Origin of the sequence: Butyrivibrio sp. FCS006 (assembly GCF_000424525.1) — a bacterium.
Lineage (GTDB): Bacteria > Bacillota > Clostridia > Lachnospirales > Lachnospiraceae > Butyrivibrio.
Genome location: NZ_AUKB01000008.1, coordinates 461,371 through 519,041, shown reverse-complemented (window position 1 = coordinate 519,041; position 57,671 = coordinate 461,371). Strand labels below are relative to the sequence as shown.

59 protein-coding genes and 2 pseudogenes (2 of these 61 only partly in view) are annotated in these 57,671 nt (G+C 41.1%); 32 read left to right on the top strand and 29 right to left on the bottom strand.

The genetic code is table 11. The features are described from left to right. From pepT to G633_RS0102160, 30 genes and pseudogenes are all read left to right on the top strand, one after another. On the top strand, positions 1-296 hold the final stretch of the coding sequence (gene pepT / locus G633_RS0102295) for a peptidase T (protein ID WP_026518947.1). 937 nt of this gene lie to the left of the window's left edge; the window shows 296 of its 1,233 coding nt (coding positions 938-1,233); its start codon lies off the left edge, out of view; it ends in the stop codon at positions 294-296. 24 nt (positions 297-320) lie between these two features. Beyond that, a complete protein-coding gene (gene miaB, locus G633_RS0102290) occupies positions 321-1,772 on the top strand; it encodes a tRNA (N6-isopentenyl adenosine(37)-C2)-methylthiotransferase MiaB (protein WP_035770400.1) in 1,452 nt (483 codons plus the stop codon). Then, positions 1,769-4,447: a DNA mismatch repair protein MutS gene (gene mutS, locus G633_RS0102285; RefSeq protein ID WP_242838812.1), complete on the top strand. Its 2,679-nt coding sequence runs from the start codon at positions 1,769-1,771 to the stop codon at positions 4,445-4,447. The genes miaB and mutS overlap by 4 nt, the downstream gene beginning before the upstream one ends. Then, entirely contained in the window at positions 4,447-6,396 is a 1,950-nt protein-coding gene (gene mutL / locus G633_RS0102280) for a DNA mismatch repair endonuclease MutL (RefSeq protein WP_026518944.1), read from the top strand. The genes mutS and mutL overlap by 1 nt, the downstream gene beginning before the upstream one ends. Beyond that, complete coding sequence (gene miaA, locus G633_RS0102275) at positions 6,396-7,331, top strand: tRNA (adenosine(37)-N6)-dimethylallyltransferase MiaA (protein WP_026518943.1); 936 nt, start codon at positions 6,396-6,398, stop codon at positions 7,329-7,331. The genes mutL and miaA overlap by 1 nt, the downstream gene beginning before the upstream one ends. Beyond that, the gene (locus G633_RS0102270; protein WP_026518942.1) at positions 7,321-8,607 is read left to right on the top strand and encodes a methionine gamma-lyase family protein; all 1,287 of its coding nucleotides are present in this window, start codon (positions 7,321-7,323) and stop codon (positions 8,605-8,607) included. Before miaA ends, G633_RS0102270 begins: the two co-directional genes overlap by 11 nt. A gap of 79 nt (positions 8,608-8,686) precedes the next feature. Further along, entirely contained in the window at positions 8,687-9,691 is a 1,005-nt protein-coding gene (gene mreB, locus G633_RS0102265) for a rod shape-determining protein (RefSeq protein WP_022767135.1), read from the top strand. Beyond that, positions 9,692-10,561: a rod shape-determining protein MreC gene (mreC, locus tag G633_RS0102260; protein ID WP_026518941.1), complete on the top strand. Its 870-nt coding sequence runs from the start codon at positions 9,692-9,694 to the stop codon at positions 10,559-10,561. Then, positions 10,533-11,090, top strand: coding sequence for a rod shape-determining protein MreD (gene mreD / locus G633_RS0102255; RefSeq protein ID WP_242826694.1), 558 nt, complete (start codon positions 10,533-10,535; stop codon positions 11,088-11,090). Before mreC ends, mreD begins: the two co-directional genes overlap by 29 nt. Continuing rightward, positions 11,083-13,935, top strand: a complete 2,853-nt coding sequence (locus tag G633_RS0102250) for a penicillin-binding transpeptidase domain-containing protein (RefSeq protein WP_026518940.1) — start codon at positions 11,083-11,085, stop codon at positions 13,933-13,935. Before mreD ends, G633_RS0102250 begins: the two co-directional genes overlap by 8 nt. Positions 13,936-13,943: 8 nt before the next feature. Further along, on the top strand, positions 13,944-15,074 hold the full coding sequence (locus G633_RS0102245) for an FtsW/RodA/SpoVE family cell cycle protein (RefSeq protein WP_022767139.1): 1,131 nt from the start codon (positions 13,944-13,946) through the stop codon (positions 15,072-15,074). A 4-nt stretch (positions 15,075-15,078) separates the two neighbouring features. Beyond that, entirely contained in the window at positions 15,079-15,474 is a 396-nt protein-coding gene (mgsA, locus tag G633_RS0102240) for a methylglyoxal synthase (RefSeq protein WP_022763947.1), read from the top strand. A 43-nt stretch (positions 15,475-15,517) separates the two neighbouring features. Next, complete coding sequence (locus tag G633_RS0102235) at positions 15,518-16,423, top strand: D-alanyl-D-alanine carboxypeptidase family protein (protein WP_022767140.1); 906 nt, start codon at positions 15,518-15,520, stop codon at positions 16,421-16,423. A gap of 69 nt (positions 16,424-16,492) precedes the next feature. Beyond that, positions 16,493-16,912, top strand: a complete 420-nt coding sequence (locus G633_RS0102230) for a hypothetical protein (RefSeq protein WP_022767141.1) — start codon at positions 16,493-16,495, stop codon at positions 16,910-16,912. Between the two features lie 84 nt (positions 16,913-16,996). Then, positions 16,997-18,577 carry an HlyD family efflux transporter periplasmic adaptor subunit gene (locus tag G633_RS17110; RefSeq protein ID WP_196804214.1) on the top strand — a complete coding sequence of 527 codons (1,581 nt, stop codon included), beginning with the start codon at positions 16,997-16,999 and terminating at the stop codon, positions 18,575-18,577. An 86-nt stretch (positions 18,578-18,663) separates the two neighbouring features. Next, entirely contained in the window at positions 18,664-19,185 is a 522-nt protein-coding gene (locus G633_RS0102220) for a cell division protein SepF (protein ID WP_022767143.1), read from the top strand. 76 nt (positions 19,186-19,261) lie between these two features. Further along, on the top strand, positions 19,262-20,365 hold the full coding sequence (aroB, locus tag G633_RS0102215; protein ID WP_026518939.1) for a 3-dehydroquinate synthase: 1,104 nt from the start codon (positions 19,262-19,264) through the stop codon (positions 20,363-20,365). Between the two features lie 25 nt (positions 20,366-20,390). Beyond that, complete coding sequence (gene lspA, locus G633_RS0102210; protein ID WP_035770531.1) at positions 20,391-20,921, top strand: signal peptidase II; 531 nt, start codon at positions 20,391-20,393, stop codon at positions 20,919-20,921. Continuing rightward, positions 20,921-21,853 (top strand): RluA family pseudouridine synthase, encoded by a 933-nt coding sequence (locus tag G633_RS0102205; RefSeq protein ID WP_026518937.1) that lies wholly within the window; start codon positions 20,921-20,923, stop codon positions 21,851-21,853. The genes lspA and G633_RS0102205 overlap by 1 nt, the downstream gene beginning before the upstream one ends. Before the next feature lie 40 nt (positions 21,854-21,893). After that, positions 21,894-22,529 (top strand): AAA family ATPase, encoded by a 636-nt coding sequence (locus G633_RS0102200; protein ID WP_196804213.1) that lies wholly within the window; start codon positions 21,894-21,896, stop codon positions 22,527-22,529. A 218-nt stretch (positions 22,530-22,747) separates the two neighbouring features. Next, entirely contained in the window at positions 22,748-23,332 is a 585-nt protein-coding gene (locus G633_RS0102195; RefSeq protein WP_026518935.1) for a DUF6033 family protein, read from the top strand. A gap of 215 nt (positions 23,333-23,547) precedes the next feature. Next, positions 23,548-24,168 carry a dihydroxyacetone kinase subunit DhaL gene (dhaL, locus tag G633_RS0102190; RefSeq protein WP_022767149.1) on the top strand — a complete coding sequence of 207 codons (621 nt, stop codon included), beginning with the start codon at positions 23,548-23,550 and terminating at the stop codon, positions 24,166-24,168. A 3-nt stretch (positions 24,169-24,171) separates the two neighbouring features. Beyond that, positions 24,172-24,567 carry a dihydroxyacetone kinase phosphoryl donor subunit DhaM gene (dhaM, locus tag G633_RS0102185; protein WP_026518934.1) on the top strand — a complete coding sequence of 132 codons (396 nt, stop codon included), beginning with the start codon at positions 24,172-24,174 and terminating at the stop codon, positions 24,565-24,567. A gap of 17 nt (positions 24,568-24,584) precedes the next feature. Continuing rightward, positions 24,585-25,580: a dihydroxyacetone kinase subunit DhaK gene (gene dhaK, locus G633_RS0102180; RefSeq protein WP_026518933.1), complete on the top strand. Its 996-nt coding sequence runs from the start codon at positions 24,585-24,587 to the stop codon at positions 25,578-25,580. A 252-nt stretch (positions 25,581-25,832) separates the two neighbouring features. Next, positions 25,833-28,031 (top strand): alpha-amylase family glycosyl hydrolase, encoded by a 2,199-nt coding sequence (locus G633_RS19025; RefSeq protein ID WP_051199854.1) that lies wholly within the window; start codon positions 25,833-25,835, stop codon positions 28,029-28,031. Positions 28,032-28,043: 12 nt separating this feature from the next. Then, a pseudogene (locus G633_RS20465) lies at positions 28,044-28,142 on the top strand (hypothetical protein); the annotation flags it as partial. A gap of 165 nt (positions 28,143-28,307) precedes the next feature. After that, positions 28,308-28,481, top strand: a pseudogene (locus G633_RS20340) (starch-binding protein); the annotation flags it as partial. Between the two features lie 6 nt (positions 28,482-28,487). Then, the gene (locus G633_RS19020) at positions 28,488-29,246 is read left to right on the top strand and encodes a starch-binding protein (protein ID WP_330363324.1); all 759 of its coding nucleotides are present in this window, start codon (positions 28,488-28,490) and stop codon (positions 29,244-29,246) included. A gap of 125 nt (positions 29,247-29,371) precedes the next feature. Beyond that, complete coding sequence (locus G633_RS0102165; RefSeq protein WP_026518931.1) at positions 29,372-30,211, top strand: CPBP family intramembrane glutamic endopeptidase; 840 nt, start codon at positions 29,372-29,374, stop codon at positions 30,209-30,211. Positions 30,212-30,238: 27 nt separating this feature from the next. After that, entirely contained in the window at positions 30,239-31,075 is an 837-nt protein-coding gene (locus G633_RS0102160; RefSeq protein WP_026518930.1) for a CPBP family intramembrane glutamic endopeptidase, read from the top strand. Positions 31,076-31,156: 81 nt separating this feature from the next. Here the strand turns inward: G633_RS0102160 and G633_RS0102155 are convergent, their stop codons facing one another. Beyond that, positions 31,157-32,281 (bottom strand): D-alanyl-D-alanine carboxypeptidase family protein, encoded by a 1,125-nt coding sequence (locus G633_RS0102155; RefSeq protein ID WP_026518929.1) that lies wholly within the window; start codon positions 32,279-32,281, stop codon positions 31,157-31,159. Between the two features lie 132 nt (positions 32,282-32,413). Here G633_RS0102155 and G633_RS0102150 point away from each other — a divergent pair, with 132 nt between their 5' ends. Further along, on the top strand, positions 32,414-33,490 hold the full coding sequence (locus G633_RS0102150; protein WP_022767156.1) for a tyrosine-type recombinase/integrase: 1,077 nt from the start codon (positions 32,414-32,416) through the stop codon (positions 33,488-33,490). A 4-nt stretch (positions 33,491-33,494) separates the two neighbouring features. On the opposite strand, the gene G633_RS0102145 is transcribed toward G633_RS0102150, so the two are convergent. Both G633_RS0102145 and G633_RS19015 read right to left on the bottom strand, forming a co-directional pair. Continuing rightward, positions 33,495-35,018 carry a DHH family phosphoesterase gene (locus tag G633_RS0102145; RefSeq protein ID WP_026518928.1) on the bottom strand — a complete coding sequence of 508 codons (1,524 nt, stop codon included), beginning with the start codon at positions 35,016-35,018 and terminating at the stop codon, positions 33,495-33,497. Positions 35,019-35,075: 57 nt separating this feature from the next. After that, on the bottom strand, positions 35,076-35,495 hold the full coding sequence (locus G633_RS19015; protein ID WP_051199853.1) for a LysM peptidoglycan-binding domain-containing protein: 420 nt from the start codon (positions 35,493-35,495) through the stop codon (positions 35,076-35,078). Between the two features lie 175 nt (positions 35,496-35,670). Here G633_RS19015 and lexA point away from each other — a divergent pair, with 175 nt between their 5' ends. Beyond that, positions 35,671-36,288, top strand: a complete 618-nt coding sequence (lexA, locus tag G633_RS0102135; protein WP_026518927.1) for a transcriptional repressor LexA — start codon at positions 35,671-35,673, stop codon at positions 36,286-36,288. A gap of 56 nt (positions 36,289-36,344) precedes the next feature. On the opposite strand, the gene rsfS is transcribed toward lexA, so the two are convergent. The 26 genes from rsfS to G633_RS0102005 all read right to left on the bottom strand — a co-directional run. Continuing rightward, on the bottom strand, positions 36,345-36,707 hold the full coding sequence (rsfS, locus tag G633_RS0102130) for a ribosome silencing factor (protein WP_022763914.1): 363 nt from the start codon (positions 36,705-36,707) through the stop codon (positions 36,345-36,347). A gap of 14 nt (positions 36,708-36,721) precedes the next feature. Then, entirely contained in the window at positions 36,722-37,303 is a 582-nt protein-coding gene (gene yqeK, locus G633_RS0102125) for a bis(5'-nucleosyl)-tetraphosphatase (symmetrical) YqeK (RefSeq protein ID WP_022767161.1), read from the bottom strand. Further along, entirely contained in the window at positions 37,300-37,908 is a 609-nt protein-coding gene (nadD, locus tag G633_RS0102120; RefSeq protein ID WP_022767162.1) for a nicotinate-nucleotide adenylyltransferase, read from the bottom strand. Before nadD ends, yqeK begins: the two co-directional genes overlap by 4 nt. 32 nt (positions 37,909-37,940) lie before the next feature. Beyond that, positions 37,941-38,252, bottom strand: coding sequence for a ribosome assembly RNA-binding protein YhbY (yhbY, locus tag G633_RS0102115; RefSeq protein WP_026518925.1), 312 nt, complete (start codon positions 38,250-38,252; stop codon positions 37,941-37,943). Then, positions 38,252-39,601 (bottom strand): GTPase ObgE, encoded by a 1,350-nt coding sequence (gene obgE, locus G633_RS0102110; RefSeq protein ID WP_026518924.1) that lies wholly within the window; start codon positions 39,599-39,601, stop codon positions 38,252-38,254. Before obgE ends, yhbY begins: the two co-directional genes overlap by 1 nt. Before the next feature lie 73 nt (positions 39,602-39,674). Next, positions 39,675-39,962: a 50S ribosomal protein L27 gene (gene rpmA, locus G633_RS0102105; RefSeq protein WP_022767165.1), complete on the bottom strand. Its 288-nt coding sequence runs from the start codon at positions 39,960-39,962 to the stop codon at positions 39,675-39,677. A 3-nt stretch (positions 39,963-39,965) separates the two neighbouring features. Continuing rightward, the gene (locus G633_RS0102100) at positions 39,966-40,295 is read right to left on the bottom strand and encodes a ribosomal-processing cysteine protease Prp (RefSeq protein ID WP_026518923.1); all 330 of its coding nucleotides are present in this window, start codon (positions 40,293-40,295) and stop codon (positions 39,966-39,968) included. A gap of 20 nt (positions 40,296-40,315) precedes the next feature. Continuing rightward, complete coding sequence (rplU, locus tag G633_RS0102095; protein ID WP_026518922.1) at positions 40,316-40,624, bottom strand: 50S ribosomal protein L21; 309 nt, start codon at positions 40,622-40,624, stop codon at positions 40,316-40,318. A gap of 87 nt (positions 40,625-40,711) precedes the next feature. Next, positions 40,712-41,884, bottom strand: a complete 1,173-nt coding sequence (locus G633_RS0102090) for a ribonuclease E/G (RefSeq protein ID WP_026518921.1) — start codon at positions 41,882-41,884, stop codon at positions 40,712-40,714. Continuing rightward, positions 41,877-42,584, bottom strand: coding sequence for a TIGR03936 family radical SAM-associated protein (locus G633_RS0102085; protein ID WP_196804212.1), 708 nt, complete (start codon positions 42,582-42,584; stop codon positions 41,877-41,879). The genes G633_RS0102090 and G633_RS0102085 overlap by 8 nt, the downstream gene beginning before the upstream one ends. Before the next feature lie 14 nt (positions 42,585-42,598). Next, positions 42,599-44,470, bottom strand: a complete 1,872-nt coding sequence (locus tag G633_RS0102080; protein WP_026518919.1) for a TIGR03960 family B12-binding radical SAM protein — start codon at positions 44,468-44,470, stop codon at positions 42,599-42,601. Between the two features lie 10 nt (positions 44,471-44,480). After that, positions 44,481-45,788 carry a bifunctional phosphoribosyl-AMP cyclohydrolase/phosphoribosyl-ATP diphosphatase HisIE gene (gene hisIE, locus G633_RS19660; RefSeq protein ID WP_026518918.1) on the bottom strand — a complete coding sequence of 436 codons (1,308 nt, stop codon included), beginning with the start codon at positions 45,786-45,788 and terminating at the stop codon, positions 44,481-44,483. 2 nt (positions 45,789-45,790) lie between these two features. Then, the gene (gene hisB, locus G633_RS0102070; protein WP_022767172.1) at positions 45,791-46,381 is read right to left on the bottom strand and encodes an imidazoleglycerol-phosphate dehydratase HisB; all 591 of its coding nucleotides are present in this window, start codon (positions 46,379-46,381) and stop codon (positions 45,791-45,793) included. 183 nt (positions 46,382-46,564) lie between these two features. Beyond that, positions 46,565-47,854 (bottom strand): histidinol dehydrogenase, encoded by a 1,290-nt coding sequence (gene hisD, locus G633_RS0102065; RefSeq protein ID WP_026518917.1) that lies wholly within the window; start codon positions 47,852-47,854, stop codon positions 46,565-46,567. After that, positions 47,855-48,493 carry an ATP phosphoribosyltransferase gene (gene hisG, locus G633_RS0102060; RefSeq protein ID WP_022767174.1) on the bottom strand — a complete coding sequence of 213 codons (639 nt, stop codon included), beginning with the start codon at positions 48,491-48,493 and terminating at the stop codon, positions 47,855-47,857. Between the two features lie 11 nt (positions 48,494-48,504). Further along, a complete protein-coding gene (gene hisZ, locus G633_RS0102055) occupies positions 48,505-49,620 on the bottom strand; it encodes an ATP phosphoribosyltransferase regulatory subunit (RefSeq protein WP_022767175.1) in 1,116 nt (371 codons plus the stop codon). A gap of 91 nt (positions 49,621-49,711) precedes the next feature. Continuing rightward, a complete protein-coding gene (locus G633_RS0102050) occupies positions 49,712-50,251 on the bottom strand; it encodes a Holliday junction resolvase RecU (RefSeq protein WP_022767176.1) in 540 nt (179 codons plus the stop codon). Positions 50,252-50,260: 9 nt separating this feature from the next. Continuing rightward, complete coding sequence (locus G633_RS0102045; protein WP_026518916.1) at positions 50,261-51,235, bottom strand: RluA family pseudouridine synthase; 975 nt, start codon at positions 51,233-51,235, stop codon at positions 50,261-50,263. Between the two features lie 8 nt (positions 51,236-51,243). Continuing rightward, positions 51,244-51,843 carry a hypothetical protein gene (locus G633_RS0102040; protein ID WP_022767178.1) on the bottom strand — a complete coding sequence of 200 codons (600 nt, stop codon included), beginning with the start codon at positions 51,841-51,843 and terminating at the stop codon, positions 51,244-51,246. Further along, positions 51,840-52,493, bottom strand: a complete 654-nt coding sequence (locus tag G633_RS0102035; protein WP_026518915.1) for an HAD family hydrolase — start codon at positions 52,491-52,493, stop codon at positions 51,840-51,842. Before G633_RS0102035 ends, G633_RS0102040 begins: the two co-directional genes overlap by 4 nt. A gap of 17 nt (positions 52,494-52,510) precedes the next feature. After that, positions 52,511-53,242, bottom strand: coding sequence for a pseudouridine synthase (locus tag G633_RS0102030; RefSeq protein WP_026518914.1), 732 nt, complete (start codon positions 53,240-53,242; stop codon positions 52,511-52,513). A gap of 11 nt (positions 53,243-53,253) precedes the next feature. Next, the gene (locus G633_RS0102025; RefSeq protein ID WP_026518913.1) at positions 53,254-54,309 is read right to left on the bottom strand and encodes an N-acetylmuramoyl-L-alanine amidase family protein; all 1,056 of its coding nucleotides are present in this window, start codon (positions 54,307-54,309) and stop codon (positions 53,254-53,256) included. Positions 54,310-54,379: 70 nt separating this feature from the next. Then, positions 54,380-55,081 (bottom strand): ATPase, encoded by a 702-nt coding sequence (locus tag G633_RS17090; RefSeq protein ID WP_035770388.1) that lies wholly within the window; start codon positions 55,079-55,081, stop codon positions 54,380-54,382. Between the two features lie 17 nt (positions 55,082-55,098). Continuing rightward, positions 55,099-55,584 carry a pantetheine-phosphate adenylyltransferase gene (gene coaD, locus G633_RS0102015; RefSeq protein WP_022767183.1) on the bottom strand — a complete coding sequence of 162 codons (486 nt, stop codon included), beginning with the start codon at positions 55,582-55,584 and terminating at the stop codon, positions 55,099-55,101. Positions 55,585-55,586: 2 nt separating this feature from the next. Next, positions 55,587-56,141 (bottom strand): 16S rRNA (guanine(966)-N(2))-methyltransferase RsmD, encoded by a 555-nt coding sequence (rsmD, locus tag G633_RS0102010; RefSeq protein ID WP_022767184.1) that lies wholly within the window; start codon positions 56,139-56,141, stop codon positions 55,587-55,589. After that, a protein-coding gene (locus tag G633_RS0102005; RefSeq protein ID WP_026518912.1) for a DNA gyrase/topoisomerase IV subunit A crosses the window boundary here: on the bottom strand, positions 56,138-57,671 show its 3' portion. It continues 704 nt past the right edge of the window; only the last 1,534 of its 2,238 coding nucleotides appear in the window; its start codon lies off the right edge, out of view; its stop codon occupies positions 56,138-56,140. Before G633_RS0102005 ends, rsmD begins: the two co-directional genes overlap by 4 nt.

Below are 57,671 nucleotides of genomic sequence, written 5' to 3'. Positions count from 1 at the left end.
GCACTGTAACTGTAGAAGTCAGAGATCAGTACTACAACATGATCGAGAAGATTAAGCCTCACATGCACCTTATCGATAACGCCAAGAAAGTCATGACAGATCTTGGCATTACACCTATCGATAATCCAATAAGAGGAGGCACAGACGGAGCAGCCCTTTCCTACAAAGGACTTCCATGTCCGAATCTTTGCACAGGCGGATACAATTATCACGGAAAGTACGAGTATGCATCAGTTCAGGAGATGAAACAGGTAGTAAAGATCCTTCTCGGAATAGTTGATGCATACAAAGAATAATAGATTTAGAAAGAGTTTTAGTTAATGGGAATCAATATTTTAAACAGTAATAAAGCAGAGATACAGGACGGCGAGAGCTTAAAGCAGCTTGAGTACATTGAACAGGCAAAAGATAAGGTTTCAGCCCTTGAAAAAGAGCTTGGCAGAAAGCTCACAGCCTGCGTTGTAACCTTCGGATGTCAGATGAATGCAAGAGACTCAGAGAAGCTCCTTGCAACTCTTAAGCTTGCAGGCTATGAAGAAACCGAGAGCGAAGATGCTGATTTTGTAATCTACAACACCTGCTCAGTTCGTGACAATGCCGACCAGAGAGTTCTTGGAAGGCTTGGTCAGACAAGTAATTTCAAGAAAAAGAATCCAAATATGAAAATTGCCATCTGCGGATGCATGATGCAGGAGGCAGGAGCAGTCGAGAAGATCCAGAAGAGCTATAGATTTGTAGATCTTATTTTCGGAACTCACAATATCTACAAGTTCGCTGAGCTCCTTAATACAGTTCTTGATTCAGACAGAATGATAATTGATATCTGGAAGGAAACAGACAAGATTGTTGAGGATCTTCCTGCATTTCGTAAGTATCCCTTTAAATCAGGTGTCAACATCATGTTTGGCTGCAACAATTTCTGCACTTATTGCATAGTTCCCTATGTCAGAGGAAGAGAGCGCAGCAGATCACCCAAGGATATCATCCGTGAGTGTGAAAAGCTGGCTGCCGACGGAGTTAAGGAAGTAATGCTTCTTGGCCAGAATGTTAATTCCTATGGCCTTGATTTCAGCGATGATAATCCCGACAAGATCTCTTTTGCGAAGCTCCTTGAGCTTGTTTGCGAGGTTGAAGGAATTGAGCGAGTAAGATTCATGACTCCTCATCCTAAGGATTTCTCAGATGAGCTATTAGATGTTATTGCTAAGAACCCTAAGATTGCAAGACACATCCATTTACCGCTTCAGGCAGGTAACAGCGAGATCCTTCGCAGAATGAACAGAAAATACACCAAGGAGAGCTATCTTGAGCTAGCAGGCAAGATAAGGGAGAAGCTTCCTGATGTAGCCATCACAACAGATATCATTGTAGGATTCCCGGGAGAGACAAAAGAAGCTGTCCTGGACACCATAGACGTTATTAAGAAGGTTAAATTTGACAATGCCTTTACCTTCATCTATTCAAAAAGGCCCGGAACTCCGGCTGCATCCTTTGAGGATCAGGTCCCCGAGGAAGTAGTTAAGGAGAACTTTGACATGCTCCTTAAAGTTGTACAGGAAACTGCCAAAGAGCAGACAGCCAAGCTCCAGGGACGCACAGAAACTGTCCTTGTCGAAGGTGTTAACGAGCATGACAAGAGTCTTTTAACAGGAAGAATGTCAAATAATACACTGGTACATTTCCCGGGGGGAGAAGAACTTATAGGGGAACTTGTGCCGGTAAGCCTTTTAGAATGTCATGGATTTTACTATTTGGGGAAGTTAGTTAAATGATTGAAAGTATTGATACCACAAAAGTATCTCCCATGATGCAGCATTATATTGCCACCAAGAAGGAGTATAGTGACTGCATCCTCTTTTACAGACTGGGAGATTTCTACGAGATCTTTTTTGATGATGCTCTTACTGCTTCAAAAGAGCTTGAGCTGACACTTACAGGTAAGGCCTGCGGCCTTGAAGAGAGGGCTCCTATGTGCGGAGTTCCTTTTCATGCTGTGGATTCATACCTCAATAAGCTCGTTTCAAGAGGCTATAAGGTTGCCATCTGTGAACAGATGGAAGACCCCAAGCTTGCCAAGGGCATCGTAAAAAGAGAAGTCACAAGGATCGTAACACCCGGAACCAATCTGAATATGCAGTCCTTAGAGGAGAGTAAGAATAACTATCTTATGAGTATCTTTTACTCTCCTGATAATATTGGAATTTCCGTTGCTGATGTCACAACAGGAGATTATTATCTGACAGAAGTTGAATCTCTTCGCGCTGTCATGGATGAGATTGGAAAATATGCGCCTACAGAGATCATCTGCAACAATGCATTTGAGTTTTCCGGCGCAGACCTTGATGAAATCAGAAACAGACTTAATATTTTTATCAATCCTGTAGATAACAGGTATTTTGATGAAGACTCCTGCAAGAGACTTCTTATGAAGCACTTTAAGGTTTCATCCCTTATCGGCCTTGGAATCGATGATTTTCCTAACGGAATTGTAGCTTCAGGAGCGCTTCTTCAGTACCTTGTGGATATGCAGAAGTCGGATATCAGCAATATCACTCATATATATCCGTATCTCACAAGCAAATACATGCTTCTTGATGGCTCCACCAGAAGAAATCTTGAGCTTGTTGAGACCATGCGCGATAAGCAAAAGAGAGGCACACTTCTCTGGGTTCTTGATAAGACCAAGACAGCCATGGGTGCAAGAACACTCAGGAGCTTTATCGAACAGCCTCTTATCGACAAGGAGGAGATTCTTCTTCGCCAGAACGCTGTTGAGAAGCTGGTTAAAAACGTAGTCACAAGAGAAGAAATCAGAGAATATCTGAATCCTGTTTACGACCTTGAAAGACTCATGTCCAAGATCGTATTCAAGACCGCTAATCCAAGAGATCTTCTGGCGTTTAGAAATTCAATAAAAATGATTCCTGCTATAATCACAGCACTTCAGGATATTGCAGGAGATCCCGGAATAGATAAGATATTCGGAGATCTTGATCCTCTTACGGATATTCATGATCTTATCGACAAGGCGATCGTTGAGGAGCCTCCTCTTGCCATCAAAGAAAGCGGAATCATAAAAGATGGTTTTGATGCCGATATCGACCACTTCAGAGAAGCCGGAACAAACGGCAAACAATGGCTTGCCCAGATGGAGGATGAAGAGAAGGAAAAGACCGGTATCAAGAACCTCAGGATCAAGTACAGCAATGTTTTCGGTTATTCCTTTGAGGTAACCAATTCCTTCAAAGACAAGGTTCCGGATTATTTCATAAGAAAGCAGACCCTTACCAATTGCGAAAGGTACACTACACCTCAGTTAAAAGAGCTTGAAGATACAATCTTAAATGCTCAGGATAAGCTTAATAACCTTGAATATGATATGTTCTGCAAGATCAGGGACTCAATAGCTCTTGAGATTGACAGGATACAGACTACAGCTAAGGCTATAGCTCTTTTGGATGTATATGCATCCCTTGCTTACGTTGCTGAGCGCAATCATTATATCAAGCCAAGTCTTAACGATAAGGGACAGATCAACATCAAGAACGGACGTCATCCTGTAGTTGAGAGAATGCTTGATACAGCTGATATGTTCATCTCCAATGACACATATCTCGATAATAAGAAACACTGTATCAGTATCATTACAGGCCCCAACATGGCAGGTAAGTCAACATACATGAGGCAGACAGCCCTTATTGTACTGATGTGCCAGATAGGAAGCTTTGTACCTGCTGATAAGGCAGATATGTGTGTTGTAGACAGGATATTTACCAGAGTAGGAGCTTCTGATGACCTCGGAAGCGGACAGTCAACCTTTATGGTTGAGATGAATGAAGTTGCTAACATCTTAAGAAACGCTACTCCCGACTCACTTCTTATTCTTGATGAAATCGGAAGAGGAACTTCAACCTATGACGGTCTTGCAATTGCCTGGGCTGTCACAGAACACATCTCAAACAGAAAGATTCTCGGCGCCAAGACGCTTTTTGCCACCCACTACCACGAGCTTACAGAGCTTGAAGGTAAGATGGACAACGTCAACAACTACTGCATTGCAGTAAAAGAAAACGGCGATGACATTGTCTTTTTGAGAAAGATCATCAAGGGCGGTGCTGATAAGAGCTACGGAATTCAGGTAGCCAAGCTTGCCGGCGTTCCCGACATGGTCATTGACAGGGCAAAAGAGATTGTTGCCGAGCTTACAGATAACGACATAACAGATAAAGTTCAGGCTATTGCCAAAGAGAATAAAAATGACAGAAAGGTTAAGGTCAAACACTACGATGATGTTGATACCAACCAGATGTCACTTTTTGATACCGTAACCGACGAAGAAGTACTGCGTCGCCTTCAGGAGATAGATATCACAACTCTTACTCCCATGGACGCATTAAACACTCTCTACAAATTACAGAGTGATCTTAAGAACAGGTGGAAAAGCTAATGGCATTTATCAATGAACTTGATAAAAACACAATAGATCAGATTGCAGCCGGTGAAGTTGTTGAAAGGCCCGCCAGTGTAGTTAAAGAGCTGGTTGAAAACGCCATAGATTCCGGTGCAACGGCCGTGACAGTCGAGATCAAGGGCGGCGGAATCGACATGATAAGGGTTACAGATAATGGCTCAGGTATTGAGAAGAGTCAGATCAGAAAAGCCTTTAAAAGACATGCAACCAGTAAGCTAAAGAGTATAGAAGATCTCTTTTCCATACATTCTCTGGGCTTTAGAGGAGAAGCGCTCTCCAGTATCGCTTCTGTTGCACAGGTTGACCTTATCACCAAGACCAGTGATGAACTTGTTGGAACAAGGTACTGCATAAACGGCGGCGAAGAAGCTGCATTTGAGGAGATAGGTGCTCCTGACGGAACAACTCTTATCATCAGGAACCTTTTTTACAACACACCTGCCAGAAAGAAATTCCTGAAAACGCCTCAGACAGAAGGCAGCTATATCGGTGATGTCATGGAGCATATGGCCCTTGATAATCCCACAATCTCTTTTCACTATATCAACAATAAAGACGACAAATTCTCCACCTCCGGAAACGGAGACTTAAAAGAAATAATATACAGGATCTACGGAAGGGACATTTCAGTCAGCGTAATTCCTTTTAAGGCAGAAGAAGACGGAATGGTCCTTGAAGGTTATCTGGGCGAGCCGGCTATTAACCGCTCAAACAGAAACTTTGAGATATTCTTTGTAAACGGAAGATACATCAAAGATAAAGTCATGAGCAAAGCTCTGGAAGAGGGCTACAAGCAGTATCTGATGATGCACAAGTTCCCGTTTGCAATACTTCACCTAAGGCTTGACCCTTCAAGAGTAGATGTAAACGTACACCCGGCCAAGATGGAGGTGCGCTTTAACAATCAGCAGCAGCTCTACGATTTCATCAGCCGAAGCGTAGATGATGCTCTTAGTAAAAGAGAAATGATTCCCGATGCACTACTTGGAGAAACCGATGATGAAGAAGTAAAAGAGCCTGTACAGGCCGATGCACCTGTAGCTGAGGAAAAACCTGCAAAATCCATTGCACCTCAGCCCTTTGAGTCACTTCGCTTTGAAAAGCATAAGATCAGCGAGGATACTCCGATATTTGCAAAAGGCGTAAAAGCTGAGCCTATCAAGATCGAAGACAGCAACAAGTCAGCTGTATGGACAAGGATATTCGGAGATTCGGACGGAAGCATTGCAGAGAAAAAGGAACATCCATCGCCCATCATCAAATCCGACAACGCCGTTGTTGTTGAAAAGGTAACTCAGCTCGACCTCTTTGATGAAAAGGTTCTTACCAAAGAAAATGTCAAGGAATATGAAATACTCGGACAGATCTTTGGAACCTACTGGATAATAGCCTTTAAGGACAAGATATTTATGGTAGATCAGCACGCTGCTCATGAGAAGGTCAATTATGAGCGCATGCTAAAGAGGTACAAAAGCGGAGAGATGCTCTCACAGATGGTAAATCCTCCTGTGATCGTGGCTCTCACCAGCGCAGAAGAAGAACTCTTTTTAAGATACAGACAATATTTTGAAAAGCTCGGATTTAATATTGAAAACTTCGGCGGACGAGAGTATGCTATGAGAGCTATTCCGATTGATCTGTTCGGATGCGAGAGCGAAAAGGATATGTTCATTCAAATCCTGGATGAGCTCTCACACGAGACAGGTCTTGACAGGACGCCGGATGTCATCAACTATAAGATTGCCAGCATGGCATGCAAGGCTTCTGTAAAAGGTAATACCAAGATGAGCAGAGCCGAGATGGAAGCACTTTTAGATGAGCTTCTCACCCTTGATAATCCATACAACTGTCCTCACGGAAGGCCAACCATCATTTCCATGAGCAAGTATGAGATTGACAAGAAGTTTAAGAGAGTAGTTGAGTAATGGATAAACAAAAACTTGTTGTAATAACAGGTCCTACGGCTGTAGGTAAGACTAAGCTATCAATTGAACTTGCAAAAAGAATTGGCGGAGAGATAATCTCCGCTGATTCTATGCAAGTGTATAAGTACATGAACATAGGAACCGACAAGATTTCAAGGGATAAGATGGAAGGTGTACCTCATCATCTTATAGATTTTTTGGATCCCCATGAAGACTTTAATGTCTTTATCTTTCAGAAGCTTGTCAAAGAGGCAATCGAAGGCATAGCTTCAAGAGGAAAGGTTCCGATCATAGTCGGAGGAACAGGTTTTTATATTCAGGCTGTCCTCTACGACATCGATTTTACAGAGACCGATGAAGATGAAACCTACAGACATGAGCTTGAGAAAAGAGCTGTTTCAGAAGGCGTACATGTACTCCATGAAGAGCTGAGGGCAGTAGACCCCGAGTCTGCAGATGCTATTCACGAAAACAACTCAAAGCGTGTTATAAGAGCGCTTGAATACTATAAAAAGACCGGCAAGAAGATTTCAGAGCACAATACTGAGCAGCATCAGAGAACATCACCCTATGATTTTAAGTATTTTGTTCTGACAGATGACAGAGAAGTTCTGTATTCACGCATAGAAAAGCGCGTTGATCAGATGATTGATGAAGGCCTCGAAGCTGAGGTAAATGAGCTTTTGGCTATGGATATTCCAAAAGAAGCCACATCCATGCAGGGTCTTGGCTATCGAGAGATGATCGGTTATCTTGAAGGTGAATATGACCTTGACAGAGCAGTGTATCTTATAAAGAGAAACACCAGGCATTTTGCAAAGCGCCAGCTCACCTGGTTTAAGAGAGAAAGAGATGTAATCTGGATTGATAAACGCGACTTTAACAGAAACGATGAAGAAATTTTGAAAGAGATGATAAGAATTTATGAACAGTAAGATTTACGAAGAACTTGGAATTTCAAAGAAAGTTATCGACTTTGGCCAGAATATTTTAGAAGGCTTAAAGGAAAGATTTGAAAAGATTGATGAAACTGCAGAGCTTAACCAGCTCAAGGTTTTAAAGGCAATGCAGGAGAACAAGGTAAGCGAAGCATGCCTTCTTGGAACAACAGGCTACGGCTACAATGACATCGGAAGAGAAAAACTCGAAGCTGTTTATGCTTCGGTCTTCCATACAGAAGATGCTCTTGTAAGGCCACAGATTACCTGCGGAACACATGCTCTTGCGCTTGCTCTTATGAGTAACCTTCGCCCCGGCGACATGCTCTTTTCCCCTGTAGGCAAGCCCTATGATACTCTTGAAGAGGTTATTGGCATCAGACCTTCAAAGGGATCACTTAAAGAGTATGGGATTGACTATACTCAGGTTGATCTATTACCTGACGGAAGCTTTGATTTTGACAATATTAAAAAAGCTCTTTTAGATAATGCAAATATTAAGCTGGCAACAATCCAGAGATCAAAGGGATATCAGACAAGACCTACTCTTTCTGTTGAGAGAATAGGAGAGCTGATAAGCTTTATAAAGGGCATTAGGCCAGATGTTATCTGCATGGTCGATAACTGCTACGGAGAATTCGTTCAGACCATAGAACCTACTGATGTAGGAGCTGACATGGTTGTTGGATCACTTATCAAAAACCCCGGTGGCGGACTTGCTCCCATCGGAGGATACATTGCAGGTAAGAAAGAATGCGTTGAAAATGCCGCATTCAGACTTACTTCTCCGGGACTGGGAAAAGAGGTTGGAGCTTCACTGGGAATACTTCCACAGTTCTATCAGGGATTTTTCCTTGCTCCGACAGTTACAGCATCTGCGCTTAAGGGTGCTATATTTGCTGCAAACATTTATGAGAAGCTTGGTTTTGATGTGGTTCCCAATGCTACAGAAGACAGATTTGATATAATCCAGGCTGTTACCTTCAGAAAGCCCGAAGGCGTTATAGCTTTCTGTGAAGGAGTACAGGCAGCTGCTCCTGTTGACAGCTTTGTTGCTCCCGAGCCATGGGATATGCCGGGGTATGATGCTCAGGTTATCATGGCTGCCGGCGCCTTTATTTCAGGCTCATCTATAGAGCTCTCGGCAGACGGCCCAATCAAAGAGCCCTACTCAGTGTTCTTCCAGGGCGGACTTACCTGGCCACATGCTAAACTCGGTATTCTTAAGACGTTGCAAAAGCTTGTGGATAGAGGACTTGTTGTGATACAATGAGTGATAGGCATTTCAAAGCTCAAGCAGTTTTCATGCTTGACTATCACTGAATAAATTATTGAAATTTAAGGAGGCTGTTTTGGCTAATATATTTGGAATTGATCTTGGAACCAGCAATATCAAGATTTACAACAAAGACGACGACGGACTTACCGTAGAAAAGAATATGATCGCCATCGAAAACAAGACAAATGTTTTCGCTTATGGTAATTCAGCATATGAGATGTACGAGAAGGCTCCTGACAAGATCAAGATCTCTTATCCTCTTAACAGCGGCGTTATCGCTGATATTGAGCACATGGAGACTTTGGTCAAGCTCTTTATCACAGATCAGATGAAGGGAAATGTTAAGCCTTGTGAAGTTTACATCGCAGTACCCAAGGATGTAACAGAAGTAGAGAGAAGAGCTTTCCATGATCTTATCAACGATGCCGGAATCAAGGCCAAGAAGATCATGATGGTTAAAAAGCCTCTTGCAGACGGTCTCGGAATGAATGTAGATGTCATGAATTCCCAGGGCGTTTTGGTTGTTAACGTGGGTTATGATACAACCGAGATTTCAATCCTGTCACTTAGAGGAATCGTTGTCAGCAAGCTTATAAAGGTTGGTGGAAAGAAGTTTGATGAGTCCATCAGGAACGTCATTCGTAAAGAGTTTGGACTTCTTATTGGTGAAAAGACATCGGAAAATGTTAAGATTTCTCTTAAGGACCTTGAGAAAGAAGGAAAAGACGCTGTAGTATATGGTCGTGACATCGTAACAGGACTTCCTGTTGAGAGAATGATCCCTACAGATCTTATAAATCAGTCACTTGTCGAGAACTTTGATGCAATCCTTGATAACATCAAGGCTGCTCTTGAGAAGACACCGCCGGAGCTTGCTGCTGATATCTTTAAGCACGGTCTCTACCTTACCGGAGGTGCTTCACAGGTTGTCCACCTTGCTCAGAGACTTAGCAATGGTGTAGGCCTCAATGTCAATATTGCAGAAAATCCAATTGGTTCTGTTGCTATGGGTCTTGCGAAGATTATTCAGGACGACCAGTATAAAGCTCTTGCATATGGAATTGAAGAGGATAAATAAATGAGTCCCATTGTCAAGAGAAGAGGAGAGGAATTTACACTACCAAGTAAATATCTCCTCTTTATTTTAACAATCGTTTGTGTAGGAATGATCATAATCACCTTTAACACCAGCTTATTTACCGGACCACTGAATTCCTTTGCTGGTGTTTTTGTTGTGCCCTTTCAAAAGGGAATGACAACGGTTGGCACATTCCTTCGTGATACAACAGATAAGCTTTCATCAATAACCAAGCTACTTGACGAGAACCAGGAATTAAAGGCACAGATTGATGAACTTACAATTGCAAATACAAATCTCGAGCAGGAAAAATACGAGCTTACAGAGCTTCGAAACCTTTATGAACTCGATGCGCTGTATGAGAATTACCAGAAGACCGGAGCGAGGATTATCGCTAAAGATGCCGGTAACTGGTATCACTCCTTTGTGATTGATAAAGGCTCCGATGACGGAATCATGATAGATATGAACGTTATAGCCGGTGGAGGACTGGTAGGAAGAATAATCGATGTCGGTCCAGACTGGGCCAAAGTTCAGTCCATAATCGCAGATAATGCAGCTGTCAGTGGAATGGTTCTTTCCTCTTCTGATAACTTAATTGTTTCAGGTGACTTGGAGCTCTATAAGCAGGGCTTTGTCAGTTTTTCCAAGCTTGTTGATGAAGCTGATAAGGTAAGCGTAGGAGATAAGGTTGTAACTTCGAATATCAGTGATAAATATCTTCCAGGTATTCTGATAGGCTATATTTCTACCATAGATGATGATTCCAACAACCTTACAAAGTCAGGTAGAATAACCCCCGCAGTTGATTTCGAACACATGAATGAGGTTTTGGTGCTTCTTGATCAAAAGAAGAACATTGGTGATTGATGAGATGAATTTCAGGCGTCCTTTATACAATTTCATACTGGTCATCGTCTCTTTTATCCTGCAGACGACGGTTTTCAGGGCGCTGGATTTTGGTGGCATAGCGCCTAATCTCATGATCATTCTAACTGCTTCCACAGCATTTATAAAAGGAGATAAACCGGGGCTTCTGGTTGGATTTTTCAGCGGACTTTTGATCGATATCTTTTTTGGTACATATATCGGTTTCTATGCACTTATCTACATGTACATAGGCTTTGTTGTCGGCAAACTTCACGCAATATTCTTTACTCAGAATCTTGCTATTCCGATCGTGATAATAAGCTTTGCTGACTTTGTTTTTGGATTTATATGCTATGTTCTTATGTTCCTGTTTAGAACAAAGTTTGATATTGGCTATTATATGATGAATATCATTATTCCTGAGCTCGTCTATACTGCGGTTATAGCAATTTTCTTCTACCCGGTGATACTTTGGATGAATAATTCCATAGACGAGAGAGAATTAAGGAGCGCTAAGAAGTTTGTTTGATAATTTTTGGGAAGAATTCAAAAAGTTAATAACATCAAGAGCGATAATCATTTCTTCTGTTCTTGTTGTATTGTCCTGCCTTTTGGTTTACAGGCTCTTTTCTCTGCAGGTTATAAACGGAGAGTACTATCTGGATTCCTTCAAGCTAAAGATCAAGAAAGAAAAGACCATTGCAGCTGCCAGAGGAAATATCTATGACAGAAACGGTAATCTTCTTGCCTACAATGAGTTGGCCAATTCCGTAACAATAGAGGACGTATATAAGTCCGGATCAGGAAAGAGTAAGGCAATCAATTCAACACTTGATAAGCTTATTGACATCATTGAAAAAAACGGAGACAGCGTCGATCAGGATTTTAACATCATTTTAAATGACGCTAACAGCTTTGAATTTACCGTTGAGGGAAATCAGCTTTTAAGATTTCTTGCAGATGTCTATGGTCATAGTTCAATTAACGACCTAAAGTATGAGGAAAAGACAAAGACGGCTGACGAAGTTGTAGAAGACATGTGCAAGAGCTTCAAGGTCGGCGATACAGACGAGACTACAGGTGATTTTGTTGCCATGAAGGGCTACTCCAAGTCTAAGGCTCTTAAGATCCTTAACATCAGATACAACATGAGCCAGAACAGTTATCAGAAGTACATTGATACAACTGTTGCATCAGATGTAAGTGACAAAACCGTTGCAGACGTAATGGAAAACGCAGATATTCTCGAGGGTGTTTCCATTGAAGAGAGCACAGCCAGAAAATACGTAGATTCTGAGTATTTTTCACAGCTACTTGGCTACACCGGTAAGATTTCCGAGGATGAGCTTGCGACTCTGTCACTGACAAATCCCAGCTACGGCATGAATGATACCGTTGGAAAATCAGGTATTGAGCAGGCAATGGAGAGTGTGCTTCAAGGTACTAAGGGATCTGAAACCGTCTACGTTGATAATACAGGACAGGTAATCGAGACCAGTAACTATGTTGATGCAGTTGCGGGCAATGATGTCTATCTGACTATTGATAAAGACCTTACAGAGGCCTGCTACAACATTATTGAACAGTCACTTGCAGGAATCCTGGCATCAAAGATCCAGAACGTAAAGACCTATACGTTCTCGTCAACATCCAGCTCCAGCAATATTGTTATACCTATTTATGATGTTTACTACGCAATCTTTGATAACGACGTAGTAGATATAAGCCATTTCAGCGCATCAAATGCCAAGGAAACAGAAAAAGCTGTCTACGAACAGTTTGTAACCAAGAACAGTGCTGTACTTGATAAGCTCAGGCTTGAGCTTACCGAGACTCATACACCTTACGAAAATCTGACCAAGGAATATCAGTGGTACATGAGTCATATAGCTGCAATGCTTTATTCAAACGGTATCATCGATTCTTCCAAGGTGGATAGAGATGACAGCGTTTATATTGCATGGACCAAAGATGAGACCATATCACTTGCTGAATATCTGAAATATACAATCGCCATGAACTGGGTTGATGTATCCAAGCTCAGCCTTGATAACCAGTACGCCGATTCAGAAGAAATATTTAATCATGTAGTTAATTATATTGAAAGCACACTGGAAGAAGACTACGATTTCCAGACAAGGCTCTATAAGTATCTGCTTCTTGACGGAAACATATCAGGAACTCAGGTCTGCAACCTCCTTCTTGAGCAGGATGCAATCAGCATGGATCCAGATGAGCGCTCGGTTTGGGAGAGAGGCGGAGAGTCGCCTTATACCTTTATGCTCAACAGGATATCAAATCTTGATATCTCTCCGGCTCAGCTTGCTCTGGACCCCTGTACAGGTTCCATGGTTGTTACCGATGTAAATACAGGCGATGTTTTAGCACTGGTTTCATACCCGGGATATAACAACAACCTTATGGCAAACGGAGTAGATGCAGCTTATTACGCAAAACTAAGAAGCGATAATTCAAATCCGCTCTATAACTATGCAACACAGCAAAAGACCGCTCCAGGTTCAACCTTTAAGATGGTTTCTGCAACAGCAGGCCTTAACGAAGGCGTAATAACCACAGATTCTGTCATCTACTGCAGCGGTCAGTTTGATAAGTTGAATCCCGGACCAAAATGCTGGATTCATCCAAGAGGTCACGGAGGACTTAATGTCACAGGAGGAATCAGAAATTCCTGCAACGTTTTCTTTTACGAAGTTGGTTACAGACTTGGGCTTGTAGGAGGAAGCTATTCCACTGAGACAGGTCTTCAGAAGCTTGCAGCTTATGCAGACATGTACGGACTTACTGAGAAGTCGGGAATTGAGATAGCAGAGTCAGAGCCCAATGTTTCCGATCAGGACGCTGTACGTTCGGCAATCGGTCAGGGTACACACTCATATACAACCGTAGGCCTTGCAAGATACGTCACAACCGTTGCAAACAGCGGTACATGCTATGATCTTACGCTCATCGACAAGACCACCGATTCAAACGGCAATCTTCTTGAGGATTTTAGCGCCAGCGTACGCAACACCATAGACATGTCACCCGCTTACTGGAATGCTATCCATACCGGTATGAGACAGGTTGTTCAGGATAAGTCATATTATGCAAATCTTGGTGTTACAGTAGCAGGTAAGACAGGAACGGCTCAGGAATCAGCCAACAGGCCTAACCACTCACTCTTTGTTTGCTATGCGCCTTATGAAAATCCTGAAATAGCTATAGCAACAAGAATAGCATTCGGATATACATCAAGCTATGCTGCTCAGATCACAAAAGAAGCTCTTTCATATTACTTCGAACTCAGAGACGAAGACGATATTATATCAGGTACAGCGCAGACACTTCAGGATGGAGCAACAAACGCTGACTAAGGAACAATATGGATTACTTTAAGAAATACAAGCTGGTTGACTATGACTTTTTTCTTGTGCTCATGGTCATCTTGCTGACAATCATCGGAATAATGGCGATCAGTTCCGCAGATCCCTCATCTCAGAACAAGCAGATAGCGGGTATGGTGATGGGAATATTTGCTATGGTTTTTATCTCGCTTCTTGATTATTTATGGTTCACGAAGCTATACATAATTGCTTACATAGCAAATATCGTTCTTTTGGGTCTTGTACTGTCACCTCTTGGCAGTAGTACCAACGGAGCGCAGAGGTGGATAAACCTCTTTGGCATCACTTTCCAGCCTTCCGAGACGGCCAAAATTTTATTGATTTTATTTTATGCGCAGTTTATTATGAAATATAAGGATAAAGTCAAGAACTTAGGATTTATCGTTATTTGTCTGCTGTTTTTGGCTCCTCCTTTAGGTCTTATCGCTTCTCAGCCTGACCTTTCAACCTGCATCATGGTAATGGTTATTTTTGCATCAATCCTCTATGTTGCAGGCATTAACAGGAAGATTGTATGGTCAGTACTTGGAGTTACGGTTCCAGCTGCACTGTTTGTTATCTACAATGCAGTACAAGGTGAGAGCAGTCTTTTACATGATTATCAGCAGAGGCGTATTCTTGCATGGCTTCATCCTGAGGATTATGCCAATTCTGATGCTTATCAGACACTGAATTCTATGATGGCGATAGGCTCCGGCCAGCTTTATGGCAAGGGTTACAATACAAATGAGATCAGTTCGGTTCTAAACGGTGGTTTCATTTCAGAGTCTCAGACGGACTTTATTTTTACGGTTATTGGTGAAGAATTTGGATTTGTAGGTGCATGTCTTGTGGTTGCACTTATTCTTCTTATAGCTATCAGGTGCTTCATGATATCACTTCGTGCCAAGACCAAGGCCGGAGAAGTGATAGCAGCAGGCGTCGGCGCATGGATCGGATTCCAGGGCTTCCTTAATATGGGGGTTGCAACCGGAGTTATGCCCAACACAGGTATTCCTCTACCTTTCGTGAGCTACGGACTTACTTCACTTATAAGTGTTTACGCAGCTATCGGATTTGTCCTAAACGTGAGACTTCAAGGCAATAAATATATTACAGGGAGGGTATAAGTTAATGAATATCGCACTTATAGCACATGACGCAAAAAAGAGACTTATGCAGAACTTCTGTATAGCATATAGGGGTATACTAAGTAAGAATGATCTTTTCGCAACAGGTACAACGGGGCGTTTGATAGAAGAGGTTACAAACCTGACAGTACATAAGTATCTTGCCGGACATCTTGGTGGATCACAGCAGCTTGGCGCTGCAATCGAGCACAACGAGATCGACCTTGTGATCTTTTTAAGAGACCCGCTTACTGTTAAGTCACATGAGCCTGATATCAACAATGTGATGACTTTATGTGATATGCACAACATACCTGTTGCAACCAACCTTGCATCAGCGGAACTACTGATCAAATCACTTGACAGAGGAGACCTTGAGTGGCGTGAGATGTACAAATAAGCTGCTTAGAGCTTTTAGTATTGTTTTATTGGGGATTTTTTGTGTGACAGGTTGCTCCGGACTTTCGTATTCATCAAAATATGAAGTAACCTCATCACAAGGAGATAACAGAAAGACTCTTTATTATCCTACATTTGCTTCGGATTTATGTGTTGCAGACCAGGATGTTAATACATCAGAGGTCTCCATAGAAGACGTGGCATGTGGAGGACTTTTTGACTTGAACAAAAAAGAGACTCTCTTTGCTAAGAACGTCAATTTGCAGGTTCAGCCTGCTTCTCTTACAAAGGTTATGACAGCGCTTGTTGCGCTAAAATACGGATCTCTTGATCAGGTTCTGGTTGCCGGATCCGATGTCTATGTCAATGAGAGCGGAGCTCAGAAAATCGGTCTGAAAGAGGGCGACAGACTTACTCTTGATCAGGCTCTTCGTATTCTTCTCATTTATTCAGCCAATGACGTAGCCAATTTAATAGCATCAAACGTAGGAAATTCGATTGAGGATTTCGTTGGACTGATGAACAAGGAAGCGCAGGCTATAGGCGCCACCAATTCTCATTTCCAAAATCCACATGGCCTTACTGCAGATGAGCACTATGTTACAGCATATGATATGTATCTGATCTTTAATGCCGCGATGCAATATGATACTTTCAGCGAGATCATCAATACTACAGAGTATTCAACCAGTTATCTCGACTCCACCGGAGCTTCAAAAGAGGTAACTGTCAGTACAACAAATGCTTATTTAAAGGGTGATAAACAGCAGCCGGCAGGAGTTACCGTAATCGGTGGCAAGACAGGTACCACACAGGCTGCAGGTCATTGTCTTATACTTCTTGCAAGAGATACTGCTTCTAACCCTTACATTGCAGTAATCATGCGAGATACAGACTCAGGACTTCTCTACAGCGATATGTCTTCATTGCTGAATGAAATCGTGAATTAAGGTTGTCTTTTGGGTATTAAAGACTTATAATATTTTTATAAAAATTTCTACTTGCAGGAGGGTATGCCGATGGTTCAGTTAATTGTTGGGAAAAAGGGAAAAGGAAAGACAAAATGCCTATTAGACAAGGTTAACACCGAGGTAAAGAACGTTCTTGGAAGTGTTGTATTTCTTGACAAGAACACCAAGCACATGTATGAGCTTAACAACAAAATCCGTTTAATTGTAGTACCGGATTTCAGTATCACCAATCCAGATGAGTTTATTGGATTTGTCAGTGGTATCATTTCACAGGACCATGATCTCCAGCAAATGTATTTTGATAGCTTTTTGAAAATCTCTTGTCTTGAAGGAAAAGACATCTCAGAGGTTATTGAGAAATTAGACAAGCTCAGTGAGAAGTTCGGGGTAGAGTTTGTGCTTAGTCTCTCATTGGATGAATCCGAACTTCCGGAGTCAGTAAAATCAAAGGTAATCATTTCACTTTGATCAATTTTTAATAAGACTATTCTTATAAGCCGCGGCTATCCGCGGCTTATATTCTGAAAATTTCAAGTTAAGGACAGGTAACAGATGGCGGGGAGTCAGAAGCGAAAGGTTACCAAATATCCCAAAAATATCAATAATATAAATATTGGAATGGTGTTTTTTGCCGTAATGGCAATCTATATCATCATCAGTGTTATCACATATTTTCGCAGGGATCATATGGTTGGTTATGAGGTTAAGGAAGGATCTCTTTCCACCAACAATATCTATGATGCTGTTGCTCTACGTACCGAGGAGATTGTAGAGAGCGACACAGCCGGATATGTCAATTATTTTGCCACAGAAGGCGGAAGAGTAGCTGTTGGGAACCTTGTTTACACCGTTGATGAATCAGGTCAGCTCCTTGAGTATCTTAAGTCTCAGGGAAGCGAAGAGGTATCACTTAGTGAGGATGACCTTGCTGAGCTTCGTACTCAGATCGTAAACTTCGAATCATCCTTTGACCCTCATAATTTCCATCCAGTATATGACTTTAAGGTAAGTATTGACGGAACTGTTCAGAAGCTCTCAAATAACAGTATCCTTTCCAACATCCAGTCACTTAATGCCAACAGTGCAACACTTCAGTCCATCAATTACAAATATGCGCAGAATACCGGCATTGTTATATATTCAATAGATGGTTATGAAGATCTTGCACTTGAAAACATGACATCTGCTGTATTTGATGAGTCAACCTACGAGAAAACTCAGCTGATAAACAACACTCTTGTGAAATCAGGAGACCCTGTATATAAGCTATGTACAAATGAAGAGTGGTCCGTTGTAATACAAGAGGATGATCCTGAGAAAGTACAGGAACTTCTTGATCTCGAGTATGTTAAGGTTCGTTTTATAAAGAACCAGCATGAATCCTGGGGTAAGGTTTCCTCATATACGAATCCGGAAGGTGAAACCTTTGTAAAGTTTACCTTCACCAATTCAATGATTACTTTCTGCAGAGACAGATTTATAAATATTGAGCTTATCACCGAAGATGAGACCGGACTGAAAATTCCCAATTCATCCATAGTAAACAAGAACTTTTACCTGGTTCCAAAAAACTACATAATAAAGGGCAATGACGGAAAAACCGGTGTTCTAAGAGTTAAATACGATGAACAGGGAAATGAAACCTCTGAGTTTATAAACGTTGATATTTATAATGAATCAGAGACCATGTATTATCTCGGCACAGAGAACCTAAGAAGCGGAGATAATCTTATCCTTACCGATTCAAATCAGAGATATACCATAAGCAAGACAGATACTCTTATCGGAGTTTACAATATCAATAAGGGCTATGCTGATTTCAGACAGATCAGTATCCTATACCAGAATGATGAATATTCCATAGTTAAGTCCAATACAACTTACGGACTGAACGTATTTGACTACATTGTTCTTGATGCATCAACTGTAGATCAGAATTCTTCAAAAGAAACAACAGAAGAGTCAGTCAGCGAGACCTCACAGGCTTTACCTGAAGAATCCGAAGAGCCTGCAACAGAGGAAACTGCAGAAGAAATCACAGTAGAGAGCTCTGAAGAATCCTCAGAAGAGATTACGGAAGAAAATTCTGACACAGAAGTCACAAATGAGGAAACCTCAGAAAATGGTGGATAAAAATCTTAACTGTATTTGACAGAATGTGTCATTTTACGTTAAAATTATAAAGGTTTGTTGGGATTAATTGCGAGGAGTATATTGTTATGAGCTTTATGGACAAGTTTTTAAATGCAATTCAACTTAATGGGGAAGAGGATGGCTACTATGATGAGCCGGACGAGGGATTTACTTCCAAGGTAGATTCCATCAATAATCAGGCACCTATTGGAAAGGATGACCCAAGCATAGAAGTAACTGAAGAGAAGCAGAAGAAATCTGCTCCCAAGGTTGCTCCAAGCAGAACAAAGAAATCATTATCTGCTTCAGGCATGGAAGTTTGCGTTATCAAGCCAACTTCTGTAGAGGATGCAAGAGAGATCACTGAGACACTTCTTGCTAACCGCACAGTAGTGCTTAACTTAGAAGGTCTTGATGTTGATATCGCACAGAGAATAATCGATTTCACATCAGGTTCATGCTTTGCTATAGCAGGTAACCTTCAGAAGATTTCAAGATATATATTCATTATCACACCTGCTTCTGTTGATATCTCCGGTGACTTCCAGAATATCTTAAGCGGAACCTTTGGTGGCGGCATATCAGAAGGGCCACAGCAAATAGACTAAATATCAGGCTGTTGACATGTAGCTTTACAGTCAACAGCTTTTTATTTTGATTAAATAAGAAAGAGAAAAAACAAAAATGGATAACAGACTTACCGTTAATTATCAGGAAAAACCCTGCTACGATATTGTTTTTACAACAGACTTTTCCGGACTTTCAAGCGAAGTAGAATCACTTGGTTTTAAGGGAAGAAAGATTGCAATTATTACAGATTCAAACGTTGGGAAAATCTATGGCGAAGAAGTAAAAACAAGCCTTGAAAGCATTTCAGACACAATTGTCATTTATGAGATTCCTGCAGGAGAAGAAAACAAACAGCTTGACGAGATCAAAAAGATCTATGAGTTCCTGATGGAAAGACACTTTGACAGACACGACCTTCTGGTAGCCCTTGGCGGCGGAGTTGTGGGCGATATGTGCGGCTTTACTGCTGCAACTTACCTTAGAGGTATCTCTTTTGTCCAGATACCGACCACACTTCTTGCTCAGTCAGATAGCAGTGTCGGAGGTAAGACAGGCGTTGATCTTGAAGGCGTAAAAAACATGGTCGGCGCATTCTACATGCCTCGCCTTGTATATATCAATGTATCAACTCTTAAGACACTCAGCGACAGACAATATGCTTCAGGTTTTGCTGAAGTTATGAAATACGGTCTTATCAAAGATCAGAAATTCTATGAATTCCTCATCGAGAACATGTACGAGATAAATGATAAAGACCCTGAAGTAGTAATGGAAATGGTCAAAAAGAGCTGTGATATAAAGAGAGCAGTTGTAGAGAAGGATCCAACCGAAAAGGGAGAGAGAGCTCTTTTAAACTATGGTCACACCCTTGGTCATGCCATTGAAAAACATAAGAACTTCGAACTTACACACGGAGAATGTGTTGCACTTGGTTCAATAGCCGCAGCATTTATTTCTTGGAAAAGAGAACTTATTTCCATGGAAGAATACTATGAGATCAGGGATATGTTTGTTCCTTTCAATCTTCCGATCTCAATTGAAGATGTTGATAAGGAAGCAGTGCTGGAACTTACAAAATCAGACAAAAAAGTCGATTCCGACAAGATTAAATTTATTCTTCTAAAGAAGATCGGAAAAGCCTTCATCGATGAGACTGTAACAAGGGATGAGATGAGCAAGGCTCTTGATGAAATTATCTATATTGAAAATAACGATTAAAAGGTTTTAAGCTATGAATACAAAAATGTCAAAAAAGAAAAAAATCTTCCTGGCTGTAGATATGATCATGATCATCTTGCTTGTGGCACTTGATCAGTTCACGAAGTACCTTGCATGTGAGTATCTTCAGGACAAGCCTGCTATACCTCTTATAAAGGGCGTACTTGAACTTAACTTTTTGAAAAACAGCGGAGCAGCCTTTGGTATGCTCCAGAATCAAAAGGTCTTTTTCATCCTTGTTGCATTGCTGATTTTATTTATCATCGCATATGTTCTGTTCAGAATGCCTGATGATAAAAAATATAACGTCATGCATGTCCTTCTTGTAATGATAGCAAGCGGAGCTGCAGGAAACATGATAGACAGGATAAGACAGGACTATGTTGTTGATTTCATTTATTTTGTGATAATCAACTTCCCGATATTTAATGTTGCTGACATTTATGTTACTGTATCAACCTTCTTCTTTGTGATACTTTTCCTTTTCTATTACAAAGAAAACGACTTCAATTTCCTTAGCTTCAAACAGCAGAAAAAATACAGGGAAATAAAATAATGGAACGTGAAAACGACAGATTTGAATTTGTTGTTACAGACGAATATGAAGGCCTAAGGATCGATAAGCTTATTAGCGAGCTTATGGATTCTCTTTCACGTTCCTACATCAAAAAACTGATAGACGATGATAAAGTAAAATGCAACGAAAAAAGCGTAAAGGCCAGCTATAATGTTTCAGAAGGCGACAGGATCGAACTCGAGATTCCGCCTCTGGAAGTACCTGAAATTGTTCCTCAGGATATTCCTCTTGATATTCTGTATGAGGATAACGATGTTCTTATCGTCAACAAGCCTAAGGATATGGTTGTACACCCTGCAGCCGGACATTATGAAGGCACTATCGTCAATGCAGTAATGTATCACTGCAAAGACAATCTCTCCGGAATTAACGGAGTTATGCGCCCGGGAATTGTTCATAGGATTGATAAGGATACTACCGGATCTGTAATAATATGCAAAAATGACAATGCACATATCAAGATTGCGGAACAACTCAAAGAGCATTCAATAAATCGTGTATATCACGCAATTTGCTATGGAGTAATAAAAGAAGATGAGGGCGACATTGACGCTCCCATTGGAAGAAGCCAGGCTGACAGGAAAAAGATGGCAGTAGTAAAGAGCGGCGGAAAAGAAGCTTTTACTCATTTCCGTGTTTTAAAGCGATTTGAAGAAGATAAGATGACTTATATAGAATGCAGGCTAAAAACCGGCAGAACACACCAAATTCGTGTACATATGGCTCATATCGGTCATCCTCTTCTTGGGGATGAAGTATATGGCCCGGCCAGAAAAAGCAAGTTTAAAACAAACGGACAGTGTCTCCACGCCAAGACCCTTGGTTTTATCCATCCCACAACAGGAGTATATGTGGAAGTGGACGCTCCACTGCCTGAATATTTTTCCCATTTGATTGAGATTCTCAAATAGTATAAAATGAGATTATAAAAATACGAAGGAGCATCTGCGTATGAATACAATTATTACAATCGGCCGTCAGTTCGGCTCAGGGGGAAGAGAAATCGGAGAAAAGCTTGCAGAGCATTTCGGGATAAAATGCTATGACAAGGAGCTTTTAAGCAGAGCAGCCAAAGAGAGCGGATTCTGCGAGGAAATGATCCAGAATCACGACGAAAGGCCAACAAATTCATTTTTATATAATCTGGTTATGGACACCTATTCATTTGGCTACAATGCATCAAGCTTTGTAGATATGCCCATAAGCCACAAGGTATTTCTTGCTCAGTTTGATACCATCAAAAAAATTGCTGATGAAGGCCCATGTGTAATTGTCGGCAGATGTGCCGATTATGCGCTGGCTGATTACGATAATGTCTTAAATCTTTTTATCCATGGCAACGAAGAGTGCAAGATCAAGAGATTAAAAGAGCGCTTTGATGACATCACAACAGATGACAAGGCAAGAGAAATGATGAATAAGAAGGACAAACAGCGTCAGAGCTACTACAATTACTACTCATCCAAGAAGTGGGGTAGAGCCGACAGCTATGACCTTTGCATCAACTCCAGTATTCTCGGTATTGATGGCACAGTTAAGTTCATCATCCAGTACATAGAAGATGTTGAGAATTCAAAAAAGGCATAAGAACTTTTTTTTGAAATTTTACTTCCGGAAGACTTTATGTTTTCCGGAAGTTTGTTTCATTTTGGGGCAAATTTAATACATATTTAATAATATTTTCAATAACATGATGATACACTGAGCCTAACAAAGAATAAGGGTAACTGTACCCTGCTAAAAGAGGAACCAATTTACTCCATCCGCAGAATGGAATCTGCGTGTATCTTTCAAGGAGGAAGCATATGGCTAACAACATAGGAGGTAGTATCGGCCAGCTCTTTCGCGGAAATGATCCGGGAAATATAAAGACTGGTAAGGTAGCGGGAAAAGTTAACACGTCGTCCAAGGCAGGTAATGGTGGAAAGCTACAGAAAGCAGCAAATCCTTTTGGTGAGAGTGCCAAGGTAGAACTTTCACCTGAGGTTGAGATGTACGGCAAGGTAGTAGATCTTTTGCAAAAGAAATACGATAATGCCGATGTTTTCGTGGCAGGACCCGGGGATGATTTATCACAGATTGGCGGAGATTTAGAATACAGCATTATCCTCTCAGAGGATGAAATGAAACTCCTTGCTTCAGATGATCCAAAGGATAAAGAAGCTAAGGACAAACTCATGGGTCAGATAGATGACGCTATGAAGACCATATCAGACATGAGCGATAAGATCGGTGGAAGTACCGATGAGCAGGATGAAATCTCAAATTTCGGCATCAGAACGGATAAAAACGGGGTAATGAATTTCTTTGCGGACATCAATGGTGGTTCGTTCAAAGCAGATACCGTAGATGACCTGATCAAGAACTTTATGGCTTCGAAGGCCAAATAATAAGAGAAGTCTGTCAGCATATCTGGCAGGCTTCTTTTTTGTGCTTATTTTTAATCAAGAGAAACAATAGATTGTAAATAAGATACAAAGGATATTTCAAAATTGTTTAAACAATTAGCCAATTTACACACATTATGTATGGAAATTCCGTACCATTTTGTTATAATATACTAAGCAAGGCTTTTACAATAACATATCGGGAGGACAAATTGCATATGTCTACTAGAATCTATGAATGCCTAAAGTGTATCGGAGAAAAGATTATTGAAAACAAGGATTTTTTGACCGACCTGGACAGAGAGATCGGCGATGCTGACCACGGTGTAAACATGGCAAGAGGTTTTACATCAGTTATTGAAAAAGTTGCTCAGGACGATCCGGACATCGGAGCAGCACTTAAAAAGACAGGAATGACACTTCTGTCAACAGTTGGCGGAGCTTCAGGTCCTTTATACGGAACAGCATATATGGAAGCTGCAAAAGTGCTTGCAGGAAAAGATTCTCTTTCTGCAGAAGATTTTAAGCTTGCCCTGGAAGCTGCTATTGCAGGTATTCAGAAGAGAGGAAAAGCTGAAAAAGGTGAAAAGACCATGCTTGATTCCTTAATTCCTGCACTGGATGCATATTCAGCCAAGATTGCAGAAGGCGGAAGCCTTTCAGACGGACTCGATGAAGCATGTAAGGCAGCAAATGAAGGTATAGAGTTCACTAAGACCATTGCTGCAACAAAGGGACGTGCAAGCTATCTGGGCGATAGAAGTATCGGTCATCAGGATCCTGGCGCTACATCAGCAACTATGACACTTGAAGTTATCAGAGATTTTATTAAGGGGTAAGCCATGGTAGGACTTGTTTTAGTATCACATAGCAGAAAGATTGCTGACGGAATAAAGGACTTAACCGATCAGATTGCATCAGGTCATAAGGGAATCATCGCAGCCGGCGGAATGGAGGATGGCGAGATAGGTACTGATGCTGTCAGGATATCAGAGGCCATTAAGGCAGCAAACGACGGTGACGGAGTAGTTCTTTTAGCCGATCTCGGAAGTGGAATCATGAGCGCGGAGACAGCTATTGAGCTCCTTGACGGAGAAGGTATAGATGTTAAACTTGCCGATGCTCCGATTGTAGAAGGAGCTATCGCAGCAGCTGTTACAGCTGCATGCGGTCAGAATATGGACGCAGTTATTGCAGCCGCCGAGCAGACGCGGACTGTAAAAAAAATAAATTCATAATTTAAGGAGGCAGGGACATGAAGAAACTAATCAATGGGGTTGACAATGTAGTTGACGAGATGCTGGATGGTATGATAGCAGCTTATCCTCAGTACCTTAAGAGACTTGATGGATTTGATGTTGTTGTAAGAGCCGGCGGATCAGACGGCAAGGTTGCTCTTGTTTCCGGTGGAGGAAGCGGACATGAGCCGGCACACGGAGGCTACGTTGGAAAAGGTATGCTTGACGGCGCTATTGCTGGCGCAGTTTTCACATCACCTACTCCTGACCAGATCTTTGAAGCTATCAAAGCCGCTAACGGCGGAAAAGGCGTACTTCTTGTAATCAAGAACTATACCGGTGACGTTATGAACTTCGAGATGGCTGCCGACATGGCAAGAGATGAAGGAATCGAAGTAGATCAGGTTATCACCGCTGATGACGTAGCAGTTGAGAACAGTACCTGGACAACCGGTAGAAGAGGAATCGCAGGAACAATCTTTGTTCACAAGCTCGCAGGCGCATGCGCTGAAGCAGGCGGAAGCCTTGCTGATGTTAAGGCAGTTGCTGAGAAGGTTATCGCTAATGTTCGTTCAATGGGTATGGCTGTTGATGCCTGCACAGTTCCTGCAGCAGGAAAGCCAAGCTTTGACCTTGCAGAGGATGAGGTTGAGATCGGTATCGGTATCCATGGTGAGCCCGGCACACATCGTGAGAAGATCAGCCCTGTTAATGACATCGTAGATAAACTCCTTGGCAAGATCCTGGCTGAAGGTATCTACAATGCAGGCGATGAAGTAGCAGTTATGGTTAACGGAATGGGCGGAACACCTCTTATGGAGCTGTTCGTAGCTAATAAGCACATTGCAGATGAGCTTGCTAAGAAGAATATCAAGGTTTATAAAACTCTTGTAGGAAACTACATGACATCTCTTGATATGGAAGGCTTCTCAATCACACTACTCAAGGTTGATGATGAGCTCAAGAAACTCCTTGATGCTCCTGCAGATACACCTGCATTTGTCCAGGCATAAATTGTATATTTTCAAAAGGCTCTGTCACATTGTGGCAGAGTCTTTTTTTGCCAAAAATTTTGCAAGGTAAACGTTTAACCTAAAATATAGCAAATTAACCATTTTTACTAAGCATAATTAATAACAGCTCTTTAAAAGATTCGATATTTATACACAATTGACAGTAAAAGGGGACAAAAAATATAATTATCTTGTTGGGAGTTAATCGATTAACAGTACTAGCAAAAAACTTTAATCAAATTAGGAGGTGTCATGAAAAAGAGTAAGTTGTGGCTAAGGAGTTTGGCTGCTGCAGGCCTTAGTATGTCTGTATTTTTGAGCACTTTGGGAAGTGTTCCTGTTGCAGCTACAGAGGTAACTGCAATTGAAAATACTGTAGAAAACGATGATCAGATTAATACTGATGATCAGAGTACAGTAGATTCAGACGAAGCAGTAAAAAAAGATGTTAATGAAGTTAAAGAAGAAGTAAAAAAAGACACAGAAGAAGTTGAAGAAGTTGAAGAACTTGAAGAAACTGAAGAAGAGAAAGTTGAAGAAGTAGAAGAAACTTCAGAAGATGATGTGACTTCTGAAATCAAAGCGCAGGCATTTACAGTAACAGCTGCAGACGAAACAGTTACTACACATCGTGCTTCAAGAGATCCAAGGCCATCAGATAATGCTTCAGTAAATAGAAGCAACATTCACGACGGCGCTATTCTCCAGGCATTTTGCTGGAGTTTTAACACAATTGCAGATAATATGGCTGATATTGCTGATGCAGGTTATACAGCAGTTCAGACATCACCTATAAATGAATGTCTTGATACCAACCCCGGTATGAACCTCCATGGTCCCGACGGAATGTGGTATTACCATTATCAGCCTACAGACTGGGTAATCGGTAACTATCAGCTCGGAACAAGAGATGAATTCAAGCATATGTGCGATGTTGCAGACGAATATGGCATCGCAGTTATCGTAGATATTCTTCCAAACCACACAACACCTTCTATGGGTAATGTATCCGAGGATCTGATCAATGCAGCAGGCGGAAAAGATGCTCTTTATCATACAACAGGTATGATTGGTGGCGGATATTCAGACAGACTCGAGCTTACATATTATGCTATGGGTGGACTTCCAGATGTAGATACAGAGAATATCAGCTTCCAGGAATACTTCTATGAGTTCTTAAAGGACTGTGTATATCTTGGTGCCGACGGATTCAGAATTGATACAGCTAAGCATATTTCACTTCCTGATGATCCGGTACCATCAGATTATGCAGATGCTGATAGAAATACATTCTATCCAAATATGAGAGAAGCTCTTAATGAGTATTCAACAGAAGTTGGTACAAAGAGCTATGATGAGCTTTTCGTTTACGGTGAAGTTCTCCAGGGTGCAAGCGACAGACTTCCTGCATATCAGGAGTATATTGGCGGAACAACAGCAAGTAACTATGGTTCAAGCCTTCGTTCAGCTCTTGCAAGCGGTAATCTTTCCGTTAACAAGATCACAGACTATCAGATTGGCAATGAGACTGTAAATGGCAGAACATATGAAGCAGACGAAGAGAAGCTTATCACATGGGTTGAGTCACACGACAACTACATGAATGACTCAGAGAGCTGCTGGAAATCTATAAATGATGAGCAGCTTATACTTGGATGGTCATTTATCGGTGCAAGAAAAGCAGGAACACCTCTTTTCTTCTCAAGACCTGATGGAAGTTCACAGGATAACCCATATGGTAACAACATGATGGGAGCAGCAGGTAGCGATATTTATAAGGCTCCTGAAGTAAAGGCGGTAAATCTTTTCCGTAGACAGATGCTTGACGCTGATGAGTACATCTCCAATCCCGGCGGAAACATTCAGACTGTAATGGTAGAAAGAAAAGGCGATGATGTGCAGGGCGCTGTAATCATCAACAGTGGACTTGCAAGAACAACTATCAATGCAGAGACCGTTCTTGAAGATGGTACTTATACAAACATGGTTGAGGGAAGTGATGATATCTTCCTTGTAAAAGACGGCGTTATCTACGGAAGCGTTGATGCAAGATCCGTAGCAGTTCTTTCAGATAAGCAGGAAGGAACAGGAACAATCGTTTCTTTCTACAATTCAGAGAATTGGGATACTGTAGTAGCAAATGCAAACGGCGAGAAGCTTTCAACAGTAAACGATAACGATGGATGGTACTGGGCAACAGTACTTGATGATGAGTTTGAGGTTACTTTCGAAAACAGCGACGGAAGCAAGACTTCACCTGTTTATAAGGTTTCTGCTTCAACAGGAACATTTGCAACATATGAGTCGGATAAGCTCTACTTCAGCAAGGAAGAGGCTGAAGAAGCTATAGGAATCCATACATATCCTGTATACTTCTTTGGAACAGAAGGCTGGGCAAATGTTAACGTATACGGATGGCTTTCAGACGGCGCACAGCTCTTTGGCGGATGACCCGGAAAAGCAGCTGTAAATGAAGGTGAAGGCTGGTGGAGAGCTGACGTAAAAGTTAAGGGCGATATAGACTCTTTTAACGTAATATTCAATGATGGTGGCAGCAAGCAGACCGTAAATATTGAGAATATCACACCTTCAAGCAAGGATATTTATGTAGCACCTGATGCTGAGAAATCAAGCGGACAGGTTGTAGTAAACAGATTTACCACAAAAGAAGCAGCAGAAGAGGCAGTTGGTGTATCAGGAAACTTCACAACAGCATACTTCTACAACACCCAGGGATGGGAAACAGTTTGTGCATACACCTGGGGTGCAACATCTCTCGGAGAATGGCCCGGCACAGAGATGACTCAGGAAGAAGATGGCTGGTACAAAATTGTACTTAATGCAGGTGCAAGTGAAGACCTCAACATCATCTTTAACAACGGCAATAACGGTAAGCAGACCAGTGATATGAAGATCACTGATATGAAGTACAGATTCTTCTTACACAATGGAATCAGCTTCCAGAAATACGGCTCCAAGAAGGATGCACTTGCAGCAATTGCAACAGGAGAAGACGTTAGCTACACAACAGTTTACTTCTACAATGAGCAGGCAAAAGATGAAGCTTGGGAGAATGTAGCCCTTTACATCTACGGCGGCGAAAACGGAGAGTACAACAACCTCATTGGCGGATGGCCCGGAAAAAGCATGGATCGCGAGGAAGGTACAAACTGGTACAGCGTAGAAGTTCCTACAAAGGCTATTGAGACAGGTACACTTACTTACATCTTTAACAATAACGGTGCCGGTTCTCAGCTTGCAGATAACAAGAACATCACAGTTGAAAAGAGCTTCTTTACAAGCAGCTCAACAGACTCTTTTGAGAGCAAAGAAGACGTACTTAAGTTCCTTGGAATCGAAGTGGTTGAACCTGAAGATCCAACAAATCCTGACGATCCAGGACAGGTAGAGCCTGAAGATCCTACAAATCCCGACGATCCAGGACAGGTAGAGCCTGAAGATCCTACAAATCCCGACGATCCGGGACAGGTTGAACCTACAGATCCTACTGAGCCCACACAGCCAGAAGAGCCTACTCAGCCCGAGAAACCTGTAGTAATAATTCCTATCGCTAAGATTATTGCACCTGTTGTTAAGGTTGTTAAAACAGTTGTAAAAGCTGTTGTATCTGTAGCAGCTAGTATCTTAAAGAGATTATTCTGGTAATTAAAACATATAAATCCCTATATTGTTTAAGTAAAAGGCACTCCCGGTAAGTTTGAGAGTGCCTTTTATTTTGATATAATATATTTGTAAATATGTACATTTTTTTCATTCAGGAGGAACTCCCAATGGCAAGAAAACATACCATTTTAGATCATCCAATTATTGGATATTTTATTCTTTTAGTCTTTGTTTTGGTTTTCTCATCTATTGGCGCAGACCTTATAGATAAACCACTCTCAAACATTATACCGGGTTATGCAAAAGAAATGTCCGGATTGGGTTCTACTGTGACATCTGCGTCCGGTATCGGAGCCGCTATATTTGTTATTTTAGCAGTAATTATATTTACACTTTGGTTCAGGCCTGACTTCAAAGGCATTCTTGGCTGGAAAGGCTTTTTGTGGGGCATTGTGGTCATGCTTCCTTTCCTTATTGCTGATTATATTGGTGCAGCTATTGATCTTCATACATTTGGATTTGGAAATGTGCTTGTTGCGTTTTTATCCGCACTTTCACCCGGATTTACAGAGGAAGCAGCATTCAGAGGACTTGGTGTGGCTAACTACATGAGAAATATCAAGTCCGAGAAGCAGATTAAACATATATTCTGGTTGTCGACATTATTGTTTGCCGGCATACATATAACCAATATCTTTTCGGACGCAAATCTTGTGGCTGGTATTTTTCAGCTAATATATTGTGTCGGAGTTGGCGCAATTTTGGGTGCGGTATATTTGCGTACTGCTAATCTATGGGTTGTAATGATCGCGCATTTTACACTGGATTTTGCCGGGCTTATTAACGGTTACTATTCTTCATCAGGTGGTCTTTCGACACAGCTTGTTGCCAGCGACTGGGTTAATCTTGTGGCATCTGCGATCGGAATAGTAACTTCACTTATCCTATTATCGCCGAAGAACTATCCGCAGATCATGGAACTTTGGAAAGAGAAGTGGAGACAATAATTTTATTATCAGAGTAGGAGAATAAGAATGCTTAAAAAGTATATTGAATTTTTGAAAAAATCTCCGATTATAACGGCTGCGCTCTGCATAGTATACGTGGTTGTGTGTTTCAAGACGGTATATACAGAGACAAATTTTCAGTTTTTTATAGTAAGAACCATGCTTTGCGGAGCTGTGTGCTTTTTCCTGTACCAGATATCAGGAGATAAGACCCTGACGTCAAGTTATGTTTCAACAGGATATGTCATCAAGAATTCTATAGGGTTTCTTTTGATGTCACTTATAATGGGTACAGTATTGATGATCTCCAATATAGAAGAACAGGTCCCATTGAAAGACAACCCGGTATTGGAATTTATCATCGTATTTCTTATGTTCATTTCCGTGGGACTTTTTGAGGAACTGGCTTTCAGAGCAGTTATAAACGATGCAATAATCTATAAGTTCAGGGAAAAGAAATATGTTTTTGCCCTTAGTGCAGTAGTATCTTCATTAGTATTTGGGGCAGCTCATATTATCGGAGAATTTGATGCCACATCCGCTATAGCATGGGGGCAGGCTATAGCCAAGACATTGGAATCAGGCGTTTTCGGACTAGCCCTTCTTATTCTGTATTGGAAAACCAGAAATATATGGGCCTGTGGTGTCACACATGGATTGTTTGACTTTTTTGCAGGTTATACAGAAGGTCTTTTTGTTCCAGTGAAAAACTCCGGTTCATCGTATATTAATACCGGTGAAGACGGAGTTCGAATCCTTATTACATACTTTGCAATCGCTGCAATAAATGTAGTCCTTACGTTTATCGTATGGAAAAAGGTTGGGAAGACTATTGATTTTGAAAAAATAAGGCGTGAGTGGTGATGGGCAACTATTCGCAAAACACAGGTTTTATGAATAGTTAATACATGATTTCGCCTAAATCAGCCTAAATCAGCTCCTAAATCAGCTGGTATACGTCTTATAGATATCTACCTGGTCATAGATGCATCTCCATGAGCTCCATGCATCTGCTGTTACACAGATATAATGGCTTCCGTCATTGGATATCTGATAACTTGCTCCGCAACATCCTGACTGATTTACAAAGCCTGTTTTTGCACCGACAACATCACCGTTTGTATCTTTATCCTCAATTCTTCTAAGGAACCAGTTGGAAATCTGAAGTCCTTCAGGATGCTGTAATGTTGGTGATGTTAAATATGTTCTTGCATTTAAGATTTCATGACACAGACTGTTTTCCTCAGCAGCCTTTAATATCATGGCCATATCCATCAATGTACAGTAATGATCTTCGTTATAAACGCCTACACAATTGGTAAAATGAGCTGTATCAGAAAGGCCAAGTTCCTTAAGTTTATCATTCATAAGATCCACAAAAGCTTCCTGGCTGCCGGCAATATATTCTGCAAGACACATTGCTGCATCGGCTCCGGACGGAAGGATTGTTCCGTACAAAAGATCTCTGATCGGAATTTCCTCGCCAACTTCGAATCCAACTGCACTACAATCGTTCTTGAATACGTAATCTCCTATTTCCTGAGTCATTGTGAAATGATTGTCAATGTCGTCGAGATGTTCAACAGCAACAAGAAGCGTCAAAATCTTAGTCATGGATGCAGGATTTATGCGGACATTTCCATCCCTGGAAGCTACAACCTTACCTGTATCAAGGTTTATAAGTAGTCCGTATGAACTCTGTACCTCTTCGCTGGCAATATATGCGGTATTCTCATCCTGTTCGATCACATAGCCATCAAAAAAGTTCGCAGAATCGTCTGATTTAAGAAGATACTCATTCTCCTCTTCTATTTCCACATCCTCTACGACCGTATCAATTATTGTGACTTCTTCTGTGGAACTATCCTCGACTATCTCAGCTTGTTGAGGCTTTGAAGACTTATGAGTTACCTTAACGATAATAAAAATGCTGGTTCCGATAAGTGCTAAGAATATTGCTGTCAGCATGCTAAGATGCAGAATTATTTCTTTTTGACGCCTTTTTCTATATTCAGCTGCGGTCAATCTCTGACCGTCTTTTCTTCTGTAATTTGCCCTAGAATTTCCCAAAACTTTTTTCCACCCAAAATAGAAATGTACAGGCTATATATTACCATTTTTGCCATGCCTTCATCAATATAAAAAAGCCACAATATTTGGTGCGTTATTTTAGGTAGAATCAATTAGTGGTATAATTGACCTATGCAAAACAATAGAAAAGATGAAAAATACTATAACGAACAGGATAAATTAAACACTATCAGGATGCGAGAAGTCTTAGATACCCTTCCCAGGTTCTGCAGACAGTATTTCAGAGGTATCGAGCAGAGAACCTCCGCCAGAACCAGACTTGGATACGCCTATGATCTTCGCATCTTTTTTGAGTTCCTAAAAAACAACAATCCGTCTCTTTCAAAAACACCTATTCCTGAATTCTCACTGGAGATCCTTAACAGAGTTTCTCGTGAAGACCTCGAGGAATATATGGAGTATCTCTCACTTTATGAGAAGGATGAAAAAGAGCTTTCTAACACCGAACAGGGTAAAAAGAGAAAAATGTCTGCCCTTCGTTCCATGTTTACATATTTTTATAAGAGCGAGCTTATAGAACGCAATACAGCTGAGCTTGTTGATATGCCCAAGCTCCATGAGCATGAAATCATCAGACTTGAGCCAAATGAGGTAGCCATATTATTGGATCAGGTTGAAGCCGGTGAAAAACTCACCAAATCACAGCAGAAATACCATGAAAAGACCAAGCTCAGAGATCTTGCAATGTTAACTCTGCTTCTTGGAACCGGTATTCGTGTTTCTGAGTGTGTTGGAATTGATATTGACGATATTGACTACGATAATAACGGTCTTAGTATTCATAGAAAAGGTGGTTATAACACAACCATCTATTTTCCTGACGAAGTAAGAACTGCTCTTCTCGATTATTATGAGCAGCGAAAGCTCATTCCGGCCTGCGAAGGAAGTGAAAAAGCGTTTTTCTTATCACTTCAGAACAAGCGCATAACTGTAAGAGCAGTTGAAAATCTTGTTAAGAAATATGCCAGAAATGTTACTACTCTCAAAAAAATAACTCCCCATAAACTGAGGAGTACTTTTGGTACAAACTTGTACAGAGAATCCGGAGATATATATCTGGTTGCTGATGTACTTGGTCACAAGGACGTTAATACAACCAGAAAGCATTACGCAGCCCAGGAAGACGAAAACAGACGCAGAGCTGCCCGAATGGTTAAGCTAAGAGAAAATAAAGATAATCCTGACTAAATCTCTAGGCATTTGCATAAGTCTTTCTGAAAAGAGATTTCTCAACTATAAAAATGTCATGTGGATCATCTACGCTGACAGCTATATAATCGCCTTTTTTACCCACCATGTATGTTTCTGATTCCCAATATGGAAACAGCTTGGTGGTTTTTTCTAACTTCCGGGCATAGACATTCATCTCACCTGTCGAGATGCATCCCTTTGCATCGGGAACAAGCGGATATATCTTGCCGTTATCCGCATCCTTAATTGTAGGCGTGTAATCCAGATTGAGCTTGAATCTCTTGCCTGTAGTTGTATATGCGCTTTCAAATTTCTCTTCAGATATAGCGGTAACATCTCCGCCTATACCTATTATCAATACGGTATTGTCCTTGATCTGCACGTTAACATCGCCCTTAAGTGTTCGAACTATGGCCATATTGCCTGAAGGTACATGCTTCTGAGGGCGTACATATCCAACAACCAATGGACTCTTTACATACTTGGTCATACTGGCTGTATCAAGTTTAGCTTTTTTGGCGTAGATGATCTCTGAGTTCTCAAAATAATCATTCATACGATCTTTGATGATATTTGAAATTGAATATTTCGCAGAATCATCATCTATTTCTATGAATTCAGGATAAACTTTCTTGATCAGTTCGTTTTTAAGAAGTCCGCCGGCTTTCTCGGTGTGTCCGCCGCCGGAACCAATTCTTGCAGAAAGAAATGCTGCAAGTTCATCAGCTCTGGTCTCGGGAACGCAGCTTCTGATTGAGAACTTTGTTCCAAAGTTAAGTACCGTATAAACTATACATACATCAATTGTATCTACAGCTACAATAAAGTCTCCAATAAGGCCTAATATATTAGGATCACAAGGTTCGCTTCTAAGAATCGCATAGTGATTGTCCTTGTGATATTCAACGCCAAGCATTGCTACTCCGGCGATTCTTGCCTCTTTGAGTGTCAGGTTCATATTTTTAAGGCGAAGAATAAGGGCCTTATCATAATCCAGTGAATCGATCATATCTCGATCCAGAGGATGTGACATCTCAGAGAAAGCATTGGTATCAGAATAAAGTCCATAATAAAGAGCTGTTGAGACTTTTTTGTCCAACAGTTTATCTTCATCTTCAATCTTTAACAAATTCCAGATTACAGTACAGGAGCTTCCAAGATTACTTCTTACTTCATTGATCTTGGGAAGATTTCCGGATACCTGGTGGTGATCGATAACAGCGATTTCTTTTGCACTAAACTTACGTACATTGCCTTCACCATATTGGCAATCCGTCATTAAAAGAAGTTCAGGCTTTGTCTTTAAATTCTGAACATATTCGATAGGAATGCGCAATTTCTTAATCAGATAGACAAGATTACTCTTGCTTATCTCAAAATTACCTGAATAAATAAATCTGACTTTCTTGTGATACGCTTGAAAATATCTGTACAGAACATATCCTGAACAGATAGCATCTGCATCAGGATTGTCATGACACTGTATAACTATTGAATTATACTTTAATAGACTTGATAATTTCATAACGTTTCCCCTTGATACTATATTATATCAAGAGAAAGCATAAAGCTATAATAATTATTATTTAAATTCAGCTGAATAATACGGTACTACAATATCTTCTCCTGCATTAATTGTGTCAGGGTCTGAAATTGCATTTATCGTACAGATCTCACCTATATACTCATTAATATTGTCATAATTATCTTCCGAGAAATTGGCATTTGCAATGTTCCAGAGAGTCTCATCACTGTGTACGGTCACAGTCTTGTAATACTTAAATGATGGTTCGTATTCATCTGACTGAGCTGATGACATAACTGTTGTTCCGATAAAAGCAAAAAGAAATATAACAAAAGCAATTGTAAGGCCAAGAAGGAAATACTGTCTTCTTACTATTCTCTGACGTCTGATCTTGTTCTGCTGAATTCTGATCTCGCTAACACTGTTATATCTTGGGTTGTTATAAAGACTTGCTGCTGCTCTCATTGCCTCGCTCATATCTCCACCTCATCAAAAAACCAAACACATGTTACGAACAATTGTTCTGATATAAATATATCGAACATATTTTCTGTTGTCAATACTTTTTCGAACATATTTTCCGAACAAACATTTGCTTTAGCAAAAAAGCTGTGCTATACTTAATTCAGAAAATACGTCAGGAGGAGCCATTATGCCAAAAGGAAAAATTTCACCCAAGCAGCAGGAAATTCTTGAGTATATCAAAGAGCAGACTCTTTCAAGAGGTTTCCCACCGGCTGTACGTGATATATGTAAGGCAGTTAATCTTAAATCTACATCTTCCGTACACTCTCATCTTGAGACACTTGAGAAGAACGGATATATCAGAAGAGATCCAACCAAGCCTCGTGCTATTGAGATCTGTGATGATGGCTTTAATATGGTCAGATCCGAGATTGTCAGCATACCGGTAGTCGGACAGGTAGCTGCCGGAACTCCTATTCTGGCCGAGGAGAACATCGATTCCTACATTCCTATCCCTGCAGAAATGTGTCCCAAAGGCGCAGATGCCTTTATTCTTAATGTTAAGGGTGATTCAATGATAAATGCAGGTATTTACAACGGGGACAAACTCTTTGTCCAGGTTTGCAACACTGCCAAGAACGGCGACCAGGTAGTTGCCTTAATTGACGATTCAGCCACCGTTAAGACCTATTACAAGGAAAAAGACCACATCAGACTTCAGCCTGAGAACGACACCATGGATCCGATAATTGTAGATGACTGCAAGATCCTCGGCAAGGTATTCGGCGTAATGAGATTCTACTAAATACAAAAATTAAGGGCAGACAAAATTTTGTCTGCCCTTTTTACGCATTATTTGACTTATTTAAGATCAGCAGTATCAATCTGCTTGCCGTCTCTCCAGATTCTCTCAAGATCGTAGAAAAGTCTGTTCTCGCTGTCAAAGACATGAACTACGATATCTCCGAAATCAAGAAGGATCCAGTTTGCTCCCTCATAGCCTTCTACATTCTTGGTCATGTAGCCTGCTCTTCCGAGCTTTTCCTGAACGTTATCAGCAAGGGCCTGAACCTGGTTTCTGTTGGTTCCGGCAGCGATAATGAAGAAATCGCCGAGAGTTGAAATCTCGCTTATATCAATTACGCGAATATCCTCGCCCTTTCTGTCTTCAAGAGCATCAACCGCCATAGCGGCCATTTTCTTTGAAACTTCAATATCTGACATGTAAACCTCTTTCTTTATTTGTAGAATTTTTTATAGAATTCATAGGCGTTCATAGTCGCCTCATCAACTTCTTTTCCGATTGTCTTAAGATAGATCACGGAATCATGCAGAATATGTGCAAGGCACTTGTCGAGATCCGTAAATGCCTCTTTTCTTATCTCAGCCATATTTTCAAGCGGTCTTCTGTTTGGCTCAATAAAGTCGGCGATATATACGATCTTCTCAAGAAGAGTCATATCCTCTCTTCCTGTGGTATGCCATCTTATGGCACCAAGAATCTCGGGATCATAGACATCGTATTTTGTTCTGGCCAGATACATACCGACTTTTGCATGTAAAAGAGAATGGTTCTTTCTCTCTACTTCTGTTATCTCGATATCATTCTTTTCACAGATCTTGATCTGTTCTTCATGAGTCATACACTTGGCACAGTCATGAAGATATCCTGCGATAAGCGCTTTCTCAATATCGGCTCCGTACAAAAAGGCCATATTGGCAGCTGTATATGCCACTCCCAGGGTATGGTCAAATCTGTCGGGTTTAAGTTCATTTTCAAGCTGCTTGCGCAGTTTCTGAGACACTTCGATTATCTTCATCTGTATAATCCCTTTATGCACATAAATTCAATACACTCATCAGGTAAAAGATATCTTACAGATCTTCCTGTCTTAACACGCTGTCTTATGTCTGTTGAGGAAATATCAATTCTGTTAAAGGTCATTATCCTGATATCCGCACCGAATCTTGTATTAAGCTCACGTCTCTTTCTGTCGAGAGCAGGAAGATCGTCCTCTTCTCTGACTGCCGCAAGAATTACGCAGGATTTCAAGAGCTCATCTGCCTTATACCAGGAATCAATACCGATTATTGAATCTCCGCCGAGAATAAGATAAAGTTCATCGCCGGGATACATAAGCTTAAGCTCATTGATGGTATCAATGGTATATGTGCCTTCAGGCTTATCAATTTCAAGTCTTGAGCAGGTAAAATACGGGTTATCCGCAATTGCCATTTTGACCATTTGATAACGGGTATCGCCGCTTGAAATCTCAGTCCTGTTCTTTAAATGAGCCAGATTGTTTGGCATAAAGATTATTCTGTCCAGAGAAAACTGCTCTCTGGCAGACTCTCCAAGAAGAAGGTGTCCATTGTGAATAGGATCAAATGTACCGCCCAGTATACCAATCTTTCTGCATTCCATATTAGTGCCTCCAACATGGTATATTTTTGAGTTTACTCAGCCTTTTTAGTCTTAGGAAGGATTATCTTCGGATCATCCTTAAAAGGTTTATATAATACAAATTTTCTTCCGATCACCTGAACAAGGTCAGATCTTGTTCTCTCAGCAACAGTGTTTGCAACTTCCTTAACATCTGCAAGGCAGTTCTTAAGCACTGTGATCTTAACGAGCTCATGAGTGTTAAAGGTCTCTGCAATTGCGCTGGTGATCTCAGGTGTTACAGTGGCTTTTCCAATTTGGAAAACCGGCTCAAGGTCAGCTGCAAGTCCCTTTAAATAAGCTCTTTGTTTACTTGTTAATGTCATTATTCTTCATCCTCATCTATTGTCTCATCATCTGCAGGTACTGTGTCTGCATTTCTGTAGTACTCAAAACTGTAGCCATACATTCTTACAGTATCGCCTTCCTGAATGTGAAGGCTCTCAAGCTGATCAAGAATTCCTGTATCTGCAAGGAATTTCTGGAAGAACGCAAAGCCCTTCTCAGATTCAAGGTTTGTATAGCCAAGCATTTTCTCAATCTTAGGACCTTCAATAACATATTCAGCCTCATCCTGATCGTAGTAAACAGAAAATGCCTCATCAGCTTCTGTAGCCATTTCTTCAGGGAAGAATTCCTGTTCGAAGGTAATAGGCTTGTCCTCAATCTCAGAAAGGGTCCTACTTACATAGTATAACAGTTCCTTGATACCTTTTCCAGTTAGTGTGGAGGTTGCAAACACTTTTACACCGAGAGGTTCGTACTTCTCTTTGATCTTTTTTATGATCTCAGCATCCTCACCCTCAGGAAGCATATCTACCTTATTAGCTGCAATAACCTGGATTTTCTTGGTTATATCTGCATTGTAGTTCTTAAGCTCATTGTTAATAGCTTCCAAATCCTCAAGAGGATCTCTGCCTTCTGTTGAAGCTGCATCAACAACATGGATCATCATTCTGGTTCGCTCGATATGTCTTAAGAACTCATGTCCAAGTCCTGCGCCTTCTGAAGCCCCCTCAATAAGTCCGGGAATATCTGCAACAACAAAGCCCTTAGCACCATCAAGATCTACAACACCCAGCATTGGAGTAAGCGTTGTGAAGTGATAATTGGCAATCTTGGGCTTAGCGTTTGAAACCTTCGAAAGGAAGGTTGATTTTCCAACATTTGGAAATCCAACAAGGCCTACATCAGCGATCACCTTAAGCTCAAGTAAAACCTCAAGCTCTATTGCAGGCTGACCGGGCTGTGCATACTTAGGCGCCTGCATGGTTGAGGTAGCATAGTGCATGTTACCGTTTCCGCCTTTTCCGCCCTTTAGGATCACAGCTTCTCTGTTATCACCGCTCATATCTGCGATTACTTTACCGCTAGTTGCTTCTTTTATAACAGTTCCTTCTGGAACCTTTATGATAAGGTCAGCGCCATTTTTTCCATGGCAGCGCCTTTTATTTCCGTTTTCACCGTTTTCAGCTTTATACTTGCCGCCGTAATGGAAGTCTGAGAGCGTGTTTATTCCTTCATCCACTTTAAAGATGATGTCTCCGCCCTTTCCGCCGTCTCCTCCATCAGGACCGCCGTTAGGAACGTATTTCTCCCTTCTGAAAGAGATATGTCCGTCTCCGCCTTTTCCGCTCTGTATAAAGATTTTAGCTTTATCTACAAATACTGGCATATTAGTACCTCAAAATACAACTAGTTAAAAATAGGCTTCAAACAAAAAGTTTGAAGCCTGTCTTTTGCAAAAATTACTTATTCTCTACAGCATAAACGCTGGCCTGTTTCTTATCCTTGCCCTTGCGCTCGAATCTAAGAACACCATCAACAAGTGCAAATAATGTGTCATCGCTACCGATCCCAACATTAACACCAGGATGAATGTGTGTTCCACGCTGTCTGTATAAAATATTTCCGGCCTTCACGAATTGTCCATCAGCTCTTTTTGCTCCAAGTCTCTTGGATTCTGAATCTCTACCGTTCTTGGTTGATCCAACACCCTTCTTATGAGCAAAAAATTGAAGGTTCATATTCATCATGACTTATTCCCTCCTAAATTTAATGTTCAAAAATTTCTTACCATACTGTTCGTATATACTGGTGACACCGAGCTCGAAGGATCTCATCAAAAGATCTGCTTCCTTGGAAGGAATATCCTCAAACTCTAATCTCAATATACCTTTTTCTTCATTCTGGCTGGTCAATATCTTATCATCCGTGAACTTCTCAACAGAATTGATAGTATTGATCGTCAGTACCGAGATTGCAGCACATACAATATCTTCACCGTATTCAGCAAATCCTGCATGTCCGTTGCATTCAATCCATTTGTAACTGCCATCTGAAGCTTTCGTAATTGTAATAGTCGTCATCTGTATATTGTCAGCTTAAATTACATTGTGATCTTGTCGATCTTAACAGTTGTGAATGGCTGTCTGTGACCGTTCTTCTTGTGATAGCCAGTCTTTCTCTTGTACTTGTAAACAACAACCTTCTTAGCACGTCCCTGCTCTACAACTGTTGCGCTAACCTTAGCTGTGCTAACATCGCCTGCAACCTTGAGTGTATTGTCGTCGCTTACTGCAATAACATTATCAAATGTTACTTCTTTTCCAGGCTCTACATCAAGCTTCTCTACCTTGATCTCATCGCCCTCGGAAACTTTGTACTGCTTACCACCAGTTACAATAATTGCGTACATAAGTTACCTCCTTCTTCAAAAAACTCGCTAACTTCGGCGGGGATAGACCCACTTAGGCCTAGTTAAGCGGCATACCATGGTATAATATCATTCATTTTCCATGTTGTCAACACTTTGATTGTTATTTTGTAATATTTCTTTTAATGATTTATCGTTTTTGTTTCTTGTGAGCTCAATAATGCCAAGCCCTGTTATATCGACAAATTCAGTGTGTACCACTTCTTTTCTGGCAAGAGCTCTTACATGATCACAAAGTTTTTGCACATCTTCTTTGTCTTTCATGTTAATGAAATCTATAAGTATCATTCCCGTAAGATTTCGAAGTCTTATCTGTCTGAATATTTCATCGGCAGCTTCTATGTTGACTTTATATGTAATATCTGTCTTGCCGGAAATTGCTTTTCCTGTATTTACATCTATGGCATTAAAGCTTTCAAGCTGTTCGATGATAAGGAAAGCTCCTGATTTAAGGCACACCCTGTTATAGAGCAGCTTATCCATATCTTTTTTAAGACTGTAAACTACGGATTCGTTAAGAATACGTGGTTCATCTAAGGTCTTGGTCCTGATGAATGCCCTTGCTTTTTCAATGTGATATGCTTCATCCGCACTGTCATTTTTCTGAAGACAGGAAAAGACCTTTCGGCTCTTTGCTACGTTCAGAATATCGCAGATTTTATCTATGCATGCCTTTATATCATCTCTAATGCTCTCATCTATATCATCCTCTGAAAGACGAGCAGCTTCAGTTCTTACGATCACGCCAAAATCTGCATCATTAAGCCTTACACTGTATTCATCTGCCAGGTCTTTATAGTGTTTCTTAGCACAAGAAATGAGTCTGTTTCTGTCAACTTGAGAGATTTTTAAAGATGCTCCTACACCTTTTCTCCCAAGCGTAACAGCTACGAATTTACCTGAGACAGATAATCGGGATGAAAGCTTGGCTTTCTTAAGCTTTAGAGGTTCTGCCTCCACCTGAAGCACGATCTCATCGCCTTGTCTTAGCTCTGATGACGAAGTGATCTTTCTATTAACAACGGTAATTGGGAGTATGTTTTTGAGCGCAACATAGCCCTGCTCATCATCGCGATACCTCACAAAGGCAGAATCAATATTCTTCAGGATATTCTCCACTCTGCATAAATAAATATCGCCGAGCACCGAATCACGGACAACAGAAATAAACTCCAGCTTATTGTCTATATAAGCTGAAACAATCGGATAATTATCATAGTTAGAAACAAAGATATCAGCCATTAATATATATTCTCTCGTCTGTATCACCGGCTATAAATGGTTCGATGTATGTTTTATCGCCTTCCTGAAAATCGCGGTAAATATCCACTCTGTGTATATCGAGCCATACGGTGTTAAACTCTTTTCCCAATGATTTAAAGAAATACTCAAAGAGCAGAGTCGGCTTTAATGTAACCTTACTGCTCATCATCAGCAGTATATCCAGGTAGTCTTCTCCGAACTCATAATTTAATATCATCGGCTTCATATCGATCTCTTTTTCGCCGCTCTTTGTCTTCTTAACGGCTGGAAGAGTTTCTTTTTCAAGATAAGACTTCATCTCGCTCACCCAGTCGAAGTCCGGTTTTGAATTCTCTCTGAATTTCAGATGATATTTAGCAGCATATGAAGTTGTCATTGCCTTTTCTTCACGCTCGTCCAGCTCTGCAATGGCAACGATCTTAATGCCTTCATTCATAACACTGTTAAGTCCGTCCATGATATCTTTAACACTGCTCATGGAATTTACAGTCATATCAAGATATTCACCATCGCTGGTAGCTCCAACGCTAAGAGGCTGTGCAAAAGATAACACCTGATGTGGGCTAAAGCCTTCTGAATACTTGATATCAATGCCTGCTCTTCTGATGGCCTTTTGAAAATATCGCATGACATCCAAATGACCTATGAACTTTATCGGTCCGTTTTTTGAAAATTTCAAACGTAATTTATGCATTATTTACTCTCCGTGCAAACTCCGACTCCATAGGAAGCTGCACCACATCCCAAACATCCCTGTCTGCAATTTATTGATTTCTTACCTGCAAGGGCATTTTTCCACTCTCTGAGCATAAAGGCTTTTGTTACGCCACAGTCGATGATATCCCAGGGGAATATCTCGTCATCAGCTCGTTCTCTTGTGGTGTAGAAGAAAGGATCAACTCCGCATTCCTTGAAGGTCTCCATCCATGTATCAAACTTGAAGTACTCACTCCAGGCATCATAAACGCAGCCCTTTTCATAAGCTCTGAGAATAACGTCGCAGAGCCTTCGATCGCCTCTTGCAAAAATGCCTTCCATCATGCTTGCATCAGCTTCGTGCCAGTTGTATTTGATATGCTTCTGGTTAAGCTGTGACATGATTCCTTTTCTGGTCTTATTGGCTTTATCAAGGAACTCTTCCTTAGTGTTCATGGGTGCCCACTGGAACGGAGTAAAAGGCTTAGGCACAAAGAATGAAGTACTTGCTACGATGTCTATCGTACGACCGCCTCTCTTTTCCTTGGGCACAGTCTCAAAATATTCCACAGCAACTTTATTCGCTATATCGCCGATGCCATAGATATCTTCATCTGTCTCTGTAGGAAGTCCCAGCATGAAATAAAGCTTAACTTTATTCCATCCGCCAAGGAACGCCTCGTGTGAGCCCCTCAGAATATCCTCCTCTGTGAGACCTTTATTGATAACATCTCTCATCCTCTGGGTTCCGGCTTCCGGTGCAAATGTAAGAGAACTCTTTTTTACATCCTGGACCTTACTCATTACATCCAGAGAAAATGCGTCTATTCTAAGTGACGGAAGAGATATGTTTATCTTCTTTTCATTGCAGCTCTTTATCAAAAAGTCGATAAGCTCAGGGAGTTTTGAATAGTCACTTGAGCTTAAGGAGCTTAATGAAATCTCCTCATATCCGGTGTTTTCAAGAGCTTCTATGGCAATATTCTTAAGATAATCCACGTCCTTTTCACGCAGAGGCTTATAAAGCTGTCCTGCCTGGCAGAATCTGCATCCTCTTATGCATCCACGCATGATCTCAAGAACGACTCTGTCCTGTGTGATCTTGATGTAGGGAACTACAGGCTTAGTTGGATAAAACTCGTGAGAAAGGTCAGTGCACATCTCCTTTTTGATGGTCTTTGGAATATCATCAAAAATCGGCTCCATGGATGCAATTGTTCCGTCTTCTTTGTACTTCACATCATAAAATGATGGTACATAGATGCCGGGAATCTTGGCAGCTTCATGAAGAAAATCCATTCGGCTGATACCTCTTTTCTTCGCATCCTTATACAGGTCAAAGAGCTCGCGATATCTTGTCTCACCCTCTCCGATATAGAAAATATCAAAGAAATCCGCAATAGGCTCAGGGTTATAGGTACAAGGGCCACCACCAATGACTATTGGGTCATCCCAGGTCCTGTCTGCAGTTTTAAGAGGAATGCCTGAAAGATCCAGAACCTGCAATATGTTCGTGTAGCACATCTCATACTGGATGGTAAAGCCCAGGAAATCAAAGTCCTTAACAGGGTCCTGAGATTCAAGCGCAAAAAGAGGAATGTTCTTTTCTCTCATAAGTGCATCCATGTCCATCCATGGAGAATACACACGCTCGCACCATACGTCGTCGTAAGAGTTGAACATTCCGTAAAGGATCTGAATGCCCAGATGGGACATTCCGATCTCGTATACATCAGGAAAACAGAAGGCAAATCTTATATCGATCTGCCCCTTATCCTTAACAACACTGTTTACCTCATTGCCGATGTATCTCTCGGGTTTTTCGATAGTAAGCAGCGCCTCATCTGTTAATGCTAAATTGTAATTCATACTTTTTCCTTTATCGTCTTGACAGTTCGTCTGTTATATCCTCCCAGCTGACATTTTTAACAGCCATGAGGACCATCATATGATACAGGAAATCACTCATTTCGTAAATAACTTCATTTTCATTCGGGTTTTTAGCGGCTATAACCATCTCGGTTGCCTCTTCACCGACCTTTTTAAGAATCTTATCGATTCCTTTTTCGTAGAGATAATTGGTATAAGAACCTTCTCTTGGATTATCTTTTCTGTCCTTTATAACCTCAAATACTGCATCAAGAACTTTCTGCGGATTCTTCTCGGAATAATCCTTTTTAGCTATCTCGTTAAAGAAGCAGGAATAACTTCCGGTGTGACATGCAGCGCCAATCTGCTTAACCTTGGCAAGAATGGTATCAAGATCGCAATCTGCTGTTAGAGACTTAACATACTGGAAGTGCGAACTGGTCTCGCCTTTTATCCAGAGCTCATTTCTGCTCCTGCTAAAGTATGTCATCTTACCTGTTCTAAGCGTATTGTTATATGCCTCTTCATTCATGTAAGCCAGCATCAGAACCTGATCTGTTCTGTAGTCCTGAACGATAACAGGAACCATTCCATCAGAATTCTTTTTAAGCTGATCCCATGTAAATGCAGGTTCCAGCGCGCTTATCTTAATTCCTTTTTCTGTCAAAAGATCTTTTATCTGATTTATACGCTGTGCATTGGAATTTACATTTATTCCGGATACAGCGTCGATAAAGTCATACTTAAAAAAGAGCTCTTCAGGATGATCTTTATAGGGCAGATCATCTGCATCAAACACAGCCATAACAGGAAGGTCAATGCCCGGATCCGTAATCTTAGATTCATCCGTGGTAACGAGCACAAGCTCGGAAGCAAAGGTAAGGACATCGTCTTTTCTTTCTGTCACAGAAGAAGCATCTTCGTAGCAGATAACAATCTTATCTTTGCCGAATTTCTCTGATACTTCCTTCAGGATATCAGCGTTACCTTCTTTTGAAAAGTTAAGGGCAGCTCTCTTACAGCCTGCATAGAGGAGCTTTTTGATATCCTCCATTCTCTTGACATTGCCTGCGCCGATAACAGGGACATCAACAGCCTTACAGATATCCTTGATCACATCCAAAGACTCTTCATGAGCTTTATCATCGCCTGCCGGTGAAAGATCAAAAACTATGATTTCGTCAGCATTTGAATTTGATAATCTCTCGCCTTCGGAAACTGCATCAAACTCGCATACCTGGTCGCTTCCAAAACCTTTCATTGCACGACCGTTTTTCAAATATATTGCACCGACTATTTTTTTAACACTGTTCTTCATGCTTAAAGTGCTCCTTTTGTACTGAGTACGCCTTCTATTCTCGGATCTATCATTGATGCTTCATCCAGCGCTTTTGCAAATGCCTTGAATATCGCTTCAATCTTGTGGTGATCGTTAGATCCGTTTAAAACCTTGATGTGAAGATTCATTGCTGCAGAATATGAAACTGCATAGAAAAACTCTTTTACAAGCTGTGTATCGAAATCACCTACCATAGGTGCTGTAAATTCAGCATCCATCACAAAATACGGTCTTCCGCAAAGATCTATTGCACACATTACCAAAGTCTCATCCATGGGAAGGATCATGCTTCCGTAACGCTTTATACCCTTTTTGTCGCCCAAAGCCTTAGAAATGGCCTGTCCAAGCACGATTCCGGTATCCTCAACCGTGTGGTGACCATCAACATTTAGGTCTCCGTTTACTGTGACATCCATGTCATAAAAGCCGTGTTTTGTAAATCCCTGAAGCATATGATCAAAGAATCCGATGCCCGTTGTGATGTTTGAAGCTCCTGACCCGTCAAGGTTAAGTAAAACCTTGATGTCAGTTTCTTGCGTTTTTCGTGTCACTTCTGCAACTCTTTTTTCCATAGCTTGTGTCTCCTTATATGCAGTTTACAAAATATTGTAAATTCTAATTATAAAATATATGTAAACTTGCATTTTATATACGTTTTAGAAAGTAAACTTGCAATTTTGGTGCACTTTTCAATGATTACAAGTGTAATTTTTAAGCATTGACCAGATCAGTCACGTTGACTATATCAGACAATCTTATTCGAACCTTACAGCAATGGAATTAGCGTGAGCTGTAAGTCCTTCCTGCTTTGCAAAGAGTTCAATATCATCATGTACTTTCTCAAGTGCTGCTCTTGAGTACGAAATAATACTTGTTTTCTTTACGAAATCATCAACAGAAAGCGGTGAGAAGAATCTTGCAGTTCTGTTTGTAGGAAGAATGTGATTAGGGCCTGCATAGTAGTCTCCGAGAGGTTCTGAAGAATAATCCCCAAGGAAAATAGCACCTGCATTCCTAATTTTTGTCATTGTTTCATACGGATTAACAGTAATTATCTCAAGGTGCTCAGATGCTACTGCATTGGCTGCTTCGATGGCATCCTCCATATTCTCTGCTACAAAAATATATCCATAGTTATCTAAGGACTTCTTTATTATATCCGCTCTTGAAAGAGTCTGCAAAAATCCGTCAATCTCTTTTGACACATTATCTGCAAGTTCCTGTGATGTAGTAATCAAAATAGCGCTTGCCATCTCATCGTGTTCAGCCTGTGACAAAAGATCGGCAGCCACATATCTTGCATTGGCGCTCTCATCAGCAAGAACAAGAATCTCACTGGGACCTGCGATAGAATCAATTGAAACATGTCCAAAGCAAGCCTTCTTGGCGAGGGCTACAAAGATATTGCCGGGACCGGTTATCTTATCAACCTTAGGTACTGACTCTGTTCCAAATGCCATAGCAGCGATAGCCTGAGCTCCGCCTACCTTATAGGCTTCCGTAACACCTGCTATATCAGCTGCAACCAGGGTTCCGGGATTAACCTTACCATCCTTGCCGGGAGGCGTGCACATTACTATCCTCTCAACACCTGCAACCTTGGCAGGAACCACGTTCATAAGAACACTTGATGGATAAGCTGCTTTTCCGCCGGGAACATAAACGCCTGAAATCTCGATAGGAAGAATTCTCTGTCCCAGAATACTTCCGTCTTCCTTGGTATCGATCCAGGTGTTCCTCTTTTGCTTCTCGTGAAAGGCTCTGATATTCTCAGCACTCCTCTTCATTACTTCTACAAATTCAGGGTCAAGTGCCTTGTAAGCCTCTTCTATTTCCTGCCTTGTTATCTTTATTGAGTTTGCATCAATAACGCACTTATCAAACTTCTCTGTGTACTCAAATAGAGCTTTATCGCCGTTATTTCGGATATCAGTTATTATTCCATTTACTGTTTCTTCATACTCACCATAACTTCCGGGATTTCTGTTTAAGAGATTTCCAAGAAGTTCTTTTTTTGTTTCTTCTGTAAGTTTAAGTGTTCTCATTTATTCCAAATTCTCCTTAATGTCATTTATGAGCTTTCTTATTCTCTCAGTCTCCATCTGCATGCTGACCTGATTCACGATCATCCTTGCAGAAAGGGGACAGATTTCCTCAAGAACCTCAAGTCCGTTCTCCCTGAGTGTTGATCCGGTTTCAACAATATCAACGATCACATCTGAAAGATTAACAATAGGTCCAAGCTCTACCGAGCCGTTGAGCTTAATTATATCAACCGTCTGATGCTTTTTATTGTAGAAGTAATCCTTGGCAATATTTGGATACTTACTTGCAACTCTTATCATCTCGCGGTGCTCTAAAAGCTCTTTTGCCTCATGAGGTCCGCAGACACACATTCTGCACTTTCCAAAGCCGAGATCCAAGACTTCGTAAACTCTTCTGTTCTCCTCAAGGATAGTGTCAGCGCCTACAATACCAATATCCGCAGCGCCATACTCAACATAGGTCGGCACATCAGGTCCCTTTGCCAAAAAGAACTTAAGCTTAAGCTCTTCATTGGTAAAAATAAGTTTTCTCGTCTTTTTATCTAATATCTCCTCGCACTCAATCCCGCATTTATTAAGTATCTCCATGGTTGAGTTGACAAGGCGTCCCTTTCCAAGGGCAAATGTAAGATATCTCATAAATTCACCACTCATGCCTTTCTGTATGCCAAAGCCACTTTCTGGCCTGATTTTCTCATTTCTATAGCTTCAGACAGTTTAGCCTTAAAGCTCTCTTCATCAAACTCAGTATATACAGTCTGCTTCTCATGTTCCATTTCAACGTTCTGTCTGTAAAGAGCTGACAAAAGGTCATCAAGTAGAATTACGAAGCCAATAGCAGGTGCTTCCTGACCATATTTTCCAAGGAGGTTGTTGTATCTTCCTCCCTTAGCAATGGCATCGCCTACTCCGTAGGTGTATGCGCTAAAAATGACACCTGTGTAATAATTGAATTTACTCAGCATTCCAAGGTCAAATGAAACATACTGGGTAACATCATACTCTTTAAGTACCTGATAAAGCCTTTTAAGGCGCTTTATAGCATTTAAGCTTCTCTCGTTTGACACCTGTTCCTGAGCCTTATCAAGGGCCTCATCTGAACCGATAAATTCAGCAACCTTGACTATCAGATTTTTATACTTCTCAGGGATATTTCTCTCAGCAAGAATGCTCTCTGCAGCAAAATAGTTCTTCTGAACGATCTGCTCCCTGATCATGACCTCTGTCTCTGCATCAATACCGGCTTCTTCGCAGATGCCTTTGTAGTACTCTGCATCACCGATGCTGACCTGGAAGTCCTTCAGCCCTGAGCTTAAGAGAGATTCTATTAAAAGAGCTATCATCTCAGCGTCAGCGTATACAGAATCATCTTTGAAGAGCTCAACGCCTATATTGCCTGTTTCCTTTAATTTGCCCTGAAGACTTGAAGTATTGAGGAATGTGCTGCCTTGATAAACAACTCTTACCGGCATAGGATTTTCAAGCATTACCTTGGATGCACATCTGGCAATAGATGGTGTAAAGTCGGGTCTTAAAACCATTGTATTTCCGTCTTTATCAAAGAACTTGTACAGTTCTCTCGCATCGCTGGCATTTATCTCCTGAGCAAATACATCGAAAAATTCAAACGTAGGCGTTTCTATATCTTCATATCCATACAGTTTCATCTTCTCATGGATCTTGTCTCTTACGATCAGTCTGTCGCTGCATTCTGAACCATAGATATCTCTTACTCCGTCGGGAGTATGTAAAAGTACTTTATTCATGTCTACCTCACTTTAGTAATGCGCAGTGCTACTATGATAATTCGCTACCATAGAAAAGAGTTTACATTATATCAAACAATATGTCAAACAATTATTCTCTCTCTTCAAGGTCAATCTGCATTGCATCAAGATAAGGGATTAAAAGCCCCGGGTCCTTGTGCTTTTTTATTACATATTTAAGGTCCAGTTCATCATGGCGAAAGCTCTTTCTGCCTCCTGCCTGTGCTCTGTCCCAGAAAACGCGTAAGTTTCTGTAGGGAAGGTAATAGAATTCGTCTAAAGACGTAAAGTAGATAAGAAAAAATGCAACTCCATTCTGCTCCTCAAAGCTTTCCATGAAGTTAACCTGGTGCTGGTGAATATTTTGCAGTGCAAAAGATGTTGTTGCGCATTCCTTGGCATCAAAGCACACAGGAATACCCTGGACTGCACCAATGTAGTCCACGGTTGACTTTTGATCAAAGTAGGCAAGCGTTATGTGCCGTGTCTCCTTCTCAATATTTATTGGCGTAATAGGTGTGGGAATTTTCTGAATAAGACAAAGTCCAAGTTCAAGGTACCTCTCATTTGTTCTGTTGACCATGTCTTCAAGCGTGGATCCCCTGAGTCCACGAGATTTCCATGTAGGCATAATTACCTCTTATTCAAATATATTAAATTCCTTTGGCATAGGAGCCGTAAACTCCTTACCTGAAAGCCCTTCAAAAGGCTCTTTTAAATCCTTTGGAAATTCAAGTCTGTAGCTGTGGAGAAGCTGAAAGTTTAGTCCCTTATAAGCTTTTCCGCCGTATTTTATATCTCCGAGAATAGGATGGCCTATACTCGCTAAATGAGCCCTTATCTGATGAGGTTTACCTGTTATCAGCTTAACCTCCAGCATTGTCATATCCTTTTCTCTGTCAAAGGATACAACATGAAACTCGGTTTCAACATAAGAATATGCAGGGTCATGCGGATCCTTATCAAGAATTACAACCTTGTTTTTCTTATCATCCTTTGACAAAAAACCTTTTAGTGAAAAGTCTGCATCGATCCTGCCCTTAACAATTGTGCGGTAGAACTTCCCAACGCTTCTGTCCTTGATAAGCTCGTTCATCTTACGTGCGCCTACAAGTGATTTGGCACAGATCACAATACCGCTGGTATTTCGGTCCAGCCTGTTGCATATCGAAGGCCTGTAGGTATCAAGGCTCTCTGCTGTGATATCACCCTTATTCAAAAGATATCCGATGAGCCACTCATTTAAACTGTCATCATCCTTCTGCGATTTCTGAGAAAGAACTCCTGCAGGTTTATCTACAAGAACAATATTGTCATCCTCGTAAATAACGTGAAGTTCACCAATCTTTTTATAAGATAACAATTCCGGGCACTCTTTATCAGAATCTGCCTCAGTTCCGCGAAACTTATTCAGGGTATCATCAGTAAAGAAGATCTTTATTACATCTCCTTTTTTGAGCTTTTCCATTCCGTCTGACTTTTTGTCATTAAGGGTAATGTTCTTCTTGCGAAGCATCTTGTAAATAAAGCCGCTTGAAGCCTCTTTTAAATAGCCCTTAAGGAATCTGTCAAAACGTTTATCCTGTTCATTTTCGCCAACTATGATCTCTTTCATTTAACCGCCTATAATGATATTGATAAAAGAATTCCCGCCGGTGTCTGAGTTGTTCCCGGAACCCACGCATCCTCGATTGCCTGAGGGTCAATGTTTTTCTCAGCCCTTAGCTTCTCAAGCTGATCAAGCCTTCCTAGGAAAGTATCAAGCTTATTAAAGACCTTAATGCTGTAGCTTGAGTATCCACTCTGAGCCATCATCTTTTTAATGTGCTTCTCTATATCTTCGCAATCTACTGACTTATCAGAGCAGTAACAGCAGATGTTCTTATCAAGAACCGTAGAAGCAGCCACGTTGTAATTCTTGTCATAACTGGTGATGACTAGATCATAGTAAACAAGCAGATTCCCTTTATGCGCCTCAATCTGGCTATGATCACTTTCGCTGCAGCCCTTTCCTCTAATGAACATTATCATGTTAACTGCGCTCCAGCCTGTCGGAAGGCAGCCAAGAGCAGCTATTATGGAAAAGACATTTTTCTGTGTTCCGTTTATCACAAGACCGATTACAAAAATCGCAAGCGTAATAGCCAGACACACAGCCGTTCTTATTATCGTAACCTTTTTCCTATATTCTATATATCCAAAGTCGCCTTTATATTTCTTCATTCTTCAGTAAATCCCCAATAATCTTCTATATAATCATCTGCCAGCTCTTTCTTAAGGTCATCGCTGTGCCTTGAATAATCATCACTTACTGCAACAACAGTCATGCCGGCATTCTTGGCAGCCTTGATGCCATCCACAAGATCTTCAAAGACAAGACACTTTGATGGCTCAGCTCCCAGTTCATCCGCAACCGTAAGATAAATGTCAGGCGCTGGTTTCCCCTTAACTACCTGTGTTCCTGACTTGATGCTCTGAAATTTATCCATTATTCCGTGTGAAGAAAGCACCTGTTTTATCAGCTCTGTTGAATTGCTTGAAGCAATACCAAGCTTAATACCGTTTTCTTCGCACTTTTCCAAAAGGTCTGATACACCTTCCTTTAGAGGTACTTCGCTTGTGTATTTATCCCATGCCATTTTATTCCAGTCATCGCCGATCTTCTCAACCGAATCCTTAAGGTTAAATCTCTCCTTGAAGTAAACGGCAGTCTCAACAAAGCTTCTTCCGCCTATATCCTTCTGGAGAGTGCTTGGAGCCTCTATTCCATGTCCCGCCAAATACTCAATATCTATAGCCTTCCACATCCACATGGAATCAACAAGTGATCCATCGAGGTCAAAGATCACCGCTTCATAATCATTAAGCTTTATATCTTTCATAAATCATCCTATTTCTTTAATTCATTTATTTCTTCTTCGGTAAGTGGCCTGTAATCACCGACAGGAAGGTCGTCGCCAAGCTCTAAACTTCCCATAGAGATTCTGCGAAGAAACATTACTTCATTCCCAACAGCTTCAAGCATTCTCTTTACCTGATGGAATCTGCCTTCATGAATGGTAAGGAAAATCACCGGATATCCTTCTTCGTCCTTGTCATCACAAAGCTCAACCTTAGCAGGAAGTGTGTAATCTATGCTTCCATCATCCTTCTTATCACCGATATTCACGCCCTTTTCAAGCTTCTCTATATCAGCAGGTAAAAGAGCTTGTCTGATATGTACTTCATAGACCTTATCCACATGTTTTTTAGGTGAAAGGAGTCTGTGGATCAGATCCCCGTCATCTGTAATAAGAAGCAGCCCTTCTGTGTCGATATCAAGCCTTCCACAGGGAGAAAGACCTTTTACATTTTCTCCGGATAAAAGATCAAGCACCGTTTCGTTCCTGCCATCTCTTGTGGCGCTCACAACGCCTACAGGCTTATTCAGCAAATAGTAATGATACTTGCTGTAACTAAGGACTATTCCGTCAAAAGCGATCTCATCGCTGTTTTCATCGATATGCATATCAGCCTTTGAAGCAGGTATCCCGTTTACAGAGCATCTTCCGTTTTTTACATATTCTTTTATCTGCTTTCTGGTACCGATATTTTGTTCCGAAAGAAATTTATCAAGTCTCAATGTCTTTTCCCTTAATAATTGAATGTAGCTGCCACCTGAACAGGATTACTTAAAGTGCCCTTTTCATAGTTGTTGTAAGCAGCACAGACTATTGTTGGATTTACAGTTCCGCTAGGAACCTTAACGTTAAAGGACTGTGTCGACTTACTCCTGTCCCACATCTGCAGAGTATTAAAGGTCTTACCGCCATCATAGCTGTATGTAAAGTAGATGACAGGACTCTGGCTGTCCTTGGTCGTCATTTCAACAAGCACGTTTCCGCTGGCAAAGTCGTAAGCAAGAACCTTGATTTCGCACTTCTCAGGTCCTGTTTCATCCTGATAAAGAACTCTTCCGGGCTTTTTAACTGAAGTGTATTTAAAGCCTGAATAATCAGCTCCTGTGGTACTTGATTTAAGCTTAAAGTATTTAGCAATTGCTGTTGCGTCAGCTGCAGCAAGCTTGCCAATAAAGTCAGCAGTTTTTATCTTTGATACATCCACGCCATGGTCGAGGTATGCATGTTCCATGATAACGCAAGGGATATTCCTTGCAACGCAGGCTCTGATGATTCCGTAGTAGTCCTTACCGGAAGATCCAACCCTTGTCTTGACACCCTTCTGATAAAGGCCCAGTCCACTCCATTCTGACTGAAGAATATTGCCGAAGTTAGCACCTGCCACATAATAATTACCAAAGGTAGATGTCCATACTTCTGAGCCATAAAACGCATGATCACTTGAAGCATTGAAGTGAATACTGAATACAAAATCTGCTCCGACACTCTTTGCATATGCTGCTCTGTCTTCAAGTGAAATGGCTGTGTCAGTGGTTCTCGTGGTATATACGGTAACTCCGTCATATTTCTCAAGCTCAGACTTCAGGGCATTGGCAACCTGAAGAGTAAGAGCCTTCTCTGAAAGGCCGTTATACTGGGCACCAAGGTTTCTGTCTCCCTCTCCGCCGTGTCCCGGATCAATTACAACTACCACATTCTTAGATGCTGCATTTGTATCGATCGAAATAGCTCCAAATATAGCTGTGAATATCATTACAAAAGTAAAAATATACGAAATAAGCTTTTTCATAATATCCCCCAAACTCCTATTAAAGATAAAAAGCTGTCGCAATAATGCGGCAGCTCTTAGTAATCGCTACTTAGTTAAGCATATCAAGATTTAAACTTCCATCATCCAAAGCTGCGCCCTGATCTTCAGTTGTAACAACTGAGCCGGTTCCTGCAGAAGCACCGCCTACAGGTGGACGAAGGTCCGCTCTGTTTGACTTGATGATCTCGCTGTACTGAGTAAGTGCAGAGAGAATGCTGTCATTGCTCTGAGTTACCTCTTTTACAATATTGATGCTGTTCTGCTTAACTGACTCGATAATCTCGTCGTTATTCTTGCTGGTTGCATCAATTGACTGATTTATGATGGAATCAACGTTCTCAAGAAGCTGATCTGTGTACTGTACAGCAGCTGCCTTCATCTCATTGGCCTCAATTGTTGCCTTGTCAAGGATTTCCTTGGCCTGGGCAGCAGCCTGTGAGATTACTTCATTGGCCTGTGCATATGCCTGCTGCATGATCTCATGCTCGTTGATAAGTTCATTGGTGTGAGCAGTTGCCTCATCAATGAGCTCCTGAGCCTTCTTGCGCGCGTCATTTAAAATTGCTTCCTTGTTGCTGATGATCTTCTGATATCTCTTGATCTCCTCAGGTGTCTTGCTGCGAAGCTCTCTAAGAAGCTCGTCAATCTCTTCTTTGTTGACAATGATCTTGGTCTGAGATAAAGGCTGTGGTTTGCAATTATCTATATATGTCTCGATCTCGTCAATAAGCTGTTCTATTCTGCTGGTCATGATAAATACCCCCGAATTTATTTGAATCCGTATTTTTTGTATAGCTCAGTGGCTATAAATTCCGGAACGCAGGTTGTAATATCCCCATTATAACTTGCGATCTCTTTTACAACTGAGCTGCTAAGGTATGAATACTCAAGGCTGGTTGTAAGGAATACGGTATCCACCTCATGATGTGATAACTCTCTGTTGATCTGTGCAATCTGAAGCTCATATTCAAAATCAGTTATGGCTCGTAACCCCCTGATGATGATATGGATCTGATTCTCCTTGCAATAATCAATAAGAAGTCCGCCAAAAGACTCGATTCGCACATTTGGCAGGTCCTTCACAGATTCTTTTAACATTTTAACACGTTCATCAAGGGTAAACAATGGAGTTTTAGATGAATTGCACATTACAGCTACGATCAGTTCATCAAACATGCTGGATGCGCGCTTTATAATGTCCAGATGTCCAAGTGTTACCGGATCAAAACTTCCCGGATATACAGCAGTCTTCATAATCAGTTGCCCTTTCTGTACAGGAAAACATGTTTATTGCTCTTATACTCTTTCTCCTTGCGAACCTCGAATCCATAGTCCTCTGCAAAAGAGAAATCGTAGTCTTTATCACTCTCGACAATGATCATTGTGTTCTCAGTAACATAGCTCATCTGAGAAAGCTGGGAAAGCGTTCTCTCATAGAGTTCTCCGTGATAAGGAGGATCTATAAAGATTATATCAACTTCACTTTCCTTAATGCCGCGAAGCGCCAGAACAACATCTTGCTTAAGGACCACAGAATCTTCTTCAAAATGAGTGGTCTTAAGGTTCTGCATTATGCACTTGTAGGCATTTGTTGCATTCTCAACAAAGTAAGCCTTGCTTGCACCTCTTGAGAGTGCCTCTATTCCGATTCCGCCGCTTCCAGCGAACAGATCCACAAACACAGCACCAGGAACCTGGTTCTGGATCATATTAAATAAAGTTTCCTTAATACGGTCCTGTGTTGGCCTTGTGTCATTTCCTTCAGGAGTCACAAGTCTTAGTCTCCTGGCAGATCCTGCAATTACTCTCATAGTCTTACCTTTGTTCCCTTTGTATCTCTGCTGGTTATCTTAAGGTGCCCTAAATGAAGCTCCTTACCGTTGTGTTCAATGCTCTTTTCTTCCATGTCATTAAGGAAAAAGACATCTCGGATGTAGTCATTCTTTGTAAGCCTCATACCTCTTACGCCGACTGCTATCTTCTTTTTCTCAGGTACTGTCTCAATGAGGAATCTGAGGAAGTATCCATCGTTTGTTCTGAGCACGACTGTCTTCTGAGTCTTAATAACCTCTACGCTTACAACTTCATCTCCTTCAAGGAGCTTGGTGGCAGCAACGGTTCTCTTTGAAACATCAAACTCTCCGCCGTCAACAACCTTCATCATGGACATCTTGGTTGTAAACAGGAGCCTGTAGAGATTAAGGTCTGACTGGCTTGAAGCCATGACAATTGTCTCTTTTGAAGTATCAAAGTTGCTGACATTGTCGATAGGAATACCCTTATCTCTCATCTTGCCCTGAGGAAGGTCCATAGCCTTTACGGTATGGAGATTACCTGTATTGGTAAAGAAACAGATCTTGCCGGTGTTCTTCATGATGAATGAGAACTTAAATTCAGCCTGGATAGTCTCTTTATTCTTCTCATAGGTTGAAGCATCGATGGTCTTGGCATATCCGAATCTGTCCATGATAAATGCTACATCGATCTCTTCAACGGGCTTTTCTTCGTAAACTGCATTCTCTCTGTTGTCGATTACAGTTCTTCTGGGTCTCTGATATTCTTTCTTTATCTTGGTGAGCTCATTCTGGATGACCATTGACATGGACTCATGGCTCTCAAGAATATCCTCGTATTTGTAGATATTGGCTACTGTCTGCTCATGTTCCTTGATAAGAGCATCAAGTTCAAGACCGATGAGTTTGTAGAGTCTCATCTCCAAAATAGCATCTGCCTGAGCTTCTGAGAACAGGAGCTGTGCAGCCATTGCCTTGGACTCTCTGGACTTAAAGTTAATGCCTTCTGTGTTTCCGTTTACAAGGCAGTCCTTAGCCATTGCTCTGTCCTTGGAGCCTCTGAGGATCTCAATTACAAGGTCGATCACATTGCAGGCCTTGATAAGACCTTCCTGGATTTCTTTCTTGTCCTGCTCTTTTTTAAGAAGTGTCTGATACTTTCTTGTGGCGATCTCAAACTGGAAGTCCGCACAGGCTCTCATGATCTCTTTTAAAGACATGGTCTCAGGGCGTCCGTTATCGATGGCCAGCATGTTAACGCCAAAGGTATCCTCAAGTTTGGTCTTCTTGTAGAGGAGGTTTGTAAAGTTCTCTACGTCAGTGTCCTTCTTGAGCTCTATTACAATTCTGATTCCTTCCTTGGAAGACTGGTTTGAAATATCAACAATGTCATTGGTGATCTTCTTCTCAGCAAGTTCGGCAACATCAGCCATGAACTTACCGATGCCGGCTCCGATCATGGTATAAGGAATCTCTGTAATGATCAGATTTATGTGGCCGTTCTTACCTTTTTCAGTTTCAACCTTACCTCTTATCCTGATCTTACCG

Excerpts from the sequence above, each read along its gene's own strand:
- G633_RS0102160 (WP_026518930.1), top strand. The coding sequence starts at position 30,239 with ATGCTTAAAAAGTATATTGAATTTTTGAAAAAATCTCCGATTATAACG.
- lexA (WP_026518927.1), top strand. The coding sequence starts at position 35,671 with ATGCCAAAAGGAAAAATTTCACCCAAGCAGCAGGAAATTCTTGAGTAT.
- G633_RS0102270 (WP_026518942.1), top strand. The coding sequence starts at position 7,321 with ATGAACAGTAAGATTTACGAAGAACTTGGAATTTCAAAGAAAGTTATC.
- G633_RS17090 (WP_035770388.1), bottom strand. The coding sequence starts at position 55,081 with ATGACCAGCAGAATAGAACAGCTTATTGACGAGATCGAGACATATATA.
- hisIE (WP_026518918.1), bottom strand. The coding sequence starts at position 45,788 with ATGAAGAACAGTGTTAAAAAAATAGTCGGTGCAATATATTTGAAAAAC.
- obgE (WP_026518924.1), bottom strand. The coding sequence starts at position 39,601 with ATGCCAGTATTTGTAGATAAAGCTAAAATCTTTATACAGAGCGGAAAA.
- G633_RS0102145 (WP_026518928.1), bottom strand. The coding sequence starts at position 35,018 with ATGAAATTATCAAGTCTATTAAAGTATAATTCAATAGTTATACAGTGT.
- dhaL (WP_022767149.1), top strand. The coding sequence starts at position 23,548 with ATGTCTACTAGAATCTATGAATGCCTAAAGTGTATCGGAGAAAAGATT.
- G633_RS0102025 (WP_026518913.1), bottom strand. The coding sequence starts at position 54,309 with ATGAAAAAGCTTATTTCGTATATTTTTACTTTTGTAATGATATTCACA.
- hisB (WP_022767172.1), bottom strand. The coding sequence starts at position 46,381 with ATGGAAAAAAGAGTTGCAGAAGTGACACGAAAAACGCAAGAAACTGAC.
- G633_RS0102100 (WP_026518923.1), bottom strand. The coding sequence starts at position 40,295 with ATGACGACTATTACAATTACGAAAGCTTCAGATGGCAGTTACAAATGG.
- G633_RS0102045 (WP_026518916.1), bottom strand. The coding sequence starts at position 51,235 with ATGAAAGAGATCATAGTTGGCGAAAATGAACAGGATAAACGTTTTGAC.
- G633_RS19015 (WP_051199853.1), bottom strand. The coding sequence starts at position 35,495 with ATGAGCGAGGCAATGAGAGCAGCAGCAAGTCTTTATAACAACCCAAGA.
- rsfS (WP_022763914.1), bottom strand. The coding sequence starts at position 36,707 with ATGTCAGATATTGAAGTTTCAAAGAAAATGGCCGCTATGGCGGTTGAT.
- G633_RS0102080 (WP_026518919.1), bottom strand. The coding sequence starts at position 44,470 with ATGAATTACAATTTAGCATTAACAGATGAGGCGCTGCTTACTATCGAA.
- mgsA (WP_022763947.1), top strand. The coding sequence starts at position 15,079 with ATGAATATCGCACTTATAGCACATGACGCAAAAAAGAGACTTATGCAG.
- mutL (WP_026518944.1), top strand. The coding sequence starts at position 4,447 with ATGGCATTTATCAATGAACTTGATAAAAACACAATAGATCAGATTGCA.
- miaA (WP_026518943.1), top strand. The coding sequence starts at position 6,396 with ATGGATAAACAAAAACTTGTTGTAATAACAGGTCCTACGGCTGTAGGT.
- rplU (WP_026518922.1), bottom strand. The coding sequence starts at position 40,624 with ATGTACGCAATTATTGTAACTGGTGGTAAGCAGTACAAAGTTTCCGAG.
- G633_RS0102150 (WP_022767156.1), top strand. The coding sequence starts at position 32,414 with ATGCAAAACAATAGAAAAGATGAAAAATACTATAACGAACAGGATAAA.
- hisD (WP_026518917.1), bottom strand. The coding sequence starts at position 47,854 with ATGAGAACACTTAAACTTACAGAAGAAACAAAAAAAGAACTTCTTGGA.
- dhaK (WP_026518933.1), top strand. The coding sequence starts at position 24,585 with ATGAAGAAACTAATCAATGGGGTTGACAATGTAGTTGACGAGATGCTG.
- yhbY (WP_026518925.1), bottom strand. The coding sequence starts at position 38,252 with ATGACATTAACAAGTAAACAAAGAGCTTATTTAAAGGGACTTGCAGCT.
- rsmD (WP_022767184.1), bottom strand. The coding sequence starts at position 56,141 with ATGAGAGTAATTGCAGGATCTGCCAGGAGACTAAGACTTGTGACTCCT.
- G633_RS0102230 (WP_022767141.1), top strand. The coding sequence starts at position 16,493 with ATGGTTCAGTTAATTGTTGGGAAAAAGGGAAAAGGAAAGACAAAATGC.
- G633_RS0102050 (WP_022767176.1), bottom strand. The coding sequence starts at position 50,251 with ATGCCTACATGGAAATCTCGTGGACTCAGGGGATCCACGCTTGAAGAC.
- mutS (WP_242838812.1), top strand. The coding sequence starts at position 1,769 with ATGATTGAAAGTATTGATACCACAAAAGTATCTCCCATGATGCAGCAT.
- G633_RS0102205 (WP_026518937.1), top strand. The coding sequence starts at position 20,921 with ATGGAACGTGAAAACGACAGATTTGAATTTGTTGTTACAGACGAATAT.
- G633_RS17110 (WP_196804214.1), top strand. The coding sequence starts at position 16,997 with ATGGCGGGGAGTCAGAAGCGAAAGGTTACCAAATATCCCAAAAATATC.
- lspA (WP_035770531.1), top strand. The coding sequence starts at position 20,391 with ATGTCAAAAAAGAAAAAAATCTTCCTGGCTGTAGATATGATCATGATC.
- G633_RS0102090 (WP_026518921.1), bottom strand. The coding sequence starts at position 41,884 with ATGGCTGATATCTTTGTTTCTAACTATGATAATTATCCGATTGTTTCA.
- rpmA (WP_022767165.1), bottom strand. The coding sequence starts at position 39,962 with ATGATGAATATGAACCTTCAATTTTTTGCTCATAAGAAGGGTGTTGGA.
- G633_RS0102245 (WP_022767139.1), top strand. The coding sequence starts at position 13,944 with ATGGATTACTTTAAGAAATACAAGCTGGTTGACTATGACTTTTTTCTT.
- yqeK (WP_022767161.1), bottom strand. The coding sequence starts at position 37,303 with ATGAAGATAATCGAAGTGTCTCAGAAACTGCGCAAGCAGCTTGAAAAT.
- mreC (WP_026518941.1), top strand. The coding sequence starts at position 9,692 with ATGAGTCCCATTGTCAAGAGAAGAGGAGAGGAATTTACACTACCAAGT.
- G633_RS19020 (WP_330363324.1), top strand. The coding sequence starts at position 28,488 with ATGAAGATCACTGATATGAAGTACAGATTCTTCTTACACAATGGAATC.
- G633_RS0102195 (WP_026518935.1), top strand. The coding sequence starts at position 22,748 with ATGGCTAACAACATAGGAGGTAGTATCGGCCAGCTCTTTCGCGGAAAT.
- miaB (WP_035770400.1), top strand. The coding sequence starts at position 321 with ATGGGAATCAATATTTTAAACAGTAATAAAGCAGAGATACAGGACGGC.
- G633_RS0102220 (WP_022767143.1), top strand. The coding sequence starts at position 18,664 with ATGAGCTTTATGGACAAGTTTTTAAATGCAATTCAACTTAATGGGGAA.
- aroB (WP_026518939.1), top strand. The coding sequence starts at position 19,262 with ATGGATAACAGACTTACCGTTAATTATCAGGAAAAACCCTGCTACGAT.
- G633_RS0102200 (WP_196804213.1), top strand. The coding sequence starts at position 21,894 with ATGAATACAATTATTACAATCGGCCGTCAGTTCGGCTCAGGGGGAAGA.
- hisZ (WP_022767175.1), bottom strand. The coding sequence starts at position 49,620 with ATGAATAAAGTACTTTTACATACTCCCGACGGAGTAAGAGATATCTAT.
- G633_RS19025 (WP_051199854.1), top strand. The coding sequence starts at position 25,833 with ATGAAAAAGAGTAAGTTGTGGCTAAGGAGTTTGGCTGCTGCAGGCCTT.
- hisG (WP_022767174.1), bottom strand. The coding sequence starts at position 48,493 with ATGAGATATCTTACATTTGCCCTTGGAAAGGGACGCCTTGTCAACTCA.
- G633_RS0102040 (WP_022767178.1), bottom strand. The coding sequence starts at position 51,843 with ATGAAGAAATATAAAGGCGACTTTGGATATATAGAATATAGGAAAAAG.
- nadD (WP_022767162.1), bottom strand. The coding sequence starts at position 37,908 with ATGGAATGCAGAAAGATTGGTATACTGGGCGGTACATTTGATCCTATT.
- coaD (WP_022767183.1), bottom strand. The coding sequence starts at position 55,584 with ATGAAGACTGCTGTATATCCGGGAAGTTTTGATCCGGTAACACTTGGA.
- dhaM (WP_026518934.1), top strand. The coding sequence starts at position 24,172 with ATGGTAGGACTTGTTTTAGTATCACATAGCAGAAAGATTGCTGACGGA.
- G633_RS0102165 (WP_026518931.1), top strand. The coding sequence starts at position 29,372 with ATGGCAAGAAAACATACCATTTTAGATCATCCAATTATTGGATATTTT.